The organism is Microbulbifer mixtoriginis (SeqCode) (genome assembly GCF_052466865.1).
In genome coordinates, this window is sequence record NZ_CP174293.1 from 3,259,204 (window position 1) to 3,316,874 (window position 57,671).

The 57,671-nt window shown below is 49.2% G+C and carries 37 protein-coding genes (2 of these 37 only partly in view); 11 read left to right on the plus strand and 26 right to left on the minus strand.

What is annotated here, in order from left to right:
• From ACJJJA_RS14915 to ACJJJA_RS14970, 12 genes are all read right to left on the minus strand, one after another.
• Positions 1 to 4,431, minus strand: the 5' portion of a protein-coding gene (locus ACJJJA_RS14915; protein ID WP_444905162.1) for an OmpA family protein. The gene continues 795 nt to the left of window position 1, outside the view; only the first 4,431 of its 5,226 coding nucleotides appear in the window; the start codon lies at positions 4,429 to 4,431; its stop codon lies beyond the left edge, outside the window.
• Positions 4,431 to 17,468 (minus strand): isopeptide-forming domain-containing fimbrial protein, encoded by a 13,038-nt coding sequence (locus tag ACJJJA_RS14920; protein ID WP_444905163.1) that lies wholly within the window; start codon positions 17,466 to 17,468, stop codon positions 4,431 to 4,433. The genes ACJJJA_RS14915 and ACJJJA_RS14920 overlap by 1 nt, the downstream gene beginning before the upstream one ends.
• A 280-nt stretch (positions 17,469 to 17,748) precedes the next feature.
• Positions 17,749 to 19,128 carry an AgmX/PglI C-terminal domain-containing protein gene (locus ACJJJA_RS14925; RefSeq protein WP_444905164.1) on the minus strand — a complete coding sequence of 460 codons (1,380 nt, stop codon included), beginning with the start codon at positions 19,126 to 19,128 and terminating at the stop codon, positions 17,749 to 17,751.
• A gap of 9 nt (positions 19,129 to 19,137) precedes the next feature.
• Positions 19,138 to 19,683, minus strand: a complete 546-nt coding sequence (locus ACJJJA_RS14930) for an ExbD/TolR family protein (protein WP_252082138.1) — start codon at positions 19,681 to 19,683, stop codon at positions 19,138 to 19,140.
• Positions 19,680 to 20,270 carry an ExbD/TolR family protein gene (locus ACJJJA_RS14935; protein WP_444884442.1) on the minus strand — a complete coding sequence of 197 codons (591 nt, stop codon included), beginning with the start codon at positions 20,268 to 20,270 and terminating at the stop codon, positions 19,680 to 19,682. Before ACJJJA_RS14935 ends, ACJJJA_RS14930 begins: the two co-directional genes overlap by 4 nt.
• A complete protein-coding gene (locus tag ACJJJA_RS14940; protein WP_252082140.1) occupies positions 20,270 to 21,037 on the minus strand; it encodes a MotA/TolQ/ExbB proton channel family protein in 768 nt (255 codons plus the stop codon). The genes ACJJJA_RS14935 and ACJJJA_RS14940 overlap by 1 nt, the downstream gene beginning before the upstream one ends.
• 69 nt (positions 21,038 to 21,106) lie before the next feature.
• Positions 21,107 to 21,430, minus strand: coding sequence for a hypothetical protein (locus ACJJJA_RS14945; RefSeq protein ID WP_444884440.1), 324 nt, complete (start codon positions 21,428 to 21,430; stop codon positions 21,107 to 21,109).
• Positions 21,427 to 22,011 (minus strand): tetratricopeptide repeat protein, encoded by a 585-nt coding sequence (locus ACJJJA_RS14950; protein WP_444905165.1) that lies wholly within the window; start codon positions 22,009 to 22,011, stop codon positions 21,427 to 21,429. The genes ACJJJA_RS14945 and ACJJJA_RS14950 overlap by 4 nt, the downstream gene beginning before the upstream one ends.
• 23 nt (positions 22,012 to 22,034) lie before the next feature.
• Entirely contained in the window at positions 22,035 to 25,205 is a 3,171-nt protein-coding gene (locus ACJJJA_RS14955; protein WP_444905166.1) for a tetratricopeptide repeat protein, read from the minus strand.
• Positions 25,202 to 27,412 (minus strand): tetratricopeptide repeat protein, encoded by a 2,211-nt coding sequence (locus ACJJJA_RS14960; RefSeq protein ID WP_444905167.1) that lies wholly within the window; start codon positions 27,410 to 27,412, stop codon positions 25,202 to 25,204. Before ACJJJA_RS14960 ends, ACJJJA_RS14955 begins: the two co-directional genes overlap by 4 nt.
• Before the next feature lie 2 nt (positions 27,413 to 27,414).
• Entirely contained in the window at positions 27,415 to 27,924 is a 510-nt protein-coding gene (locus ACJJJA_RS14965) for a hypothetical protein (protein WP_252082145.1), read from the minus strand.
• 463 nt (positions 27,925 to 28,387) lie between these two features.
• Positions 28,388 to 29,401 carry an NADP-dependent oxidoreductase gene (locus ACJJJA_RS14970; RefSeq protein WP_444889962.1) on the minus strand — a complete coding sequence of 338 codons (1,014 nt, stop codon included), beginning with the start codon at positions 29,399 to 29,401 and terminating at the stop codon, positions 28,388 to 28,390.
• Positions 29,402 to 29,548: 147 nt separating this feature from the next.
• Here ACJJJA_RS14970 and ACJJJA_RS14975 point away from each other — a divergent pair, with 147 nt between their 5' ends.
• Together ACJJJA_RS14975 and ACJJJA_RS14980 are read left to right on the plus strand one after the other, a co-directional pair.
• Positions 29,549 to 30,457, plus strand: a complete 909-nt coding sequence (locus tag ACJJJA_RS14975; protein WP_444905168.1) for a LysR family transcriptional regulator — start codon at positions 29,549 to 29,551, stop codon at positions 30,455 to 30,457.
• Between the two features lie 247 nt (positions 30,458 to 30,704).
• The gene (locus tag ACJJJA_RS14980) at positions 30,705 to 31,328 is read left to right on the plus strand and encodes a hypothetical protein (RefSeq protein ID WP_444905169.1); all 624 of its coding nucleotides are present in this window, start codon (positions 30,705 to 30,707) and stop codon (positions 31,326 to 31,328) included.
• 192 nt (positions 31,329 to 31,520) lie between these two features.
• Here the strand turns inward: ACJJJA_RS14980 and ACJJJA_RS14985 are convergent, their stop codons facing one another.
• The 3 genes from ACJJJA_RS14985 to ACJJJA_RS14995 form a co-directional block, all read right to left on the minus strand.
• Positions 31,521 to 31,700 carry a hypothetical protein gene (locus tag ACJJJA_RS14985; RefSeq protein WP_444905170.1) on the minus strand — a complete coding sequence of 60 codons (180 nt, stop codon included), beginning with the start codon at positions 31,698 to 31,700 and terminating at the stop codon, positions 31,521 to 31,523.
• Positions 31,701 to 32,079: 379 nt separating this feature from the next.
• Positions 32,080 to 33,042: an alpha/beta fold hydrolase gene (locus tag ACJJJA_RS14990; RefSeq protein WP_444905171.1), complete on the minus strand. Its 963-nt coding sequence runs from the start codon at positions 33,040 to 33,042 to the stop codon at positions 32,080 to 32,082.
• A gap of 52 nt (positions 33,043 to 33,094) precedes the next feature.
• Positions 33,095 to 33,523: an organic hydroperoxide resistance protein gene (locus ACJJJA_RS14995; protein WP_444886568.1), complete on the minus strand. Its 429-nt coding sequence runs from the start codon at positions 33,521 to 33,523 to the stop codon at positions 33,095 to 33,097.
• Between the two features lie 121 nt (positions 33,524 to 33,644).
• Here ACJJJA_RS14995 and ACJJJA_RS15000 point away from each other — a divergent pair, with 121 nt between their 5' ends.
• The 3 genes from ACJJJA_RS15000 (at position 33,645) to ACJJJA_RS15010 (ending at position 36,122) form a co-directional block, all read left to right on the plus strand.
• Positions 33,645 to 34,472 (plus strand): AraC family transcriptional regulator, encoded by an 828-nt coding sequence (locus ACJJJA_RS15000; protein WP_444905172.1) that lies wholly within the window; start codon positions 33,645 to 33,647, stop codon positions 34,470 to 34,472.
• A 465-nt stretch (positions 34,473 to 34,937) separates the two neighbouring features.
• Entirely contained in the window at positions 34,938 to 35,093 is a 156-nt protein-coding gene (locus tag ACJJJA_RS15005; protein ID WP_444905173.1) for a hypothetical protein, read from the plus strand.
• Between the two features lie 729 nt (positions 35,094 to 35,822).
• Positions 35,823 to 36,122 (plus strand): GNAT family N-acetyltransferase, encoded by a 300-nt coding sequence (locus ACJJJA_RS15010; protein WP_444905252.1) that lies wholly within the window; start codon positions 35,823 to 35,825, stop codon positions 36,120 to 36,122.
• A gap of 297 nt (positions 36,123 to 36,419) precedes the next feature.
• On the opposite strand, the gene ACJJJA_RS15015 is transcribed toward ACJJJA_RS15010, so the two are convergent.
• From ACJJJA_RS15015 to ACJJJA_RS15025, 3 genes are all read right to left on the minus strand, one after another.
• Positions 36,420 to 37,808, minus strand: a complete 1,389-nt coding sequence (locus tag ACJJJA_RS15015; protein ID WP_444905174.1) for an MFS transporter — start codon at positions 37,806 to 37,808, stop codon at positions 36,420 to 36,422.
• 117 nt (positions 37,809 to 37,925) lie between these two features.
• The gene (locus tag ACJJJA_RS15020; RefSeq protein ID WP_444905175.1) at positions 37,926 to 39,314 is read right to left on the minus strand and encodes an MFS transporter; all 1,389 of its coding nucleotides are present in this window, start codon (positions 39,312 to 39,314) and stop codon (positions 37,926 to 37,928) included.
• A gap of 88 nt (positions 39,315 to 39,402) precedes the next feature.
• Entirely contained in the window at positions 39,403 to 40,848 is a 1,446-nt protein-coding gene (locus ACJJJA_RS15025; protein WP_444886574.1) for an MFS transporter, read from the minus strand.
• A 188-nt stretch (positions 40,849 to 41,036) separates the two neighbouring features.
• Between ACJJJA_RS15025 and ACJJJA_RS15030 the strand changes: the two genes are divergently transcribed.
• A complete protein-coding gene (locus ACJJJA_RS15030; protein WP_444886575.1) occupies positions 41,037 to 41,549 on the plus strand; it encodes a DUF4174 domain-containing protein in 513 nt (170 codons plus the stop codon).
• Positions 41,550 to 41,777: 228 nt separating this feature from the next.
• Here the strand turns inward: ACJJJA_RS15030 and ACJJJA_RS15035 are convergent, their stop codons facing one another.
• A complete protein-coding gene (locus ACJJJA_RS15035; RefSeq protein ID WP_444886576.1) occupies positions 41,778 to 43,016 on the minus strand; it encodes an alkylhydroperoxidase-related (seleno)protein in 1,239 nt (412 codons plus the stop codon).
• A gap of 244 nt (positions 43,017 to 43,260) precedes the next feature.
• Between ACJJJA_RS15035 and ACJJJA_RS15040 the strand changes: the two genes are divergently transcribed.
• Positions 43,261 to 43,902 carry an NAD-dependent epimerase/dehydratase family protein gene (locus tag ACJJJA_RS15040; RefSeq protein WP_444905176.1) on the plus strand — a complete coding sequence of 214 codons (642 nt, stop codon included), beginning with the start codon at positions 43,261 to 43,263 and terminating at the stop codon, positions 43,900 to 43,902.
• A gap of 263 nt (positions 43,903 to 44,165) precedes the next feature.
• Entirely contained in the window at positions 44,166 to 44,750 is a 585-nt protein-coding gene (locus tag ACJJJA_RS15045; RefSeq protein WP_444886578.1) for an exopolysaccharide biosynthesis protein, read from the plus strand.
• A 32-nt stretch (positions 44,751 to 44,782) separates the two neighbouring features.
• Here the strand turns inward: ACJJJA_RS15045 and ACJJJA_RS15050 are convergent, their stop codons facing one another.
• From ACJJJA_RS15050 to ACJJJA_RS15060, 3 genes are all read right to left on the minus strand, one after another.
• Positions 44,783 to 45,382: a CPBP family intramembrane glutamic endopeptidase gene (locus ACJJJA_RS15050; protein WP_444905177.1), complete on the minus strand. Its 600-nt coding sequence runs from the start codon at positions 45,380 to 45,382 to the stop codon at positions 44,783 to 44,785.
• A 93-nt stretch (positions 45,383 to 45,475) separates the two neighbouring features.
• On the minus strand, positions 45,476 to 45,997 hold the full coding sequence (locus ACJJJA_RS15055) for a GDYXXLXY domain-containing protein (RefSeq protein WP_444905178.1): 522 nt from the start codon (positions 45,995 to 45,997) through the stop codon (positions 45,476 to 45,478).
• Positions 45,994 to 47,310, minus strand: a complete 1,317-nt coding sequence (locus ACJJJA_RS15060) for a DUF2157 domain-containing protein (protein WP_444905179.1) — start codon at positions 47,308 to 47,310, stop codon at positions 45,994 to 45,996. The genes ACJJJA_RS15055 and ACJJJA_RS15060 overlap by 4 nt, the downstream gene beginning before the upstream one ends.
• Before the next feature lie 246 nt (positions 47,311 to 47,556).
• Between ACJJJA_RS15060 and ahpC (ACJJJA_RS15065) the strand changes: the two genes are divergently transcribed.
• Positions 47,557 to 48,123 carry an alkyl hydroperoxide reductase subunit C gene (gene ahpC / locus ACJJJA_RS15065; RefSeq protein WP_252082162.1) on the plus strand — a complete coding sequence of 189 codons (567 nt, stop codon included), beginning with the start codon at positions 47,557 to 47,559 and terminating at the stop codon, positions 48,121 to 48,123.
• A 173-nt stretch (positions 48,124 to 48,296) separates the two neighbouring features.
• On the opposite strand, the gene ACJJJA_RS15070 is transcribed toward ahpC (ACJJJA_RS15065), so the two are convergent.
• From ACJJJA_RS15070 to ACJJJA_RS15085, 4 genes are all read right to left on the minus strand, one after another.
• Positions 48,297 to 48,995 carry a Gfo/Idh/MocA family protein gene (locus tag ACJJJA_RS15070; protein WP_444905180.1) on the minus strand — a complete coding sequence of 233 codons (699 nt, stop codon included), beginning with the start codon at positions 48,993 to 48,995 and terminating at the stop codon, positions 48,297 to 48,299.
• Between the two features lie 279 nt (positions 48,996 to 49,274).
• On the minus strand, positions 49,275 to 50,849 hold the full coding sequence (locus ACJJJA_RS15075; RefSeq protein ID WP_444905181.1) for an ATP-binding cassette domain-containing protein: 1,575 nt from the start codon (positions 50,847 to 50,849) through the stop codon (positions 49,275 to 49,277).
• A 501-nt stretch (positions 50,850 to 51,350) separates the two neighbouring features.
• Entirely contained in the window at positions 51,351 to 52,547 is a 1,197-nt protein-coding gene (locus ACJJJA_RS15080; RefSeq protein ID WP_444905182.1) for an MFS transporter, read from the minus strand.
• On the minus strand, positions 52,544 to 55,900 hold the full coding sequence (locus ACJJJA_RS15085) for a Gfo/Idh/MocA family oxidoreductase (RefSeq protein WP_444905183.1): 3,357 nt from the start codon (positions 55,898 to 55,900) through the stop codon (positions 52,544 to 52,546). Before ACJJJA_RS15085 ends, ACJJJA_RS15080 begins: the two co-directional genes overlap by 4 nt.
• 298 nt (positions 55,901 to 56,198) lie before the next feature.
• Between ACJJJA_RS15085 and ahpC (ACJJJA_RS15090) the strand changes: the two genes are divergently transcribed.
• Both ahpC (ACJJJA_RS15090) and ahpF read left to right on the plus strand, forming a co-directional pair.
• Complete coding sequence (ahpC, locus tag ACJJJA_RS15090; RefSeq protein WP_444905184.1) at positions 56,199 to 56,765, plus strand: alkyl hydroperoxide reductase subunit C; 567 nt, start codon at positions 56,199 to 56,201, stop codon at positions 56,763 to 56,765.
• Positions 56,766 to 56,842: 77 nt separating this feature from the next.
• Positions 56,843 to 57,671: the 5' portion of an alkyl hydroperoxide reductase subunit F gene (gene ahpF, locus ACJJJA_RS15095; protein ID WP_444905185.1), read on the plus strand. 722 nt of this gene lie beyond the right edge of the window; only the first 829 of its 1,551 coding nucleotides appear in the window; its start codon is at positions 56,843 to 56,845; its stop codon lies beyond the right edge, outside the window.

Sequence of the window (57,671 nt, forward strand, 5' to 3'; positions counted from 1 at the left end):
GGTGCCCGCTTCTACCGTGGTGCCGTATGTCCAGCGATCGTTGGGCGCCAGGTCCATACCCAAGGCATGCGTCAGGCCGGTGGAGACATCGCCGTGACTGTAGCGCTCCTCACCATACATGCTCAGGGTATCGGAATAACGGCTGCGGAAGCCGGTACTCATATTGCCTTTACGGGCACGTACGCCGGTATCGCTGCGCTCGTTATCGAGGGTGTAATTCAGGTATACGCTGGTTCTGTCGCTCACCAGGAAGTCAGTGCCCAGTCGCGCGCCCATGCCGGTATCGCCACTGGAGACTTCACTATCCATGGTGAGTCTGTCGCTCACCCGGTAGGCACCGCCGACACCGACACGATTGTTTTCCTCACGGGTGCCGGTCACCTCTAGGGTACCCTGCACAAAGCCGAAAGCACTCCAATTTTCGCCAGAATCATAACTGGCCTCCACTGCCATATCAGTGCGGTCGCCCTGGGTCTGGGTGGCCGCTACAACTTGGGAGAAATCTTCGCGGCTATCGCTGCGCACACCGGAACTGAGATGCCAGTGATCGTTGAGACGGTAGCCGAGCATCAAATCCGTTGCACTGGTGTGCAGGCCGAATTCCTCTTCTTTACTATCCGCTTTCAAGCCCACATCGAAACTTTCACCGAGAGGTAGGTTGATCCCCGCTCCAAACTGGGTGGTTTCACCGCGGGCAAATTGACCGGGGCCAGAAAAGCCCGCTTCCCGTTGCTGGTGGTAGAAATTACCGGAGCCGCGTAGGCTTTCGAAGAAATCACCCAGCTGCAGGCTAGCTTCAATTTTGTTGGCAGCAGCGCTAGCCTCAGGGTCAAAAGTTTGACCGCTATCGAAAGTAAAACCACCATCCAGGGAATTGGTACTATCGAGGTTACCGCCTTCACTGTTGGCCACTTCCACTTTCAGCCAGCTGCCTGCCGTTTTACGTAACGTTAAGTCAAAGCCTTGCAGCGCGGTTTCGTTGTCATCCTCATCCTGTTGGGTAGCACTGAGCCCCAGCTTTACGTGATCTCCAAACCAGTAATGGGCGCGGCCACCAAAGGCAAGAGTATCCATCTCTTCAAAGCCGGGGGTGTATTCGTAGCGGGCTACCAGATACTGCGGATTACCGTTATAAGAGCCATCCTGGATTAACAGATTATCGTTAGCCAGGGCAGACAAGGGCTTGTTCAGCAGTACGCGGCCTTGAATGTAATCGATATCGTAATCGATCACTGGGGAAAGATTTTTTACGGCCAGTACCAAACCGGAGTCTTTATCCCGCACTTCAACCCGCAGGCGTTCGGAGCCGTTTAGAATATCCTGATGACGCATGAAATAGAGGGAGCCACCGGTTCCACGATACTCATCGCGCCCGGCAATAGTGCCAGGCTCCGCACCAAAGGCATCGACCTGAAAGCGTTTTTCCCCGAAGCTGGTCATGGAATCGCTTTCGAAGTGGCCGTTGGCACCATAGAGTGCGCGGTCTATTTGCGCCAGTTCGTTATCGGCATAGGTCGCTTTGAAATTACCCCACAAGCCGAAGTCGTCGTACTTGGACAACTTCACATAAAACTTGCCGGAGGTGGGCGCGTCTTCCACTACGGTGGAGTCGTCACCAAAGGTGGGATAATAAAGATCACTATCTAAACGGCGGAACAGGGCATCGGGCGTTTTTTCCATAAAGTTGGAAAATAAATCATCCACCGGCCCCTCTTCCGTATCCGCACTGGCAGAGAGGCGCCAGCCCTCACCGAAACCACCGCTGGTATAAAACGCCAGGCGGCCATCGTAGCTAACAGAATTGTCGTAGTGGGTTTCATCGCCGGTAACCAGCGCCGCTGGGCCGTTGGTTTTGTCATAGCCAATCGTGAGATCGGCAATACCCACGGTAAACCAATCGTTTTTGGCAAATTCCAGATCGCGCAGGAACAATTCGCCATTGCCCTCTTGATCCAGAACCGCCACTTCCACGGTGTGCATACCGGGGTCGAAAATTTGTTCGGCGACAAACTGGCCCTGTTCGTTGACCGGTACCGGGTTGCCCGCCAGCCACACAGTGTGCCCTGGCGGTACCTCGGCACCGTTCACCAGCACACTGTTACCATCCAGAGGAATATTTCTTCGCGCTAGGCGATTTTCACCGTAGCCAACCAATAATTCCTGTGAAACGTTTACCTCTTTCGTTGACTCTTCAACCTTATCCACCAGCCACAGAGTCTGCTCGGCAGTTTCATCGAAGCGGCCTTTTTTATCGTACACCCGCAAGACATAGTGCAGTTTTTTTAGCGGTGCCTGGAAATGGGAAAATTCTGCAAACCACTCCCCTTCTCCGGCAGCCAGCGGGACTATGTCAACCGGCGTGTCTCTCAGGGACTGCCCTTCTTCAAACAGGCGTACCTCGGCCCGCTCAATAAAACTGGGATAGTTGGTGTAGCTGCGGAAAACCACGCGGTTCTCGCTGTGCTCGGTATCCGGGTTATCCGCGTAGCGAATGGTATTGGGCCAGGCTGAAATATTCAGACGCGGCTGCATTTTTTTGTTATCGAAGCGGAACTGGATATTGGCATTATCCAGCGCCACATCGGTACAGCGCTGCAGATCGGCAGAATTTTTATAGGGATCGTATTCGGGGCTGCCATCCACAGTAATACGCATTAAATTCAGTGAATAGGGGTTGTTAGCGATGGCTTCGCGGTTAATACGCTCGATCTCCAGACGGTCGCTCTCCGCCAGAATCGCCAGCTCATCGTAGAGCACCTGCACTTCAACCCTCGCGCCTTCATCCAGGGTGAAACCGTTGGCCACTACATCATCGGACTGCACATAACCGCGCCCTTCAAACTCCACTTGGGAGTCTTCGAGGCTGAGAAGCTCTTTTACCTGCTCCATCGCACGGCGCGCGCGGGCACCAGAGAGCCCAACATCATCGCCGTAGACCATGGCTTCCCGGCGGTCCATGCGCTTGTTTTCGCTATAGCCAATAAAGCTCAGGCGCACATTGGCTTTGCTCGAAATTTCCCCCATGGCAGCGCGAATTTGAGTCAGCTGCGCCTGGGTAATAATCGGATCGCCATTATCGAAACGGATAGGCGCTATATCGCCACGTAGAGATTGATGGGCAATGGTAATGGTTTCCGCGGCTGCCGCCTCTGGGCAGGCCTGTACGCCATCCACCGCCACTTCGAGGGGATCGTCGTACCAGAACTCCACTTCCACACGGCGGTTTAGGGTGCGCCCCTTGGGTGTGTCATTGGCGGCTATGGGCTGACTGGCGCCCTTGCCGCTGCTGGAGATCATGGCGTCCGGTAGGCCCAGGGCATCGCGCACCGCCAGAGCAACACGGCGGGCTTCGCTGTGGGACTTTTCCCGATAGGCATTCTGTTGCTGCTCAGAGCTTTCACCAATTTGCAGAGGCAACGCATCGGTATGACCAACAAAATGAATCACCAGATTATTTTTGTTGGCCAGATTTGTGCGCACTTCGCGGATACGCCGTAAGAACGCCTCGGGTAAATTCGCCTGCCCCGGCTGCCAGCGCAAAGGATTAACCAGGTTTTTTAAGCGCGCGCGCTGTTCAGTGCCAGCGGTATAATTCAATCTACAAACCGTTTCCTGCCGACACACTTTGACCCGGTTAAGTGCCAGGGCTTCAGCGCGGGCACGGGCTGCCATAGCCTCTGCATCCAGAGCATCGTAACTCACCTGCACTTGCACACGACGGTTCAGTTCGCGTCCGGCAGTAGTGATATTGTCGGCAATGGGCTCTGCGTCACCGCGGCTTTCCACCGCGATCATCTCTTCCGGCAGTTCCAAAGCCTGCTGGAAAAAATCTGCCACGAATTGAGCCCGAGCAAGGGTAAATTCTTCCTTACTTGCGTAATCCGCAACGAATTCTTTTTGCATCGGGTCCGAATCGGTGTGACCAATAAAATGCAATTGGAAATTGGGCGTTTCTCCCAGCTCATCCAGCTTTTCACGCAATAACGCGATGGCCTCAGGAGAAACTTCATCAGCCACAGCGAAAAACTGTAATGGCTCGATAAAGTCTTCCACCACAATCGGCTCGGGAGGGGCAATAAAAGTGCCCGCATCCTGCAGCCATTGATTGGAAGGGGCGCGCAGCAACATCGTTTCCGTATTGCTGCCTATGGATTTTTCCTCAAACTCCGTCTGCGGCTCCTCTACTTCTGGAGCCAGTCCAGGAATTTTTTGCCACACCTGCCACCAGCTGGTTTCCAGGGGTTCGGCTACCTCGGTATCAGATTGCTGCTGCGCGTGTACAGGCATTGCCAAGGCCAAAGTAATCGCTGTGGCCAGGCAACGCTCACGCCGACGAAATGTGCGAGTGTTTTTTTTCGCAACAAGCGCTGTGCCAGGTGTGTGCGAACACTCCAGGTTACTGCGCTTTTTATTGCCATCTGCAAAGGACATTACTGCCACCCTCCTTTGCTGGGCGGCGCACCACGCCGCCAGAACACTTCCGTTTCAATCGTCAGGTCGTAGTCGCCATAACTACGCGCCCACTGCTCGGCAATATCCGCCTTGATCGTTTGCAAACGCTCTTCCACCAAATCCGGGTCTTCATTTTCCGCGAGGTAGGACAGGCGCAATACCGAGGGCGCTTCACTGAGTTTTTCCAGCAGCAGCTCAATACGGGACTGCCATTGGGGACGCATCTCGGTAGTTGTCGGTTCGAAGACCGCCTCGGCCATATCCAGGCGCACTACCCGGTGCAGACTGGCGCCGAAGTTAAACTTCACCATCTTGCCTCGGGTCGCACGCACCACGCGCGGGTTTTCTGTGGTGAGACGATAGCCGCTTGGCAAACTGCGGTCGTCGAGCTTGAGCACAAAATTGGAACCGCGATCGGGGTTTGGCACCACCGCACAAGTGATATGGAATCGACCGTGGGCATCGGCAGTGGCATTGAGACCCGTTGCACTGACGACCCTCGCACCGGCCAGCCCACCTTCACCGGCATCTTGGTAGCCGTTCATATTTTTATCGTCGAAGACCTTACCGATCACATCGGTACAGTCGAAAGTGGGGTCCGGTACCACACGCACGGTCGCCGAGGCTTCACCAGACGCCGTCTGCCCGGAGAGCTGGTTGAACATACGTGCACGGTTGACATACTTGCCCTCCCCTACACCGGAGCCTACAACGAGTAGCAGTTTCAACTCGCGGGTCTGATCCGCCTCTACACGTAGGTCCGACCAGATCAACTGTAACCCTTTCATCTCCGGTTCCACCGGTTCACCATCGAGACGCGCCGAGCCGGCCACGTATTTGAAGCCAGCGGGGAAGAAGTCCACCAGCTGCAAATCGGTAAGCGGTACCGGCAGGTTATTGCCGAAGGTAATGGTGTAAGGCACCAGTTGGCTGCGGGTCACATTCAACATGGCCGCAGTTTTAGTAATAGAGAGCGCCCCCTCTAATTTCGGGTCCAGGGGGATATGGTTGTTGAACAACTGGCTATCCCCTGGAATTTGTTTATTATCCAGAGTCAGGCGCAGGTAATAGTTGGTCAAGGTATCACGCGCTTCTATATCCAGCGGCGGATTAGCCGGGGACAGTTGTACCTCACAGTGTTGCGCAGTACCCGGCACCATATCTGCATTACTGCCGAGGCAGGCGCCCACATCGAATCCGGCAGTCTCCTCATTGGTCTGCGCTGGAATAACCAGGGATTCACCACCGACATAATTGTCATCGGCCAGTTCTACCCGAATCAGGTAGTCTGCATTGGCCGGACAAGCCGCATCATCGAAATTAATATCGAACTTGTAGTAGCCACCGGCACGGGTTACTTGACCCTGCTGCTTTTCATCATCGAAGCAACGATCCGGCAGTTCTTGGCCTGAGCTGGCACGCAGCATACTCAGCGTAGCGCCGGTAATCGGGGCACGCAGAATGGAGTTGTAAATGACTCCGTTTGGCGTGAGCGGCAGGTTTAAGTCTTGCGGATTAGCACCCGACTCCACAAAGATCTCACTAATACGCTGGGGACCATTGGTGAAATCGGAAACCGGATTACCCAGAGATGCGGTACTTTCGCTGGCATCCGGCGCGGTATAGCGCATCTCGTAACTAAGGCCACCATAATTGTTGGGTACCAGTCCCTGGAAATGGAAATAGCCATTTTCATCGGTCTGGATTGTTTCCAGCAATGCACCGTTGAAATACAGATCCACTGCCCAATTCAACAGCAGGCGTTCATCGGCATCGGCCTGATTATTGAAGTTCACATCGTGCCACAGGTAACCGGCCAAATTAGCGATTCCCGGTGTGCCACCGACATCGATAGCAACACTGGCCTGATTGCTTGAAGGTGGATCATTCCAGTGCACTTCCGCGGTATTCACCACGGTGTAGCCAATTTCCAGGCTGTCGGAAAGTTTTGCCTGGAAGCGCAATGTCACACTTTCACCCGGCAGCAAATCTCCATAAGTTGTGGAGTAGTCAGCAGTAATTACCGTACCGGCAACGCTGACTCCATCTACTTGGCCATTGAGCATGGCAGAGTCTGCAACGTAGGTAAGGACTCCATCGCCGGCAACCATTAGGTCATCAGTAATACTTACCATGGTCGCCGGCACACCACTGATATTTTCAATGGTCACCAGATACTCCAGCACTGCTCCGGCTTCGGCTGCGCCACCGCCGACAACGGCAACTTCTTTTACAATTGAAAGCAGCTGTGCATCACCCACCACCACTAGTGTCGGTTGGGCACCATTGGCCGGATTGCCATCTGCATCAGTGAGTACCAGTGGTAGTTCTTCTGCAGCAACACTGCCCTGGTTACTGATTACCGTACCCCTGGCAGCATCCATATTCACCATTACATCAAAAGTTACGGTGGCAGTTTGTGCAGAAGTAATCACTCCCTCGTTGGCACCTGGCAACGGTGGGGTTAGGTCATCAGAAGATACCGGCAATGCAGTATTCAGCAGTGACATACCACCGGCATTATCAGCAACCGCGATACCATTTAAGGTGGTACTGCCGGCAACATAAGTGGTATTTGCAGGCACTTGGTCAGTGAGTGCGACCTGCAGCGCATCAACCCCCCCCATATTGGTAATCGCAATGGTGTAACGCAGCACATCACCGGGGTCGACAATACCCGTAGAAATATTATCCACCGTAATTGCCACGGTCTTATGAGCAACTAGCAGGGGAACATCGCCAACAATATCTATTGTTGGATCGTTGGGGGCATCTGTAGCGGGGTCATCCGATGGGACTTCATCGAAGGGGCCACTACCAGCACCTTCGCCATTAACAAAGCCTTGGTTTGAAATAATAGTGCCGTCATTGACGTCATTAATGGTGACATCAAAGGTAACCATCACAGGCACAGCGCCAGTTGCCGCTGCAGCAATAAAACCATCGGCTTCGCCAGATGTATTAATGTTCATACCCGCTTCAAGCGGCGACGCGCCACTTACATCTGTAAGCGCAGAACCATTCAAGGTGGTGGAGCCAGCAACATAAGTAGTGTTCGCAGGGATCTGATCACGCAACATCCCGTTAACGATATTTTCGTTACCGGTATTTTCCACGCGAATGGTATAGCGCAGGGTATCCGCCACCATCAGCAGGTCCGGGTCACCGGTCATATCTGCTGAGGTTTTATGAATTACCAGCAGTGGTTCAGATTCAATTAATACCTGAGTAGGATCTTCATCCCCCGCAGCGTCAGGATCATCAGTACCGTTAATATTGGGATCATCACTGTTTTTCAGTAATTGACCGGGCAACTGTACCTGAGCCTGATTCAACACAGTTGTAGCGCTGTCAATGACAGAGGCGAGACTTACTTCATAGATCAACTGAATGGAATCACCCGCACTGCCACTTGCTGCCAGGTCAAGATTGGTCACCTTCAACAAGCCACTGCCGTGGGTACCAGCAGAAGCACCTGTCCCGCTGCTATCGCTACTCGCCGGAGCAGTAACCAGTTGCAGGGAGCCCGACTGGAACAATGGCAAGCTGTTTAGGCGGCCCAAGTCATCAGTAATCTCAATACCACTGACATCCACACCGCTGATATTTTTCAAAGTGAGGGTGTAGCGCAATACCTCTGCAGGGCTGGCCGTGACAGCCGGGTTTTGTCCACGAGTAACATTCTCGACAGTCTTGTAGAAAGTTACCTTGGGAACTGAAGCACTCAGGGTATAGGCATCCTCATGATCGAGCACGCCAGGTGTACCATCGGTAGGCGCCGGACGGGTGTACTGACGCGCTTCAGGCGCACTGCTATCCCAACTGTGCCACAGCGTTACCCCGGCAATATTGGTAAGCGTATCGCCATCGCGGGTATCTGCATCCAGAGTAGCGTCGTAACTTAGCAGCAGATGGTGATCCGCAGCCAACATTGCCCCAGCGCCAATTGATGTGATGGCAAGAGTACAACTGGCTGCATCAAAGGCCGTATTAAAATCGGTACCTTCACTCAGGGTAGCAATCGCAGTACCAGCCGCATCGGTGATTTGTGCGGCAAAATTATTTGGTGCGGTTTCACACATGCCACCGGGATTATTGTCCGGCAGGATATCGGTCACGCTGATATCCCAGGCTGGGCCGGTACCAATATTGTGTAAGTCCAAAGTAAAGGTGCCGGGTAAACCGGACTGCACACTGGCCGGGCCGGTTTTTGTCAGGGTAATCGCCGTGGGTTCTACCACCTGCATATCCAAGGTGGAATTACCCGCACCAGCACCCTGCCCCATGGCCGGGTTGTCATTATCGTAGTTGTAGCTGTAACTGGCGCTGTTGCTAAACATGAAGCCATCCACATTGGGTGGATTGCTGTCGCGCAAGCGCAGCGTTACATCAATAACCACCTGCTCACCAGCGGGCACATCGATGCCGTTGGTAGTATCGGCAATCACCAGTGCAGAAGCGGAACCGGTATTTTGCGGAGTAAATGCATTTTTGCCGGAAACCTTGGCCGCACCAATAAATTCCAAATCCGCCGCGGAAACACTGAGGTCAATCAACACGCTAACATCGTGCAGGGCTGCTGGCTGCGGCGTTTGCGGAATAGTAATGCGGTAATTGAACGGCTCGCCAATAGAAGCTGTGGGCTGAGTATTTTCAATGAAAAGCGGCGCGGCATTGGGAGTATTAAACTGCACACTCACCGGGGCTGTGGGGCCGTAGTCTTCGCGCATATCCGCAGTCACGGCCGTTGTACCGAGAGAAGGCAGATTGTCGCCATCCAGAGAGTAATAAGTCTCCACATAAGCGGCATTTTGCAGATTGAGGCCCGCGCCCAAGTTAGCATCCGCCTGAACGCGGTACACCATTTGTAAAGTCTGGCCTGGGTTAATGGCGTAACCGGTACCCGCGGAGAAATCCCAAATCGCTGCGCCAGTGCTGCTGTCGAAAGTTGGAGCAACAGCCGTTGCAGTAGCGCCATTGACAGTTACTGACTGCACATTGACACCAGCCTGGCGCAGGCCGAGGGGAATCAAGTCTTTAAAGAGCGGATCATAGGCGGGCGCAGAACCATTATTGGTAATCGTAATGGTGTAATCGACCCTATCACCGGCGGAGAGAGTGGTACCCCCAGCAGGATTCGCACTGATTGCTATTGCCAGGTCTGGCTGTAGCAGATCCAGAGTTTCACTGTCATTGCGTGTTTCATTACCGGTAGCGGCATCGAAGCTGAAAACAACATTATTAGTGAGTGCAGTATTGTTGGCAGGCCATGGGTGCACATCGCGGTTTAATACCCGCGCGCGATAGCGCAGCACAAATTCATCATTAGCTGCGTTGTTATCGCCTTGGTTGCGCAAATCAGCAATATTCCAACTCAGTGTGGTCGGGCCCGCGGCCGGGTCACCAGCCTGTACCGGCTCGGCGATAGCGTTGTGGAGGAAAGGTGCCACAGCCGCGAAAGGTGCATTGTTATCGCCATTGATCGACACAGTGCCGGCAAATACCATGCCCTGCGGCAAGGTATCGACAATCTGCGCCTTCGGTGCTGTACCTTCTGGCAGGGCCAGACGCAGCTCGTATTCCACCAGATCGCCGATACGCAACTGCACATCAGTGCTACCGTAGCTATCGTCAACACGGGTTTTGCTCAGTACGCTGTCATTGGCGGCGGTCAGCTGTGCGACAATATTTTCCAGTACATAATCATTTAAACCGCCGACACCGTCAGCACCATTGCGCTCATGGGGACTGCTGTTATCTTCATCCAGACTGGTCCACTCGATGCGCGCAGTGGTGGAAAGTGTGGCTGCTGCCAGCACTTCATCCAGTACCAGAGCATCGAATACCAACAGGCTGTTATTACCGGCAGAGATATCCAGATCGCTGTTGGCACGGCTCCACTCGAGAGTTTGCGCAGTATTAACACCATCGCCGGTTACCGTGGGGTCGGCTTGGGCGGCACCTGCAAAGGTGACACTGCCCGGTACGAATTGCAGCCCCAGAGAGAGCTGCTCAAGGATAGCCAAATCGAAAGCGGCGGAATTCTCCGGGCTGCCCGCAGCGGCTAGGTCCAGGGTAAAGCGCAAAATATCGCCCGCATCGGGGTCATTACCGGGGCTGGTCTGGTTGACCATCGTATTGGTTGCGGATAAATCCGGCTCCACAATAGTAAGCACCGGCGCAGTGCCGACACCGCCGGCCTGTGCAGCCCCACCTTTAGTGGCGGCAAAGGTATAACTGGCTTGATTGGCAAAGTTGTGCCCCGCTTGCGCGGTTGCATTATTGGCAACCCGTGCGCGCACTTCAAAAATTGCCACTTCGCCGGCCGGAAGCATGTCAACAGCCAGGGCAATATTGTTACTGCTGGTGTTATCGGTAAATGCGCGGCCATTAATTTCCTGCAGCTGCACCAGTGTCAGGCTGGGGTCGAGCACATCGGTAATCACCAAATCGTGAATCGCCGCAGTAGTGGCGCTACCCGGTACTTGAATGCGGTATATCACTTCCTCACCCACTGCCGCTGTGGGGGCAGTAAGCAGCGTTTTCTGCGGAGGCGTTACCGTAGTGGCAACAGTACCCATCGGGTAAGGCGTTGACAGGGGAACTGCAGCATACTGTTCACCGCTCTTGCTGGGCAGTGACCAGAATTCATTTGCTGTAAAAGTGTTTACCCAGTTTTCACCGCCGCCGATATCAGTATAAAAGCCAATTTCATAATCAATATCCAAGCAGGCACCAGCGTCGATAGGCACCTGTAAAGTAAAGTGCATATCGTCACCGCGATTGACCGGTGCAGTGTAGCTGTAATCAGTACCTTGAGTCAGTACTGAGCCATCCAGGGAGACCCGTATATTGGCGATGGAACTTTGCTCCATCTGCGTCGCCAGATCATCGGTCAAAGACAGATCGTAAGCTGGAGCCAAGCCAGTGTTACAGGCTTGTAAAGTAAACTGCATCACATCATTGGCCGGATCCACATTCATATGGGAACTGGGCCAGTTGGCATCGGTTTTAGTCAGATTCGCAAGGCGCGGCTGCAGTACTGTAATACTGGCGCTGTCCTGCAATGTGCTGGCGGCACCGGTGTAATTCAGTTGCGCAGTATTGGTGAGGGTGGCAGTGGGCACCGCAATGCCCGCGCCGGTTTGTACCTTGGCGGTGTACTCAATAATAAATTGATTGGTATTACCGAAGTTACTGAGGATATCGCCCAGATTCCAGGTCACGGTACCAGTATCCCCGGCGCCAGGCACGGCAATCGCCGCATAGGTGTAATCATTCAAGTTGTCATCGTAGGGCGCGGTGGTATCACCGTTCACGCTGACAATGGAATCAAACTCCAATCCGCTCGGCAGCGTATCGGTAACGGTTACCGCCGGTGTGGTGCCCGCCTGCAGATTCAGAACTAGCTGATAGGTAACAGTGTCACCAACCCGTACCGTACCCACTGGAGTGGCGCTATCGGAATCCGCAATGACTGTCTTGGAAATAGTGGTGTTATCCACCGTGTCGATACTGGCGCTGGCCGGTCCCACACAGTAATCATCCGGTGCCGAAATACTTGGGCAGCCAGCACCATCGCGTTCATAGGCCTGATCATTTGTACTGCTGTTGTCGAGAGAGGTCCAATCCAACATCACACTATTGCTAATGGGAGAACCAAATACCCCATTCACCTGAGTGCGGTAGGTAATCACCAGAGTTTCCCCCAGTTGCAGGTCCAGACTGTTATCACCGTTCTCCCGCCCCCAAATCAAGGGGCCATTGGGCGCTGCCGCCGGTGTTGAGACAAAACCTGCCACAGCACCACCATTAATTAGTGCCGTTGGGGTGAAACTGCTGTCCAGGCGCAATTCCGAAGGTAGTGTATCCACCAGATTTAAGTCGTAAGCAGCTGCTGTGGAGCCACCATCGTGGGCCACGGTAATTTCGTACTCCAGTACATCACCACCCACAGGCAAATTGCCGGGGTTGGTCGCATTACTGACGGTTTTACTGACCCCTAGCAAAGGCTCTACCACGGTAACCGCAGCGGTGTTGTCATTGAGGTTTTCCCCGGCTCCGGTTTCGCCATTGCGGTAAGACAGGGTGGCACCATTGCGACGGGAATCGCCATTATTTGTAGCCAAATCATTGGCGATACGGGCAAAGTAGGTAATACGAATCAGTGGTTCAATAGTACCGCCAACCGTGTCATTTTCACTGGCAGTATCCACGGTGCCAATATTCCAGGTGGCATTGCCGGCAGTGTTATCTGTGGGGAAACTATTGAATGCTGTTTCAGATGGCGCTGCGCCATTAATGGTTTCGATACCGACAAAATCATAAGTAATATCGAAATCGGCATTATGGCTGAGCACATAGCCTTCCGGGCTGCCGAGCTGATCGGTAACCGCTACATTTTGGCTGATTCCTTCTGGCAAGCGGATTTCCAGCTGGAATTTTTTATGAGCACCAATGGTGGGAACTACAGCGAGCTGTAAATCGGTTTTGTTTATCTGTAGCGGCAAGACCTCTGTCTGGGCACTGGCATTAGTTTCATAATCATTAATCGCGTCGCCACCATTGGGTAGCACGCCGATACGCATACCGTCAGCAGCTCCATCATTGCCGATAGTCTTACTGCTATTCAGTGAAATATCTTTGCCCGGCAGGGACTGCCAGCGGGCCTGAATGGTGTTATCCAGAATCTCATGGGGCTCTACACCCTGCTCTACCCGCACATCAAAGGTGAATGACTTGGTAGCGCCCACGGCGATGCTGTAATCGGCATTGCTGCGATTCCAGCTAAAGATCGGTGAATTAGCACCCACGGTAGTGATATCGACATTTTGGGGTGGATCATTACCTCCAATATTGCCGATATAAACCAACTTGGAGCCGGTAAGGTCATCGAGTACCTGTAGGTTATAGGCGGCGGCAGTACCGATATTTTCTGCAGTGACAGTTACTGTGAGAATATCATCTGCATCGCTGTTAGTTACAGCGAACGATTTGTTCAGCTGTATCTTGGGTTCCAGCACGGTAATTTCGTGGGAGGCAAAAGGTACCGTAACGTTTTGATTAGCCTCATCCACATAGCTCACCTGGGCAGTGGTGTAACTACCACCATTACCCAGCACATCACCATCATCGGTATTGCTGCTATTTTCAATGCGCGCAATAAATTCCACCGGGAAATCAAACAGGCTACCGGTTACCGTGGTGAGTTCCTGATCGCCAAAATTCCACTCCACGTAATCAGCGCTACCTGTACTGGTACAGGTAGCGCTAAAAGTACCACCGGGAATAAAACCAGCAGCATCGTAGGGCGATGCATCGAGGTTTACGGTTTGCCCTTCAATACAGCGCATTCCCGCCGGCAGTTCATCGCGGATAATAAAGTTACGCAGTTTAGCCGCAGGAATTTTCGCAGTCAGCTGATAGCGAATTTCCTCGCCCACAACCGCAGTATCTTTATTGGTGCCGCTGGCAGCACCATTGGATAATTGCAAAGCCTGCTTAGGTTCCGCTTTCACCTCAATAATCTGCATTCGCGCTTGTGCATCCGCAGATTTATAGTGGCGCGCACGCCCTGCTGCGGGAGTGCCATCGCCAACGCCATCATTGTCCAGGTCACTGTCGATCTGTGTGGCGGTCTGTTGGCCAAAGTCACCTTCCAGGCTGTCGTAGCGGGCATAAAAGGTATTGTTAAAAATTTGTAGTGGCGCTACGGAGCGATGTGGCTTAACGCGGTAGTAAAGGGTTACCGAGTCACCGGGATTAATGCGCTCCAGCGCTGTGGAATGCTCATAAGAGAAAGTGACAATCGCCGGAGTTCCACCACTACTACAATGGCTGGCTTCAGAATAATTATTAGCACCTGTAGTGGTGCCTACCCATCCATCATCACCGTTATTCGTTTCCGCTGAGCCATCACCATCGTTATCCAGGCCATCGCTGCTCAGGGCCTGCACACACATTTGACCGGAAGGGTCGAGCGTATCGGTGATCACCAGATCGTAGGCAGGAGCACGGTTTACACCGCTATCGGCTGTGCGATTAGTCAGGGTCAGGCGGAAAATGTAAGTCTGGTCTCGGTGGCCTTCGTTAGTAAAGTCCACGAAATTTGTACAGCTGGTACCTATACCGTAGAGATTTTCGTTACAGACTTTTTTATCAACTTCGATATGGGGCTCGGAGACGGTTACAGTTTCCGACCACTCGGTAATATCTGGGAAACCCGGTACGGTAGTAGGCACACCATCAATATTGGTAAAAATACCGCTGGTATTGTAGTTATCCACCACAATAGTTTCGGTGTCGAAAACCGCGGTAAATTGCGCGCGCGCGTAATCGGTGCTGGGATTGGCATGCTGATTCGGATCGGTGTTCTCAGTATCCACCGGATCATTGAGTAAGCGCGTGGTCATATCTGCAAGGAACCAGCGGTCGCGCAGGGTTATCTTGGAGGTCACATCCCAGAGAAAATCTGCTTCGCTAAGGGGAATATTCAAGCCCCCGGTCTCCACAATATCGCCACCGGGAATCACTACACAATTTGCCTGAGAAACTGGGTGCGGCAGGGTGACATCTGCACAAGTAAGCGGAGCATCGGCGATATAGCCCTGACCATCCGGCAGGTCATCGCGCACATCAATATCGCGCACTTCAATCAGGGTAAATCCGGGCGTGTCGAAACCAAACCAGCCTCCGGCCTGGATTTCAAAGCGACACTCTTCACCAATCAACACACTGCTATTGGGGAATGCAGCTTCGGAAGTTAATTCATTACACTGATCAGAGCGCTCCTTGATCAGGTTAAAACCCATGACCCGCGCGCGCATACCGTCGAGGGTGTAGTTATTGGCCAACTGCTTCTGGGGCGTTGTTTCATTCAACACCGCTGGATTAGGGAAATACAGCGGAGTGCCATCGGACAAGGTTATCTCTCCCACCACATCGGCGCGGAAGGTAAGATCATCATCGGTGGCAGAATGGTTTTTTTCTACCTGGAAAATAATACGCTCGGTTCTGCCCGGTTCAATGACACCATCTAGACTGGTACAGCGATAAACCGCAGCCGAAGCTGGCAGAAAGTCCGGTTGGTTCCAAAGCGGGTGTGCGGGCACGGTGCCGGGGTTAGGCTTGCCAACAGGAGTACAGGCGCGGTCATTTGACAGTACGCGCATGGCTTCACCAAAGGTGACATACACATCGTAGTTATCCGCATCGTGGCCACCATTGTTGGTTACATCTACCGTCAGCTCAGACGTACCGCTATCCCGCACTATGTACAGAGGATGCACGGTGCTGATATCCAGATCTTCCGGGTTCGGGGTAACCGACTGATTTTCAATCTGCGTGGGAGGATTGGTACTAGGGCAGAAATCCTCGTAGTCAACTGTTAAAACATTATTGGCGAGGCTAATATTACTGTTCGGATCCTTGCCGTTACCTGCCGATTCTACTTCCACATCGAGATCGGCCATCTTGTCGAAAAAGTCAGGCTCAGTGGTAACAATACGGAAACGGATTTGTATCTCATCGCCCTGACGCATCATATTACGCTGGTCCGAATAATTCGGGTGCGTGGTGCTACTCAGCAGGCGGAATTCCGGCTTGTTATTTTGCAGTGGGTCAGTGTGCCATTGATTCCAATTGCTACCCACACGCCATTGCAGGGTATCGGCCTTACCGGGGTAAGTGGAGCTGTAGTTGGCCCCATGCCCATCAACGCCACGGCGCTCGCGGGTAATTTGTGGTGTATAGGTGGTATCCACCACATATTCATCCGGAAGATCACTAACGAACTGGATATCCTTAACCGAGCCACGTGTCTGGTTATTGATGGTAATGGTTACAAAACCAGCCGAACCCAGTGGTTGATTCAAATTGGTGCCAGTAATGGCCTGGGTAATATCGAGTGCATCGGCAACTCGGGCATACATCGCTTCGGAATCTGAACCGGGCCCTGAGCCTACTGCAGGAGAGGAAATACCCCCAACACCGGTATCGTCATCAATTTCGCAACCCCACTGTATATCTGAAACCGTATTAGTGCCGTCACTACAGGAGGTGTTTACCTTACCTACCAGATAGATGTTGAGGGTTGAGTTTGCCGGAACATCTGTGCGTCCTGAACCACCGGAGAAGCTGCCATTCAGCTCAAAATTATTGATATTGTTGCTGGCTGAAACACACCCAGAGACACCTGGATTGGAACCATTGTTATTGGCAATAGCCTGAGCAGCTGATTCGCTGGAACAAGCATAATTGATGTCCATATTCGGGTTGGTCATCAAATCATCAAAGCGTACATCCTGCATATCTGCATCCCCAGCATTGGAGATAGCGATACGCCAGATCACGTCATCATTAATATTGCCATAAACATTATTGGTGTAATTAGATTGACCCGCATCGATATTACGCCCGCGTTTATCTACGGAGGGCAGCGGCTCTTTAATAGCCAGCTCCATACTATCGTAATCTGTCTCCGAATCACCACAATAGTCGAAAGAGGCAGATGCACTAATAGTGCGGTTGTTATTAACCAAATCTTCTTCACGGTCTGCCCTACTGCGTACACCGAAAGTAATCCATAAGGTAGTACTTTCATTACGGGCAGCGAGTGCAGACAGGTCGTTTTGGTCCCAACGGATAGTAGTGCCGCTGACAGTAGGTTCGCTTAAAACAACACCAGAGCTTACTGTAGTGGAACCGGGGATATATTCCAGTTGTGAAGTCCCCAGGTTTTCTGTGACCACAATATTTTCAATATGCTGGGTTCCCATAAAACCACTGCGGATGCTGGGAACAACAATTTCGATGGTCACTTGGCCATCGCCACAGAGTTCACACCAGCTATTACTATAGCTATGGTCAAGGATATTAAAAAATGCGGGGTTATCCGGAGATGAGGGACAATTGTGATCCGCCCTTGCCTGCGGAGAAAATAAAGCAATGTAAATACAGAGCAGCACTAAACCAACAAGCGCATTATTCCAGGATTTCCGTCCAATTACTTCCGACATCATCGTCACTTATTAGCCGCCGCTTTTCTGTTTACAAAATCCTTGACAGCACCCTCAGGCACTGCCGCCGCACAGGGTCTGCCCGGTGCGCGAACTTTAATTGCAGAGGGGAAAAGTGGCCGTGAAGCAGGTCATAAATACCGCCCGGCAGGAGGACTTTTTTGAAGATTGCCAAGTGGTTCTCAGGCAAACCCGGGAGGGAAAAAGCTGTGAAAGCAGGCAAAAACTGCCCGAAAAAAAGGGGCCCCTCCCCGCACAAGCGAGAAGGAGGCCCATTTGATTAACTCTGCGGTAGGAAGTCAATCGGGTAGAGAATGGTGATTGTTGGAACACCAGCCTTTTCACCGAAGTTAAACCGTTTGACCCTTGCAACAATTTTGGCATTAAGTGCCGGCGAATCCATATCGCTGGACTCCACTTGTGCCAGGGACACAGAGCCATCCGGTTCGATAGTGATCTTCAGGACCATCTTGCCCTGTAGAGCCGGGTTGTTGCGCAGCTCGCGGTTGTAGATGCGATAGAGCGCATTCTTATAGCGATCGAAGACAATCTGGATTTCCTCGTCGGTACGTGACGGGCCAACACCATCGCTGAGCGGTCGATCCTCACCGGCAAAGTCACCCTCATTGCCAATAGCACTTTCAACACGTGCAAACTCGACGCCACCCAGGGAAGAACCCGTTCCGCCCACATTGCGACTCACATCTGAAGCACTGATGCCACCACTGCCCTTGGCTGCGGCAGACGTAATCAGAGAGCGCTGGCTGCGATTCTCTTTCTTACCCGCCGTGCTCAGCTGGGTCTGCTGGCCGAGACGGTTATCCAGATCATCCTGGATCAGATCCTGGAAATTATCCTTAAAGGCCAGAACACCTGTGCGCTCAGCTTTCTTGCGCGCCTGCTTCTTCTCAGTTTTGGTTGGCTTGGGCTCTTGCTTGGCCACCTTCTGCTCAGGCTTGGGCTCGGGCTTCTTCTCCTCTTTCTTGGGCTTGGTTTTCTCCGGCTCCGGCGGTGGCTTGGGCTTGGTTTTCTTCTCGATTACCAGCTTGGCCAAACGCTCTGGAATCTCAACCACTTCGCTTTCCGGTTCCGGCAACGTATAGAGTGGCACCAGATAACCTAATAAAGTGGCAATAAACAGAGAGGCGAATACACAGAGACGGAAACGCTTTTCATCTTCACCCTGCGTATGCCAGGGCATAACCATTGGGCGAAAATCCGGTTGCTCGAACTCACGGGTAATTTCGAACTCGTACTTGGACTCTTCCTCTTCACGGCGCAGCTCATCTGCCTGCTCGTCCAGAGCAAAGATTTCCTCGCTGCAGTATTCAATATTATCGAGCACTTCCCGGCGGGATTGATGCAGCTGCTCCAGCTGTTCGTTGAAATCGCGGGTGGACTCACCGATTCGAGCAATCACCCGCTCGGAGGCATCGACCCTGTAATCCTCGGCCCAGAACATTTCACCGGCGCCGGCCTCTTCGAGCTTGCGCAAGCGCTCGGAAATTTCATCAAGCAGCTGGAACTTGGTGCCATTGGCCTGCAACTCGGCCAGCTGTGCCTCTATCTGCTGCCGCTCATCCTCGAGCAGGAGCATGCGCTGGCGAACCGCATTGAGCGATTCGCTAAGTGCCTGCTGTTGTTGTAGAAAATTACTCACAAACTTCCATTAACCCTGAGATGCTTTCTGAATAACCGCCAGCGATACCTTGGTGTAACCAGCTTCCGTACAACTGGACATCACCTTCTTAAGCAAACTGAACGGAATGCCCCTGTCCGCGAGAATATTGACTTCCGGTGGCTCCGGCTGAACTTCTCCCTCGGTGCCGGCTTCTTCGGCCTCCGCCTCAGCAGAGGCCTGGGCCACACCGATAGCCTTACCCATCTCGGCGATCATCGCCTGCTTAATGGCCTCGATAATGATTTCTTCACTCTCAAGTACCTCGCTGGTAGCCACCACTGAATTGGATTCCACCAGAATTTCCTCATTGGTCACCATCAGGGTTACGGTTTCCCTTGGTTTGGTCTCCACCACCGAATCCGGCAGTGTGATCACCTTGGGTGGCTCCAACGCTTCATTACTGGAAGTGTTGGTCAAGAGGAAAAAAACCAAAATGGTGAACACGTCCATTAGCGAGGTAAGGTTCATACCCGAGGTTTTTTTACGCTTATGGCTGCGCGCCATACGCTTCATACGTCGGCTTTCATGTCTCACGGCGCATCTCCTATGGAAATATCGGGAAACAGCACCACTTTCTCTACAGCACTTGGATCACTGGGATCGCTGCCTTCCACACGCACCTCGGCTCCGCGCACGGTATCCATTACACCCACCAAGTGCTCATAGGCAATATCCGCTTCCATCAACAAAATGGAGTCGGTTTTTTCTGGATAGCTGGCCTTAACCTGCAGTAAAAACTCGGTGAGTTTTTTCAGATCGTAGACCTCCGCAGTTGGCAATAGAGCAAGCTGTTCACCCCCCCCGGCACCTTCCTCTGTAGCCGCCTCCAGCGGCGCAGACTCACCCTCTTCGGATTGTGTCAGGTTTGGAAAACGCGCAATGACTTTCTCACCATCACTAATCTCCAGCGCCTCTGTGCGAACGACGACTTCTACCGTGACCGTGGGATCATCCGGCGCTCCACCACCGGCTCCGCTCGGCATATTTAGCTCTAAAATTGTTACCCGTGAGAACACCGCCGATACCAACAGAAACGGCACCAGCACCACCATCAGGTTTAGGAAGGCGGTGATGTCCAGCTCCGGGGCCTCTTTATCTCTCCCGTGGCGCCGCCTTCTCATTACGCAGTTTCCGTTTGCTGTTCTTCGGTTTTGGCCTCGGCCACTGGTTGTGATTTGGTGTGCTTCTCAGACTTGCTAGCCGACTTGTTTTCACCTTTATTTTTTGAAGCAGGCGCATCGACTTCGAAGCGACGGCGGGTTGAACTGTCAATCAGATTGGAGGCTTTTACGGAAACCATTTCCAGGCTATCAATAATTTCTCCAGTGAGGGAATTGAGCAGTGCATGCACAATCAACAGGGGGATACCGGTCATTAGACCGAAAGCCGTTGTGTTCATCGCTACCGAGATACTGGCGGAAAGCAGGTCGGCTTTTTCTGCCGGGTTGGCATTGGCCACTGCGGTAAAGGCTTCAATCAGGCCCATAATAGTACCGAGCAGACCCAGCAGCGTGGCGATATTAGAAAACAGTGCTACGTAGGGCGTGCGCTTTTCCAGCTGTGGAGTGATTTCCATCATGCTCTCTTCCATCGCGATTTCGATATCTTCGCGGCGGCGCACTGCACCCTGACGGGCCAGCCCCATGGAAAGTAGCTTTGCCACACTGGAGTTATCCTGCTTAACCAGATTGCGCGCACGATCGAAATCACCACTGGAGAGGATTGGCTGCAATTTATCCCACATAGTGCGGTTGGTGCGACGCTCGTAATGCAGGCGAATAAATCGCTCAATTGCTACTGCGCCACCCAGGGCGGCCACCACAAGAATGGGGTACATAAAAGTACCGCCCGTCTGGAAAAACTCGATGACGCTGTTGAAAAAGTCCATTACAAACCCTCTTGAGAAATACTGCAGTAATTGGTTGCTGCTCTAGCTTTAGCCAGAGAAAGGACGGCGTTAATCGCCGGACAGGCTGAGCTGGTAGAACTCCAGCTCACGCATGAAAACTTCCTTGTCGAGCGGCTTGAGCTTGTCGTCCATCAAACTGGAGACAAGATCACTTTCGACACCCACCTCGGAACTTTTCCAGGGAACGATATACAGAGACTTGGGCGCTTCCTTATTACCAATAATGGAAATACCCGATAACTCTTTAACTTTGGTATCCACTTTCTTATCTGTGGCTTGGGTTTTATCACCCTCTTGGGTCTGCGCACCGGCAAAAGGAAAAATGGCAAACCCCATCATAAACGGCAAAATCCATTTACACTGCGCTATCACTTGCCCGCCCTCCGTTTGAGATCCGCCAGCCAGATAGACACATCCTGGTCCTCGGGTTCCAGCTGTACATATTGCTGGAATTGTGCCAGAGCGCACTGGAGATCTTGCAGATAGAGATCACACAATATGCCGAGATTTTTTATCAATGGCAGGTATTCGGGGTTTTCTGCCAAGGCATTCACATAAATTTTGCGCGCATCGGCAAAACGGCCCTGCTTGCGGTAAAGTACTGCCAGTTCATTAGTGGCCACCGGGTGCTCGGCATCTATTTCCAGTGCTTTAAGAAAAGCCTCTTCCGCTTTTTTTTCTTCTGCCACCTGAATTCGGGCAATGCCGAGATTAATATAAGGCGCGGGCAAACGCTGCTCCCGCTCAACTACCGTCTCCAACAATTCAATCGCGCGCGCAAACTCCTTATCCGCAAGGAATTCCAGGGATCGTTCAAAGTCCCGGCTCACACTGCCGGACACCCGCACAGAGGAATAATCAGAAACCTTGCCCGACTTGGTCTGAACTCCCGCACAGGCAGCCAAAAACAGCGTAACCACCCACAGGAAAACCACTCGCATTTTAATTTGCATAGCCCTCTTCTCCATTCTCGCTATTACTGGCCGGAAACTACTTCCGCTGATTCCAAGACCTCCGGCTCCGGTGGCAGAGGGACAATACTCTGCAGATAGTCACCAGCCTCTTCGGCACGGGCGTAACGGGCCGGCATCAGACCGGCAAGTTGGCCGATACTCTTATCGATCCAGGGGTTGTAGATACCCACCCCAAGTAACTCGACATTTTTTTCATGCACGGAAATCGCTTTTTCCTCGAACGGATAAATTTGATCTTCCAGAGCCAGCTCGTACTCTTCCAGTTCCAGCGCACTCAAATTCGTTGGGCGCTCGGACTCTTTCAGAGACACACTGAAGTGCAAATAAATTTCCGCGAGGTAATAAGTGGCTGCGGCGGTCACATCCGCTGCCTGGTAATCAATCAGGGCAGAGAAATCGCTAATCGCTTTTTTCATGCGCTTGCGTTTCAAATTGAGGTTCTGCTCGATTGGCTTAACCAGCGCCACCTGGGTAAAGGCCTGATAACTGGGCTCAGCCAGCTGTAACGCGGCGCTACCAGCCAGGTAGCGGGTGCGATCACTGCGCTGGGAACCGCCACGCTTCTCTATGCGCACCATCTCACGCAGTTCCTGCATATAGCGTTTTTGCTGCCCAGCAGTTTTGTAGATATCGGCGATTTTTTGCCGCGTCTCCAGCGCGGGCTCCATGGGGTTGGGGAACAGCTTCACGTAGCGCCTCAACACCGCCAACGCCCTGTCGCTGTCTTTAGCGGTACTGTAGAGATCCGCTGCCTGCGTCAGAGCCTCGCGGCGTATTTCCTCGTCCTCAGATTCTCGCTCAATACGCTCAAACTCCGCCGCTGCCAATAAGAGCTCGCCACTTTCCTGATAGACCACCGCCAGTTTCTTGGTGACATCTTTGGCCAGTTCATGCTCTGGGAAATTCCCACGGAAATTGTTCAGCACTGTGGCGGCCTGGGTCCAATCCTTGAGCACAATCAGGGAGGCAGCAGCATCGTATTCGGCGGTGGCCAGTAAAGTGGCTCCCGGAGCCGCAGCGCGAATGCGCAGGAAGTGGCCGGCAGCTGTAGCGTGGTCCTCCTGCTTGCGTGCCATATCACCCTGCTGGTAAATGGATGCCGCCAGATTGTCGACCAGGCCAGCACGATCCTTGGCATCGGTGGCGGTGAGATTTAGGGTTTCCCCATAGGCCACTTCCGCATCGGCATAGGCATGGGTATCAAAAGAGCCGTGGGCCACCACCATCCAGGCGGAGCGGCGAATCTCCTGCTCTGCCGCCGGGAATTTTTCCAATAGCTGGCGCCCGTTATCGATCGCCGGCGTATAGTCTTTAAGACCGTACAAATCTTCCACCGCACCCAGCATTACCTGCGGCGCTTTGGCGTGCTGTGAGAAGGTATCGGCAAAGGTTAACGATGAACGGATAATTTCACGCAACAATGGAGCGCGCTGATCTGCACTGGCTTCTTTCAGATTGTTGGCCAGATGTTCGCGATAAGCGTAAACCGCAGCGTAACCCGCCTCACTGGAATCCTTGTGGGCAGGGTATTCGTAGGCGGTGCGCTCATATTCCAGAGCGGCATTGTGGAAATCGCGATTTTCCAGCATCAAGCCGGCGAGCTGGTAGTTCATTTCCGGCGCACGCTCAGCTTCACGGAAGGACTGCAAGTAACGGCGATACCAGTGAATTGCCTCTAGGTAGTGCTCTCCTTTTTTATCCTTCAGTTTTTTGTTTTGGTAGGCGGCATGGTAATGACCGGCCAGGTCGATCAGGTTAGCCTGTAGAAATTCGACCACCTCGCCGAATTCATTAATATCGAATACTGTCCAGTAGTCGGCATTGAGGGCATAGGTATTTACAAAAGTCTTCTTCGCTTCAAGCACCAGTTTGGGGAAACCGCCCTTGCTGTAAATCTCGATCACACGAATGGAAAAGTCCGCAGAAACCTTGTGCAGTGGATTGCGCTCCACAAAGGCGATATAGGATTTGGCCGAATCCTGGTAGCGACGTTTATTCAGGTAATACTCCCCGAGATGGCTGTACACCAGGTATTCATACTGGCGCGCACCCTTGCGGGAGAAATAGTCGACAATAGAATCCGGGCCCTCCATATATGAGAAGCTCAAACTCACCACGCGGAAAGTATCGTCCACATGCTTGCGCTCAACCGTATTGGTCTGCTGGTCAAAGTCGTAACCCTGGGAGACTTTGTAATCGAGCATGGCCACATAATCGTCCAGGGCCATCTCGTACATATCCTGCTTAAACAGGGACCAACCGCGTTTATACAGGGCCAGCTCGTAAAAACTGGAAATCTGCCCAATGGTGATTACCCGGCCATAGGCCTCTTCCGCATCCAGATACTTTTTGCGGGTAAAGTAATATTCCCCCAGGCGAAACCAGGCTTCATCGATATGACGGGAATCCGGGTATTTGGCCACCAACTGCCGCAATACATTTACTGCGGCATCAATTTGCCCGGCTTCTTCATAAGCGCGGGAGAGCTGGTACATCACCTGGTCGTTGCGGTCGTAAAGAGGGTATTTCTTCAGCAGGTTGAGATACAGCGCGATGGCCTCTCGGGCATTCGCCGACATCAGCGCTTCCGGGTCTTCTTCAGGAACCTGCAGTGTAGTGGTGTCTGCGACGATATCCACACTGCCACTAGCGCGAGCTTCAAAGTCCGCATCAGACTCCGCCCCTGCTACATGCTCAGTGGGGATGCGCTGCACCTTGGCAACGGGCGCGGTTACCTCAGCCGGAGCTTCCAGGGCATTTTCTGCTGTTGCCTCCGGTGCTTCGATGGCAATCACAGCACCACTGCCTGCTGTGGCAGGGGCAATACCATCAATGGCAGCATCCTCGGCCCGGTGCGCCTGCTTAATTTTCAGGTCGGCAATCCGACGCATCGCTTCAGGGGTGAGACTCGATTCGGGCGTTTCCTGCAGGTAGCGCTGATAACTTGCCAGGGCCTTTTCCAGACTGCCGTCGATATATTCCTCTTTAATCTCAATATCGACATTTTGCAGGCTGCCAATTGTTTTACCGCTGTTCACCGCACAAGCGTTAAGTAACAGTAATGCCGCGGCGAATGCACCATAGCGCAGTGCATTTTTGGGCTTCCGCCCTGTAGCTATTGGCTCGATCGCAAAACTAGCAGAGAGGCTTACGCGATGATTTACAGGTTTCACGCCTTATCCCCCTCAGCTTCTGAAACTTGCCGTTCAGCGGATTTGTTCTCAGGTAAAATTTCCGGCTGGTCTGCTTGGGGTTGCCCGCCCTGCTCCAGTGGCCCATTTTCACTTTCTGGCACTTTCAATTCGGCAGGATTGCTCTCAGGCAGAGTTTCCGGCTGAGCTTCTAGGCTCTGCTCCTGCAGCCCATTTTCGCTTTCCGGTGCTTCCAATTCGGGAGGATTTTGTTCTGGCAAAGTTTCAGGCTGAGCCTCGCGATGCTGTTCAATCTTGCGCTGATCCTCGCGCTGCTCCTGCAGCTCATTGGCACGGTCGTAACTGTCGGCTAGGGCGAAGCGCGCTTTGATCTGGTAACTCTCCAGTTGGCTGCGGCGGCGCTCCAGCTCTTCAACAGCGAGTGCTTCCAGCATGCTGCCCTGGCGCGCCATCAACATCTCCAGACGCTGCTGGGCCGAGCGAATCTGCGCACGCGAACGCTGGATATCCTTGTTATAACCGGTGTAACTGTGAGTCGCCGCCTGGCGACTGCGCACATAGGAACGGTACACCGTTTGTAACTTTTCGATCTCAGCGTTGAGGGCCTGCAAATGCTTATAGGCCTCGGTGAGACGCTGGTGATATTCGGTAGAGAGACGCAAATCCAAAATACCCTGCAAGCGCTCAACACGGCTGCGGCTTTGCTCGGTAAAACCTTTAGGATTGCGTGCGATCTGCTTATGCAGCTGCAGTAGTTGCAGGCGCGCTTCCTGCTCTTCGGCGGTGGCGAGATACTCCGGGCGGCGAGAAACCAGCATTTGCTCTATGCGACTGGAAAATTGATCGCGCTGCTCCATACGCAACTTGATCCGTGCATCCAAGGTACGGAACTGCTCATCCAGCTGTGGTAACAGGGGCTCGTAGTAAGCCCGGCGTGCACTAATAATATCCTCGAAGGCAGCAAGGCTCTTAAGCCACTCTTTATTGCGCTCGTAGAGATCATTCAAGTCGCGGTAGTTACGCAGGAATTCTTGGTAGTCATTGGAGGCCATGAGGTCGAGGAGATAGTGAGTCTCCGGTGCCTCCGGCAAATTGCGCAGCGCCACCACCCAGTTTTGTACCTGGGTAGCCTCTTTGCGCCGCAGCGCTTCGAGAAATTTGCCCTGACGAATACTGTTGATGGAAGCCGTCAGTGTGTCGATCTCACGGCCAAAGGCATCCAGGGCCCGGCCGTAATGAATTGCCGCAGTACTGTGTACATCCAATTTTCCATAGGCGTAAGGTACAGCCAGCATCACTTCCTGCACCGATTCATTGGTGCCCTTACGGTTTTGCAATATCCGCCAGGGTACCAGGGCGCGATCGAAACGCCCCGCTCGGGCCTCCACCCAACCGGCACCGAGCAGCGCCCGATTGGAGAAAGGCCCCTCGAGATTCACCCGGTCAAAATAAGGGCGCGCCAGCTGCAGTTCGCCGGCCTCCATCAAGTGGGAACCCAGTAATAAATTGGTCTTGTCGTACAGGGCCTGATCGGCCGGGTCGCCACTGTGGCGCTTGCCCAGAGCGGTCAGCTCCAACACCCCGCGTGCTTCCTCGCCGGATTTCAACTGGGCAATGCCCAGGTTGAACTCCACAAAGCCCTCCAGGGATTCCTCACCTTTCAGGTCTTTCAGTAGCTCTACCGCTTCTTCGAGACGCCCCAACTCCATAAAAACCCGCGCGCGCAGGAATTGCTCCTCGGCACGCACCCGCAAGGGCACCTTGCCCTCAATCATTTCCAGCGCATGCAAAGCGTTTAGAGGCTGCTGTTTGTGGTAGTGAATTTTAGCCAGACGATAGGCGGCTTCATTGCGCACCTCCTGCGAAACATTGCCCTTCAGCACCGCTTCAATTGCGCGCCCCGCTTCCCGGTGCATACGGTAGGAAAGCTCCATGTCACCCACAGAGAATTCAGCCTGCCCAAGATGATTACTGAAGGGGTCTAACTCGGGCTCATCCAGACGGTGATACTGGGCCAACTCGTTATCCAGCGCTACAATCGCATCAAAGTAGTTTTCCTGGTGGGCGTAGTACATGGCCGCACCAAAGAACAGATCGCGTAATTCTTCTTTATCATCGTCTGCGCCAGCCACACTAGGGAGTAGAGACAAACTACATAAAGTAAAGCTGAGAACTCGCAGACCAGCTCCAGCTACGCCGGGAAATGCCGAAAGCAGGGGTATACGCATGGTTACCAGTCCTTGAAGTTAATCTCGGACTCGGTTCCGGAAATTCTGATCTCGACAAACTTTGGCCCTACCGCCTTGTCGATTTGATAAGAAGCATTGGCTCGATACTCTTTACCGGAAGGGGTCTTGCCTATAAAGCGCACTTGTAATGGGTGTCCACCAGCCTGCACATTACCGGTATAGATTTTTTGCACCCCCCCTTTTTGTAAGGATTCAATTTCCCGATAGGTGTAGAGGTGGTGCGCCACGATTTCACCATTGAGAGTGACTTCTACGGATTCCAGTTCAAAAGGCTTTTCGTCTGCGACAGAAACAAACAAAGCCACCTGAGTATTGGAAGGAAACAACAGTTTCTCTTCCAACTGTGCCAAAGTTGCTGTCAGATCAATTACATCTTTCTTAACATCCTGGATTTGCTCGTCCAAACCACGGATATCATCACGACTGACATTCTGCGCATTCACTGCGGCAGCCAGTAAAAGAAGGAGAGCTATCTGTAAAATTCTGAACATGTGGCCTACCTCTGACCCAATCCTTATCAATGAAAACCAGCGATATGCAAACCCCTTGAGGGCCACATTGAAGTGCCTGTAAACAGGGACCTTTCAGCCAGCGGCATTGTAGTGAATACAGAAATAGGCAGATGTGAGGAAAGTCAAATCTAGGAAAACCGGCAATTGCTAATTTTTTGCACTGAGAAGTGATGCGACTGAGCAATTATGTGAGGTGGATCTCATTAATTCTAAATTCGCGCCAAAATGTTAATGGCTACTGTTTTATAGATTCATTGTGAAAGTCTTTCACAAGCAAAACTGCCAACCTATAAAAAATATTAAAAGTACCTGCTGTGAAATCGATAATCATTTATCATTTGCGACTAGCAATAAAATAAGCGTGGCTAGCCATTGGCAATCACCCAATAGATACAGGAATGACTGCCAACTTGTAAAGAAGCCGCTGAAATAGCCCGGCGATTTAATCGCCGCTGCTCAATGAAATGATCACTTTACCCTTTGCTCGCTTGGTATTCAGGTAAGAGAAAGCCGCCAGACTCTGGCTGAATGGATAAACTTTATCAACGACGGGAGAAATGATTTTGTCCCTGTATAAGGCGCTTAGCTCACTGAGCTGATCCCCATTCGCCTGCATAATGACCATACGGTAAAACGCATTCTTGTCTTTCGCCTGTTTCAATACCGGGCGAGACTTAAGCCCGATTAGCTTACGGAAAAACCAGTTGATACCCAACTCCCTTGCCGTCAACGGGTCCAGCACCCCAGCAATAGATACTACTCTGCCGCCTCTTTTCAATACTTTAAAAGCATCCATTGTGTATTGTTGGCCTAGGGTGTCATACACCACATCAATATCAGACAATAAATCCAGATAGTTTTCTTTCTTATAATCGATCACTTGGTCCGCACCGAGTTTACGCACCCAGTCCACATTGGCACTACTGGTTGTAGTAATCACATAAGCGCCGTAGGCCTTGGCAAGCTGAATCGCCATAGAGCCGATGCCACCGGAACCCGCATGGATCAATACTTTCTCTCCCTTCTTCAAACCAGCAACCTGGATCAAGGCCTGGTAGGAGGTCAGCCCCACCAAAGGGATACTTGCAGCTTCTTCATGGGAGAGGTTTTCAGGTTTCTTTGCCAGATGCGTAGCATCCACCACCAGATACTGGGCAAGGGTGCCCACATGATCCTCCCCCACCCTGGCGAACACTTCCTCTCCGGGCTGATATTGTGAGACTCCACTACCCACTGCGACCACCTCGCCACTCAGATCCCGGCCAATTCCCACCGGCAAGTTGAGCTTCTTTAGTGCTTTCATCTCGCCGCGCATCACCATTAGATCAATGGGGTTGATGCTGGCGGCATTGATCTTGATCAACACCTCGCTCGCACCTGGCTCGGGTACATTCGCCTCCTGGAAAGCCAGACTGCTATCGATATCGCCATACTGAGTAATTTTGAGTGCTTTCATTAATCTCTCTAGTCATCAGTTCAAGAATGAGAGCGATAGTGCCCCCTGCCCCAACTGAGAAACAGAGAGCATTTAGTGGAACTCTTTTGCCTTTCTGACAATAATGAATGCTAAGTTGCCGTGTAAACAAGCAAGAATAGGGGCTTTATGGACAAAATCCGGGCATTACGCTACTTCAAGCGCGTGGCAGAACTCTGTAATTTTACTGCAGTGGCTGAGGAATTCGATGTTCCCGCCTCTTCTATTTCACGGCGTGTGCGAGACCTTGAGCAGTCTCTGGGAGTAGAGCTATTGCAGCGCAGCACCCGCAAGGTGGAAGTTACCGAACTGGGTAAGCTCTATTACTCCATGATTAATGAAGCCATTCGCCAACTGGAGCAGGCAGATGAGCTGGTGAGCCAAACCTTCGAAGCCCCCAGCGGGTTGATCCGTATCAGCTGCCTACCTTCTTACGGCGAACAGCACTTAACCCCCCTACTGGAACAATTCGTCCAACGTTACCCAAACATTGTTTTTGACCTGCACTATAGCGACGATCTTACCCAGCTAGGTAAAGATCCTGTAGATATCGCCATTCGCGGAGGCTCCGCTCCCGATGAGCATGTCATCGCTAAGCGTCTATCCAAGAACGAATTCTCACTCACCGCCACACCCGAGTACCTAAACACCCTAGGGAAAGAGTTACCACTAAGCAAACAGGTTATTGAATCTGCCCACGCCCTCCAATACCGCGGCCCCAGAGGACTGATTGACTGGCACTATTTCGATGATGATCATTGGGTGCCACTAAAGCTATCCACCCACCTGATCAGCAATAATGGCAAAGCTTTACTGGCTGCAGCACTGAATCATCGCGGTATGTTCTGTGTACCCTCATGGAGTATTTGCGAACACCTGGAATCTGGAGAATTAGTACAGGTTCCCACCCAAGGTAAAGTCTCTGTCAGCCCTGGAGGTGATATTGGCATCTTTCTTCTTTACGAGCGCAGTAAATATCAAATACCAAAAATTAAACTATGTGTGGATTTTATTTGTGAGCATTTGCAGAAAGCTTAAGAACAAGAAAAAAAGAGCTGTCGATTACAAAGATAACCAATAGCATTATTATCCAGTGTCATAGCCGTATTAAAATATGACAATTACCTTAAACGCAGGCAAATAGCACCCCCCACAACTTACCTCCCCTAGCTACTTTTTATCGGTATAATACATGCAGCTCTTGCCCAAATAGAATATTTCATAAAATCAATCGAGCTGATATATTCTAGAATCTTAAATACTGTACGCCAGCAAGGAAGGATCTATGGGTTTAGATTGGAATCCTGCCAATAAAGCAAAGCCTGGGCATGAGAAAGAGTTTAGGGAAATCTATCAACATCTTTTAGGAAAAGTTTGGTGGGGAAGAAAAAAACTAGAGCGAAGATTTGATGAGATATCAATCTCTGCTTTTGAAACTCTTAACACACCCCAGGTGGGCACTGATAAAGCAGCTACCCAATGGGCTAAAGAGAAGTACAAAGACTCAGCTCAAGAAATTACAGAAGAAGAATTTTTGTCCCAATTAACTGGATATTATGTCCTAGAGCTATCCCCTCCCTGCGATGGTATTCCTTGCTACAGCAATAATACTCAAGGTTACGTCGAAGCTTACTCTTTCAGGGCACAGTTTCTAAAAAATTGTAAGGAGATTATTGGGGAAGACTTGCTGGCTAAAGCATTTGAATATCAACAGCCTTCAGAGCTTATAAGCTATGGTGACGACCTAATTGATTCAGCAAATAGATATTCTGAACTACATGAAATTGAGATCCCAGAGCAATCGCCCGAGGAGGATGAAACTCCCTTCTATTTACATGTTGTAGTATCTGCTGGCCGATGGTGTAAATTTTGGGGAAGTAAAGGTCACATGCTGGAACCATATTATTAAAGGTGTGAACATTAAATGGAATCACTATCGACCGGCATTTTCACAAAGAGGAAATTGCCAAAACTGCTGTCATTGATGTAAGCATAAATCAGCGACCGCTTCTTATCTATCACGCATTTAAAAGACAGATAGATTTTTATCGCTTGCTTAAAGAACAAAATAAGCACCCAGCCAACTATAAAGTACTCAACTTCAAGCCTGTAAAAGAATACTCTCAAAGAATATATGAAAAGCCAATAGTTTCAGATAATTCCGATAGCCAAACCGATACCAATTAAAGAATTTTTTTGTAGCAGTAACCCCATGGATATTAGCTGCTGCAGCATCAATATTGTGGACATAATCCAGCATATCATCGGTGTTAATATACACCTTCACTCCAAAGTGCCTCTGACTATCCTTTTGCCTGATGCATTTCAAAATATCGAATTTTTGCTTTGTTTTTATGTTGAACCTGATACTGGGATGATTGTGGTATCAATGATGGTTCCTTCACGTAACATCATACCTTTATTTCGCAGGTGGTTGTTGATTGTTTCGAAGTGCCTGGGCCAAGATCATTGTTTCAAGATGGCGCCTACTTCCAGGGGGGAAGCTTCGATTCAGGCCCGATTAACCACCACCTACAATTGTTGTATCACGCGTTGAATTTACATCCGTTTTCTAACTACGGAGGTATGATCAGTATTGTCAAAACTAAAAAAGTATTCTTGTAGGCTGCCCTGCTTTCGCAGGGCACTCCTGGTGCTATTTACCTGTCCTGTAAAAACTTCAACAAGTCGTGATTGAGTTGCTCTTTATGAGTGTCGGCAAGGCCATGCGGCGCACCGGGATAAACAACCAACTTGGCATTGCGGACAATTTTTGCTGCGGCACGGGCCGAATTGTCGATGGGAACAATCTGGTCGTCATCCCCATGAACTATCAACGTAGGCACATCAAATTTCTTCAGGTCCCCACGGAAATCTGTAGCCGAAAAGGCAGCGATAGAATCGTAGGTATTCTTGTGTCCACCTCGCATTCCCTGCGCCCAGAATGACTGAATCAAACCTTGTGAGGGCTCTGCATCTGGACGGTTGAATCCGAAGAATGGTCCAGATGCGATATCCAGGTAAAGTTGAGAGCGGTTTTCCAGGGACCCTTTACGGATACCATCAAATACTTCCAGCGGCAAACCACCCGGGTTGGTGTTGGTCTTAAGCATAAGCGGTGTCACGGCTGAGATCAGCGCGGCTTTCTTAACGCGACCTGTACCATGTCGGCCGATATAGCGCGCGACTTCACCGCCACCGGTGGAAAAACCCACCAGGGTCACATCTTTCAGGTCCAGCGCTTTGATGAGAGCTGCCAGATCATCTGCGTAATGATCCATATCATTACCGTCCCAGGGCTGGCTGGAGCGGCCGTGCCCTCGCCTGTCATGCGCCACAACGCGATAACCTTTGGATGCCAGGAATATCATCTGCGACTCCCAGCTGTCCGAGCTTAGTGGCCAACCATGGCTGAAGGTTACAACCGGCCCGTCCTTTGGCCCCCAATCCTTGTAGTAAAGCTGCACTCCATCACGGGTGGTGATGGTGCTGGCTGTCTTAGAATAACTATTAGCAGACTCGGCAGCTTTACTAGATTTTGAGTCAGCTGAAGATTGTATTGCACTGAATGTAGTAAGGAGAGCTATTCCAAGAGCACCTATCTTACGAGTTAAGGGATTCATACTGGCTTCTCCTTCGAAGCATTTAAATCAGGTATTGGAAAATGCCGGCCACTTATTCAGCAGGCATAAGGTATACATCAATGTTTCCACGGGTTGCATTTGAATAGGGACATACGATATGGGCCCTGTTAATTAGCAGCTGCACCACAGTCTCCGTCAGTCCGGGCAAGCTGATACACAGCGCCACCTGAATGCCAAAACCTGTGGGTATCGGGCCTATGCCGACCTTGCTGGTAACCCGTGAACTATCTGGCAGAGTGATTTTTTCTTGAGCTGCGACATGCTTCAATGCACCCAGAAAACAGGCGGAATAGCCTGCCGCAAATAGCTGTTCAGGATTGGTGCCGTTACCACCTGCACCACCAAGTTCTCGTGGTGTTGAAAGTTGGACGTCGAGGGCACCATCAGTTGATAGTGCTCGCCCCTCCCGACCACCTGTAGCGGTAGCCTCGGCTGTGTAGAGGACTTTTTCTAACTGCATGCTAATACTCCTTGGTTTTGTGAAGAGCCGGGGCTCATATCTGTCAACGGGTTTAAATTTACCCCCAGAAATGGGACGATATGTAACAATAAGTCTTTATAATTTAACCAGGAGTATCGGAATGGGGGATCGGCTGGCTGCCCTGCTGGATAAGTTCTCAATCACAGCACGCGTATTCCACACAGGCACTTTATGCGGTATTAATGGGCTAAATGGCGACGGTGATATGGGACAGCTCCACTTGATTCGCCAGGGCACTGTCGAAGTCAACCACAGCAGTGGTCCGAAGTTGCAGATTTCAGAGCCCAGTCTGCTGTTCTACCCGCGACCGTTGGCACATCGCTTTATTACAGACTCCAGGAGTGGGGCAGATTTTGCCTGTGCCAACCTCAGCTTTGATGGCGGCCCTGGCAATCCTATAGCGGCAGCCCTGCCCGACTTTATCTCCCTTCCATTGTCAGCTATATCCGATTCAAAAAGTGTACTGGACCTGATTTTTGAAGAAGCTTTTGCCCAAAACTGTGGTCGCCAGGCAATACTGGATCGCCTATTCGAAGTCATAGTAATTCGGGTACTTCGGCACTTGATGGAGGAAGGGTTGACACAGGTTGGTATGCTGGCTGGTATGGCACACCCACGCTTGCGCTTAGCGCTGATTGCCATACATGAACAGCCCGCACATGACTGGTCCTTAGAAGAGCTGGCCCAACAAGCTGGCATGTCGCGGAGTGTATTTGCCAGATCTTTTCGTGATCAAGTTGGCACCACTCCAGCTGCATACTTGCAGCGTTGGCGGATATCGTTAGTACAGCGCGCTTTGAAACAGGGCTTGCCATTCAAACTGGTGGTAGAGGAAGTTGGCTATGGAAGCGAAGCCGCCTTGTCACGCGCCTTTAAAGCTTGCGTGGGATGCTCCCCTCGACAATGGCTTAAGCAACAAGCCTCGTGAAGACTCTATTAACTAGACTTCATCATAATATCAAGAAGTCCATGCCTAATACCTAAGGAAGCAATTCATGCTTATTCTCACCATCCCACCAAGCGAACTTAATGAACTTCAAAAATCCCTTTATCACGGGTGCAAAGAAGCCAAGTGCTCGGAAGGATTAGACCACTACAATTAGTCTCTATCACGAGCATTCAAACAAGCGCAAGATATTACTATTAAGGTAATGGTTAGGCACGCATAAGATTTTTGAGTCTAATAACTGTGGCCACATGGCCCTTTGTAAGGCCCGTTAATACGCATAAGTACACACAAAAGCCCTATCAAAGAGCTGCAGCAAGCTTAGCAATACCATCTATCGCTCAAGTCTCCCCATCTGTACCTCTCCACCATTACCTCTTCAAATCTACAGTTGTCCTAAAATTAGCCCTCCCAAAAATCAATTGTCTTTCAAAAAAGGAGCTCGATATGAAAACTATGAGCTGCAAGACATTAGGTGGCGCTTGTGATGTTGAATTGCAAGCAAACTCCTTTAAAGAGATTGCGGAACTTAGTAAGAAACATGGCATAGAGATGTATCAGAAAAAAGAAGTGAAGCATCTAGAAGCCATGCATAAAATGTAGAAACTTATAAGAGGTTCTGAATTCATGACAAAAGGATGGAATCCAAAAAGAAGCTTTTCATCTCCCTACCCTCTCAGTAGTAAGTGTGAACTCAAAGATGGCCAAAAATACTATAGAGATAAAATGGATGGCTACTTGGTATTTCTGGTAAAACCAAAAAATCTATTTTCCAGCCAAGTAAGCCACCTCATAGTGAAAGCAATTATTCAAGCAGTGTAAAAACTAAGACTTCTAAGTTAAAATAAGTGCAGACCATTGAGCATATGGAAATGTTATGCAATTCATAATAACTCTATCCATCGTACTTTTATCCAGTTCGAACTCCACTACCCAGAGTACGTCTGAGATCCTTAAGATGTATGAACACTTTACCTTGTCTAGTGCCGCTGCTGGTAAGTGTTACCAACCTAAAAAACCAGAGCTAGCTTCATTCCTGGCAAATTATGAACTGGTCACACGTATGTCATCTCAATACCTTAAAGAGAAAAGGCCCCAACTAACAGAAAAACAAACAGCGCAGATACTTCTAGACGCAGGTAAACGAGCAACTGACAGGGTATATCAAGAAATAGAATCCGCAAGCTGTATGAGCCCCAAGATTCAGGATCTTATTAAGCGATTTAAGGTGCAATCAGCTTGGAAACCAGGAAGAAGGACCTGATCCCCTGGAAAGCCACCGCCAATGCGTGGTTGTGCTTGTTTATTTCAGATCAAAATTCAGGCGAATAAATAGGCGTTACTAGGCTTCCAGTAGAGAATGGTATCGCCGAAGTTGGCTATTTATTGCTACCTGAATTTCACGGAAAAAAGTATAGTACCGAATCATTGACAGCCTTGATGGAATGGGCAACCTTAGAGCATGGTATCACCCACTACAGAAAGGTAGTAACCAAAAATCATTTTACTTCAGAGCGAGTACTTGAGAAGTGTAGCTTCTACCTTAAAATGACAGCCCCAAGAGCTCCTATAATTTATAGAAAGACTTATACCGATCATATTTATTTTCCCAGGATAGAACCTATAACATGATTACTTGTTGAAAATCTGCACCTTAAAACAACTCATAAAACTTCTATCAATCACGGTCTCGATAATTTAGAAACCTATTGTTTTTTATAGGCCAAGGACTGGCAAAATAAAAAGTATCATTCTGACTACTGCAGAACCCTTTCCGAAACCCCTAGAGATAGCTCTTCTTTGGGATGGCCATTGAATTATAAAATCATTTTTTAAGTATTTTTATTATTCAAAAGCAAGATTAAAATATTTGAAATATTGCCTCGCTACGACTCTAAACCTATAAGTCGAAGAAAAGATAAAATTCAGTTAAGTAGATACTTCCTTCTGCTCGCTAGCAGCCACAAAAAACAGGCACCCTATCAACCCTGCAAGTGCAAGATAAGCATTAACCGTAAACGCTCGGTCAATACCTGAAGAGATATCTGGTGAAAAAGCCACAATAGTCGCATTCATCCCAAGACCAATGGCACCTCCAGCAATTTTAAACATATATAATACGGCTCCGGCCAAACTGGCTCGACTTGGTGATACAGCAGTGATTGCAGCAGTGGTAATTGCAGGGTTAAAGAGGCCAATGCCTATACCCAGCATCATCATACCCGGCAAAAGGCTAATGAACCCGGTATGGTCGCTTAGATGAGACAACATAAACATCCCTACGCACATACAGAGTGTGCCTACCCCAGCCAACCACCTTGGCCCAATCAGCTCATAAAAACGCCCTGATATATAAGCAAAGATTCCCGAAACAACCATCAATGGAATCAATGACATACCAGATTGCATCGCGCTATACCCCTGTGTTTTTGTCAAAAACTGCGGAATATAAAGTAAGGCTGAAAAATATAAAACAGCGACTAACAGGGTAACAACACTTGCTGAAAGAAATTTTTTATTGCCGATAACATCACCCGGAACCAATGCAGTACGCCCTATGCGACATTCAATAACGGAAAATAAACATATAAAAACTAGAAATATCGTCAACAATGTAATAACCAATGGATGCTTGAAGCCAATCTGCCCAGAAATATCCAACGCAAACAATAGCCCAAATAGTGAAATAGAAAGTGTTGCTACACCTGGATAATCAATTTTCTCTTCTGTCTGCTCTGGTGGTGTAAACGGAACTACTTTCCAGCAGACAAATAGTGCGATTGATGCTATAGGGATATTGATTAAAAAAATCCACCGCCAGCTTAAAAGGTCTGCCAGTATTCCTCCCAGTACTGGGCCTACGGCATTAGCAAATGCGCAAACTACCATAATCAGCCCGCCAGCCTGGCCAGAGCGGTCATCGGGCATCAAGTTATAGGTCATCCCCAGAACTGATGGCCACATCAACGCTGCCCCAACTGCCATCAAAGCTCGGGAAATCAACAGCATATTAGCATTAACTGCCAATCCGCCTAAAATGGAGAAAAATATAAAAATCAGGGTACCGCAAAAAAATACACCTCTTCTACCGTAGAGATCAGCAAGCCGACCACCAGTAATGATCAGCACCCCAAAGACCAGCGCATAGCCATTAATAATCCACTGGGAAGTGGTAATGTCTACATTAAATTCATTTTCAATAGCAGGTAATGCAGGAGCAAAAGCCGTAAAGTCATTTGCCACAAGGAACACAGCCACTGATAAGGCCGCGAGCCCTAAATATTGTTCCTTTCCTAGAGTAGAATTTAGCGCGGGCATTAATTGAAACCTCCTGCGCACTAGATCTCAAATGGAACTCAACACATTATCAAACCACTCTCCTGATCACATTTACGAACCCAACATAGGATCTTTTAAAACGATTAAATTTCATTATTACTGCCGTCTCGAGAAGGCTTTTGGTAACTGCCCGGGAAGAAAGAAAACAGCAATCACAAACGCACTAAGAGCAAAATAAGCATTTACCGTATAGGCCCAACCAATACCACTCACCACATCTGGCGCAAAACCTACAATAGCCGCATTGATTCCCAAGCCCAAGGCACCTCCTGCAATCTTGAACATATAAAGAATCGCACTCGCCAAGCTTGAGCGCGCAGAATCTACAACTGATATCGCAGCGGTAGTCACCGCCGGATTGAACAAGCCAATGCCAATCCCCAAAATAATCAATCCGGGTATAAGTTCAAGATATTCTGTTTCTTTGTTCAGATAAGATAGTGAAAATATTCCAGCGCCTTTGCAGACAAGCCCCCCACATATCAACAATTTAGCCCCCAGCTGTTTATGCAGAACACCCGATAGATAGGAGGTCAGGGCAAAGGTTGCCATAATGGGGATCATTCCTATACCAGACTGAACTGCAGTAAACCCCAGATATTCAATTAAAAACTGAGGCAAAAACAAAATAACGGCAAAAAACATCACTGCCGATAAAAGAGTAACCAAACTTACCAGAGAAAATGTTTTATTAGAGACAATATCAGCAGGAATTAATGCAACCTCTTGATTGCGCTTTTCCACAATAATAAACAAGCAGATGAACACTAAGAATAGCATTATCAGATAGATCACCAATGGATCTCTGAAACCAATTTCGGCAGCCAAATTCAAAGAAATCAAAAGACTGAACAGAGAAATACTCAACGTCAAAACTCCCAGGTAATCTATCTTCTCCCGTGAAATTTTGGGAACATCATCAGGAACTGACTTCCAGCAAAAACAAATTATGGTAATCGCAAGAGGAATATTTATAAAAAAAATCCACCTCCAACTTAAATATTCAGCCAACACCCCTCCAGCCACAGGCCCAACAATATTTGCCACCCCCAATACTGCCATCAAGCCCCCACCAACCTGCCCAGCATACTCTTTGGGAACCAGGCTATAGGTCATACCTATAACAGAGGGCCACATTAACGCTGCACCTATCCCCATCAGACAGCGGACTACCAGCAACATGGCCATATCAATAGCGAGGCCACCAAATAATGAGCAGAGAGCAAAAATAGCCGTTCCCACCATAAAAGCACGTTTTCTGCCATAGATATCCGCTATGCGACCGCCAGTGACCACCAAAATACCAAAGACAAGTACATAACCATTAATCACCCATTGCGAAGTGGTGATATCAAATCCAAACTCACGCTGTATAGCTGGCAATGCAGGGGAGAAGGCGCTCATATCAATCGCGACCATAAATAAGGCCAGAGCGGCAGCAAATAAGCCATAAACCTGCCCTCTGGAAATCTGTAGCTGACTCACCACTGTAAATCCCTCAGCAATTCTGCAAGCCAATCGGATAGATTCGCAGCTTCCTTCACTTTCATCACATGGTCTTGCACTTCAGTGATTACCCGCCTTCCCGCTCTGGAATTCTAGGAGCGCTCATAAACATGAACGCAACAACAAAGCCCACAAAAGCAAAGCAGGCGTTAACCTCAAATGCCAAGCTAATACCCGATGTGATATCTGGAGAGAAACCCAATATTGCCGCATTTACACCAAGCCCTACCGCTCCACCGGTAATTTTGAGCATATAGATAATGGCACTGGCTAAACTAGCGCGGTTGGGATTTACAACCGCAATAACCATTGTGGTTGTCGAGGGGTTAAAGAGCCCCAGGCCAGCGCCTAATATAATCAGCCCTAAGATGTAGTTATACCCTTCTCCCAACCTGGACAAGTAAAACATCCCCAGGCTCATGCCCAAAATTCCAACACATACCAATATTTTCCCTCCGGTACGCAAATATAATTTACCTGCAATAAAGGACATTATGCCAAAAGCGACCATCATGGGCACCAGGGACAAGCCGGACTGAATAGTAGAGAAACCCCGCACATTGGTTAAGTATTGTGGCAAATACAGGATCACGGAAAAAAAAGTTACGGAGGTAAAAAGGGTAACAGCTCCTGCTGCAAAGAATCGCTTATTCTTAATGATATCCTGAGGTATCAGGGCGAAATCTCGCTCTTTTGTTTCAATCAGTACAAAAGCAATCGTAAACAGAAAAAAGGAGGTTAATAACCCCACTACCAAGGGATTCATAAAGCCATTTTCAGAAGCGAAATTTAAGGCCAAGAGAAAACTTAACAAAGAACCCGTAAGGGTCAAAACCCCCAAATAGTCAATTTTTTCGTTTGGGTCATAAGGTGTATCTATCGGGATATATTTCCAGCACATATAGACCGCCGCAGTAGCGATGGGCAAGTTGAAAAAGAATAGCCAGCGCCAACTCAGTAGATCTGCCAACACTCCCCCTACTACTGGCCCCAAAGTATTGGCAAGACCGCAGATGGCCATAATTAATCCGCCGGTTTCCCCAGCGCGTTCTTCTGGCATAAGGTTGTATGCCATCCCCAGAATTGATGGCCACATTAAGGCGGCCCCAATACCCATTGCAGCCCTGGCGGCCAACAGCATTGGAACATTTACAGCTAGCCCTCCGAGTAGGGAAAAGATAAGGAATATACACGCACCAATGATGAAGGTACGGCGCCGCCCAATAATGTCGGCAATACGGCCACCGGTAACAACCATTACCCCAAAAACCAGCCCATAGCCATTAATTACCCACTGTGAGGTAGTAATATTCATATTCATCTCCCTTTCTATTGCGGGAATCGCCGGGGAGAATGCACTGATATCAATCGCAATGATAAATAGGGCAACATAAATGGCTAATAGGCCTAAACGGTTTGACTGCTGGGTAGGCTCCTGCATATGCGCCATAAATGGTACCAGCTTCAGAAACTCCAGTTTGATTGTTAGGCCAGGGGAGTTCAACCACACCATGCAATACGCTAATCTATCTCAGATTCGATTTTTTTATCCTAAAACCTGATTACAAAAACCGGTAAGCTTGAAAGGGTCACCCAAAACCGTTTCTTTGGGAGTGCCACAAAGGGTACTACTTAAGCTTAGTTGAGTTCACTCAGCTAAACTCCAATGTATTTAGCAATCTAAATAGCAGAGTTGTGATAATGCGTATACTATTTTTCTTGCTATTACTTATTCAATCCTTACAGCTTGCCGCTGAAGAAACAGCTATAAGTAACCTCAAAGATTTTCAATGGAAAAATCGTATTTTACTGCTAGCAAACCCACCAAAGCCCCCTGAAACCCTAGAGTCACTGCTCAAGCTGGGGCCACAATTTGCTGAGAGGCAACTTCTTTGGTTTTTATTTTCAGGTGACAAAATTGAAACGAATTATGCAGGAAAAATTACTGGGGATTTTGGTAAAAATATTCGCGATGAATATTTTAAGGGAAATAGTGAACAAGTTGTGCTAATTGGCAAGGATGGCAGAGAAAAATATCGTACAGTTACCTTTTCCCCTGTAGAAATTTTTCAGCGCATAGACCGTATGCCTATGCGCAAGCAGGAGATGCAGGGCAGCCATCAGCCCAGTGAAGTACTTTTGGGTAAATGTACTATATCTGTTGGCTCATTAAATTTTGCACCAAGATTGACCAGAAGGTTTTGCCAGGAATGATTACACTCAATTTCTCCGTGGTGCACCTTGCTTTATATTTACTGCACCAAACCTTGAGAGGACCGTTGAACCCACTATTGAAGCGGGTCTATCAAGATCCACACTATACCGATAACGATTATAACGGTTGGCGACTCATCCTCATTGGCATATGGGCTTGTTAGCCCACCATAAGCATTTTATCAATTGAATCTGGCTCACTATTCCAAAGGGTGAGTAGCTTGCTACTTAAGCCCTATCCCTGGCTCTTTTCCCCACCATTTTAAACAAAATCGGACGAACCTTGGCAAACAGCCACCCCAACGCCTTACCCCCGGCCGTCGTCTCACTTGCCTGGGCATATGTATCCAGCGCCAGTTGACTTTGTGCCTGCTGACTTAACAGATCTACTTCTCTATCCAGCTCTATTCCTGTGGCGCTGGCAATACGATTCATACGCTGGAAACTGCCAATTAGCGCGGCCGTATCCACCAGTGCAGAATCACCATGCTCCCTGGATAACTTCTCCCTGGCGAGGACAAGTTGCTGATTATCATCCCCCATAGCAGCGTCCACAAAACCAATAAGCTCCGCATGCTCCCCGGATATTCCCCCATTACCAGGTCTATTATTTTCACTAGCTCCCGCTCTTTCCGAAGTGAGCAAGTTGGTGATATCTTGCTGCTTACCCTGCACCTCTCCGCTTACTTGCAGCAACATTGCGTGAGATGCCGAACAATAGAAACACTCGTTATTCATCGACACCCTGGTAGCGACTAACTCAATTTCTATACGAGATAGCGCACGATCGTGACTCTCACCTACCTGCATGACTTCAGAGGGTAAAAAGTAATAACGATTCTCCATATAGCGCTGACAACGCACCGCCTCTGGTACCAAACTCAGAGCTCTAAGCACATTAGTGGGCTTCGGGACATCCCTATATAAATCTTGCTCCTCCTCGGCACACTGGCCCTTGCCGATCATTGGCACCCAGGCTGCACCCTCTTCCAGGCCTTCGGGAATATATTGCGATGGCGATTCATTCACTAAAGTTTGAATTTCTGGCAATGCCTCCAAAGGTAAACCCAGTGCCCGATGGAAGGTATCCACATTCATGACAAATACAACTACAGCGACCAACTCCACATACTGTCCCTTAGAGATTTCTGAGGGTACTAGTCTTTTAAACCACTCTTCACTTAAGCGGGAGGAGTCTGTCACTATACGGTGAACAGTATCGACAATAACTTCAGAAAGTTCCGAATTAGATTCATGCCGCCCCTCCACCTGATAAGGTGAAAGCGCTTCCTTCCGCTCTCGGCAAAATGCACATTCATGTGCTGCACGCACCTCTCTGGCAATGGCAAGGTGCTGCAGGGCAGACCACCAATTGCCGGTCTCCCCAATAAACTGCCAGGCTTTTAAATTTGCCTCACGTAGACCTTCACGAATAGGCAACTTCTGTTTCGAGTAATCAAATAGCATTGTTCAATCCGACTCCCTAAAAGGGTTGATACCTTCACCAACAATTACGAAGGAGATTAATATGTAATAAGCAAACATTTCTACATTTATTTTTAGAATTAATTTTTTAAATAAATCGCCCATTTATTTAAAAAAATAGTCGGAAAATTTACAGCGGGGAAAGGGACCAATACACTTGACAACCCCACCCCTAAATAGTGGATCATCAGCTAATTGGCAAATGTATGAATCGGAAATTTTTATAATGAAGGCAATTATTATCGGTGCAACGGGACTGATTGGCAGTGAACTGGTTGAACTGTTGGCAAAGGAATCCGCTATCGATGAGATAATCACTCTTACCCGCCGAAATGTCCCTATTCGCCACCCCAAGGTACGCAATGAAATTGTGGACTTTGAACATCTGACGGACTATGCAGACTTATTCCATGGTGACTTGCTTTTTTCCTGCCTTGGCACTACCAAAAAACAAGCCGGCAGCCTGGAGCAACAACATAAGGTGGATGTGGAGTATCAATACCAGGCGGCAAAGCTCGCTGCGGATAATGGAGTGTCGCATTACCTGCTGGTATCCTCTAGCGGTGCCAATGCCAAAAGTGGCAATGCCTACTTGCAAATGAAGGGGGAACTTGAACAGAAGGTTTTATCTTTGCCCTTTGTACGAACCAGTATCTTTCGCCCTTCCCTACTTTTAGGTGAGCGGGGCGATTCCCGTCCAGCAGAGAAAATTGGCGCCATATTATTACCCTGGATCTGCCGACTCCCCGGACTACAGCGTTATCGCCCAATTGAGGGGGCTCAGGTAGCGGCAAAGATGGTGAGAGAGAGTCTTAAAGAGGGCAAAGGCCAAGAAACCTTCACTCTGGATGAATTGTTTTCCAACTAGCGCCCTTTTGGGCTGGCGCTTGCGGCTTTGGCGGCACAGACTATCTCTATAGGATTCCCTTTGCGGTGAACGCCATGCTGTTGTTTGTGCACTATTTATCTAGACTGCTCCTGTCTTTAGCCCCCTCCCTGCTGCTTATCTACGTAGCCTATCACCGGCATAAGCGCCAGTATGGAAGATCCCAGATGGAAGATCCCAGATGGAAGATCCCGACTCACCGTTCTTGTCCGATCAATCAGTAATGGGCATTGAAGCCTAAGCCTATGCCCCAGGAATTTACCGGCCTATGCCAGCTGCTGGAACACATAGAAGCCAGCTGCCAGCATACTGAACGGGTCTCCCTAGAGTTGGTAATAGATGCTGTAGGGCTCGGTTCTTATGCGCCCTTTCTGCTGGTGGTGGGATTGATTCTATTTTCCCCCCTAAGCGGCGTACCCGGCATATCTACCTCCATGGCAGCATTACTCCTACTAGTGGCCATTCAGTTGTTACTGGGGCGCAAACATGTATGGCTGCCCCAGTGGCTATTAAACCGTTCGATTTCCAAGAAGAAGCTCACCCGAGCATTGCACTGGTTGAGGCGACCGGCAGAGTTTGCCGATCGCTGGATGCAGCCACGCCTGCATTTTCTGGTAAAGCGCAGTGGCACCTATGCTATTGCCACTACTTGCTCGCTTATCGCCCTGACGATGCCGCTGATGGAGCTGGTGCCCTTTTCGGCCACTACAGCGGGCTTCGCCCTCACTATTTTTGGGCTGGCCTTGGTGGCTCACGATGGCTTGCTAGCGCTGATCGGCTTTACCATGACCGCCCTACTAACCCTACTACTAGCGCATACCCTGCTGTAAGGCTGACACATCCAACCACTGAAATGCGCCTGTTACTTGGCCAGCCACCGATCCGCACCCAATACTTTCGGGTAATAGGCAAGTGTGGCCAGGGCAAAAAAATCGTAGAGGGCATGCCAGACAACCACCCCCAATAGGCTGCCGCTGGCTTGGTAGACAAAACCAAGGATTAAGCCAAATGCGAAAATTAGCAGCACATAGATCAGCGAAGCCCAGTGAAGAAGGGCAAAAACGAAAGAAGCTCCGAGTAACCCCAGCAGCGGGGAGCTCAGTTGCGACAGCCAGGTTTGCAGAAAGCCACGAAATAACAACTCCTCACAAACACCTGCGGCAAGAGACAACAGTACCACCTGGGCCAACGGCATTTTGCAGAAAATTGGCGCCAGCTGGGCACAGTACCAACGCAGAGTACGCCCCACGCGATGATGGGCGCGGGTCAATGCCACAACCACAGCAAAGCTTAACAGTGCGCCCAAGACTCCCCAGGCAACAGAACTCCACGGGTCGCCTCTTGCTGGTGATAGCGTCACATCGGAAAGCCAAAGTCCGATCACTGCCAACAACAGGCAAGCCCCCTGCACCCACATCATGGTGCTGAAGATATTTATCCGGCGCTTTCTTCCCTGTGACATAGATTCTGACTCCATTCATTAGAGCTGTTTTTTCCCTCGACTCTTGACCCAATACAGCCTCGCGTTGCAAATCCAGAGCATAAAGTGAGTGACTCAGCCGCCCCCTATTACACTCTTGAGGCTCACCTGGCCACTGGGCGCCACCATAAGCTCGGCAATCCCACCATCGCGTAATTCCCGCTCCAACTGCAGGGCCTTTTCTTTGGGGGCAAAGTAGGCCTCTATACCGTACTTGATGCGGTAAAATTGCTCTGCACTCCAGGGATTAGCACCGGCAATCCGCCCCTTAATAAATATCCCCTCGATCGGTTTTTCCAGGCTCGCCGCAGAAAATTCATAAAGCCCTGAGGGGGATTTTTTCAAGGAGACATACACCACCTCCCCCTCTCGTATGCGACGCTCTTCCGTTAAGGCTGACTTGGCAATACGGGAAAAGTCGTAATTCAAGCGCGCATAGTTGCCGCGAAACAAGGAGCGGGGGTCTACCGGTATCGTTTTTACCCGGATTGGCTCTCCAGTCCAAAGAGGCACCTGTGCCTTTACATACATGCCTACCAGAATCAAAAACTGTGCGGCTATCGCCATACCCAAGGCAAAAGTCATTCCCTTTTTCATTGTGCTCCCTCCCTGCCCTGGTGGTACTTCCAGTACTTGGCTGCGCCCAATAACAGGCCCGCAAACAATATAAAGATCAGCGCAGCCCCCAGGTAATCACCGATCAGATCGATATAACGCAGCAATGCAGTGATCAGTATCGACATCACCCCAAGGAAGAAATAATGGGAAATACCATCGTGAATACCCCGGTAAATTAACCAGCTACCACAGCCAATAAGGGCGAAATTGGTAGCCACTTGCAAATACATCGCCAAGTCTTGGTTGCCACTGCTGCTGACAGTGATGAGGGCACCAATAAAGAACACATTGAGCAAACCACTCGATATCAAGCGCCTGGCTGGCAGTGCCAACAGCAGAGTAACAGTGGCCATCGCGGCCACCACCAGCCACATAGACAACCGGTGTTGCCAATCGGCCTCAAGCAACGCCTCCCAAGGCTGTGCGAAGCTGAATACCAACAAGCTGACCAGGGCAAAACGCAGACACCACACCGAGATCACCGCAGCGTAGTCCTTGGCCACCGGCGAAGCCCTCAGCGCCAGCCAATGACTAAAGGTATACAGCAGAATAAACAGGGAGACCGCCACCGCCAGATTCTCCGAATGAAATTTCAACCCCGCGCCCAGCTGCTCGTCACGCCAAAATTTCGATAGCGAGAATTCGATCCAGAAGCCGATGCTCACCACAAGCAGCAGCATAAGAATGGTGCTCGCTCGCCCGCGTAAAAGTACATAGAGAGATAGCGCTATAAAGAGCGGGAAGAGCGCCGGGTAATAGCCCATGCTCACCTGTAAAAAGAACCACAGCAGTGCCAGCACATTTGCCTGAATGGCCAGCCAAGGGCTGCGGGTAATCAAGGCAAATGGCAGACAGCCCAGTGCCCACCAGAAGATTCCATCGGGCATATGCTCACCCAGATGGTAGATTTGTGCGATCAGGATTATCGCGGCACCAAAAAAGAAGTTCCCCAGCAGAAAGAGCCCTTCGCCGGCACGGCGGTCCCCTGTGCAATAAGCTCGCAAGGCAACACACTGAGTGACCAGCGTGAGCGCAATCAAACCGCCCATACGCAACGCGCGGGGGATTTCTTCCCAATTGGCGCCAATCAGGGTGATCAGTGCAAGCGCGATAAATAGATAAGCGAGCCCCACTAACACGTTGTAACCTAGTGAGCGCTGCCGGGCACTGCGATAATCCACCTGGTAGCGGGCACAAATTAACTCTGCTTGTGCCTCGCTGATCACCCCGTCATCCACCCAATCCTCGGCTTCACGCGCCAAGTCATATTTCAATAAGCGTATCAATCGCATACCACTGTCCTGCGGCCAAATATCCATTACTGCGCTGTTCAGCGCCCGCTGTAAGTCTTTGGAGTATCTCTGATGTCGTCCCCATCCACAATCTAACAGCCAAGCCGGTCAAGCCCCAGGGCAGCAAGATAGCGACAAGCTATCTGACATATTTAAATTGTTAATTTTTATCAAAGTGAAACCATCAATAGTATCTATCCCATAGAAATTACTGACACAACGCGGTATTCACTTAAGGAGTTACCCATGTCCCGTTATATCGAATCCGAACTTAAACCCTTCAACGCCAAAGCCTACCAAAATGGCGAGTTTCACGACGTCAGCGATGCCGATGTCAAAGGCAAGTGGGCGGTATTCTTCTTTTACCCCGCCGACTTCACCTTTGTTTGCCCCACTGAGCTGGGCGATCTGGCCGACAACTATGAAGAGTTCAAGAAGTTGGGAGTGGAGATTTACTCCGTATCCACCGATACCCACTTCACCCATAAAGCCTGGCACGATTCCTCTGAAACCATCGGTAAGATCCAGTACCCGATGATTGGTGATCCCACCGGCACTATCACCCGCAACTTCAGCGTAATGATTGAGGAAGAAGGTATCGCAGACCGCGGCACCTTTGTGATCGACCCGGAAGGCCGTATTCAGATCGTTGAGATCACTGCAGGTGGTATCGGCCGCGACGCCAACGAACTGCTTCGTAAAATCAAGGCCGCCCAGTACGTTGCCGAACACCCCGGTGAGGTATGCCCAGCTAAGTGGAAGGAAGGCGAGGAAACCCTGGCCCCGTCTCTCGACTTGGTAGGTAAGATTTAAGTTTTCCCAAGCCCTCACAGGACTGGAACTGGCTTTGCCCACTCTTTGGTGGGCATTGTCATTTATAAATTTTGACAAACTGATCCGAACAAATTCAATAGAGTAAGCATTACCACGGATTTCTTTTCAGAAAAAACTCACCTGATCATCACAAATCTAAATGCAGAAAGAATCTAATTCTCTCTACTTTTGATAATGTGATCGCACTCGGATAATAACTGAATAACCAATAATGAATCATCTATAGGAGCTTGGGGGCATTCAGTGCGTCCTGCAGCAAGACACCGTTGTACAGCGGCGACCTCATAAATCAGCCCTTCAGAGCATGGAAAGATAAATTTTCCGGGAATACTAGGCAGGCGAAAGACCTGTGTTTCAAAAGTATTATCTGGATTTCGGCGACTCCCGCCATACTTAATTACCGAAACACACGTTGGAGTATGCGCTGGAGAATGCAACCTAATTCTACCCTCCGACCCATAAATATCGGTTTCCTCCGCACCTTCATATAAAATACTCCATTCTGAGATTGCGGATAAAGATCCTTCAAAACGAGCATAGAGCATACCTGCGGCAACTTGCCCAAAACCATAACCATCAATTATCCCAGCGCACGCAGTCTCTTTAATATTTTCTCCACAAATCATTAAAGATTGATGAACAGGATACACACCAGCATCAAAGATACCCCCTGTTCTCCAGGTTGGTGACTCCAAGCCTTCATCACTCATCATATCAAAACTAAAATCTGCCCTAACTTGTTGAATCTCTCCAATTTCACCGTTTTTAATGATTTCCCGACAGTATTCAACTGCAGGAAAGAAGCGCATCCACATAGCTTCACTACAAAAAAGATCTTTATCTCTAGCCAAAATTTTAACAATTTCATCTACTGAAAGGGCGATCGACTAGCAAACTTATGATTAACAACTTGGTCAGCATTCTTTATTCCCCACCCCGAAAGATTAGCCAATCCAAGATTTGGAATTATGTTGAAAGCTCACTCCAAAGCCTCTCGACAATAGCAAATGTCCAGAGATTATTGATAAAAATACAAAGTACTAGGCTAGTATCATCATCAACTATAGAGCTTGCCACCGGTAACACACAACCTACAAACACCCCCTTACCTACCAAACGATAAAGATTCTTCAATCCAAATTAAGCTGACTATCTACACCTATAGCATTAATAAAACTCAGATCATGTGAGACCAATAAGACAGCACCAGAAAAATCCATAATGGCATCTACTAATAGCTGGCGGGAATCCAGATCCAGATGATTATCTGGCTCGTCTAGTAGTATGAGGTCTGTGGCAATGGTGCCTCGCGTAACGGCAAGTAGTGCCACTTTTAGTTGCTCCCCTCCACTTAGGAGCCTGAGAGGCAGCAGCGGCGTATCCCCCCTTAGCCGCAAACTACCTAGCATGGTACGCCATTCAGATTCTTTTCTACCGGGGTGAAGATAGAAAAGATTCTCTAAGGCGGATAACTCTTTATTGAGAAAACTGAAGTCCTGATCTAAATAACACAAACTTCCACGAGTTTGACAGACGCCACTTAGAGCTTTTAGCTGGCTAGCTATGACCTTTAGCAGAGTGGATTTTCCACTACCATTGCCACCCGCTATCCTCCAACGTTCCCCCTTGCGGAGTGTTAAAGATATAGGCTTATTATGAGAACCATATGGGAGCTGCAAATTTTCAAGATGTAATTGTATTGATTTGCGAGAATCACACTTAGAGAGGGAAAGCTTTTGCGGCCTTAGCCTCTGTGACTCAATTACTGTTATTTTACTTATTTCCTCTCTTTTTTTCTCTAACTGTAACTGGCGCTGCTCTAACTTTCGCTTTAATTTTCCAAGACCTTTCCCTGCACGATCTTTTTGTGAGTCCATAAGACTCTTACTTTGAGAGTTCCGCTTGCCTTTTCCCTGCCGTTGTCTAGTAGCGAAACTATGCAGACTTTTCTGCCTGACATTATTTAGTTGGTTGAACTCTTTTCGATTACCCTCTGCCCTTTGGAGCAGGGCTGCTTGCTCTGTTTCTTTTTGTTGCATATACGCACTATATGCGCCGCCATAGGTTTTCAATCCTCGCTGATATATCTCTATTATTTGCCTAGTATTTTCTAGTAACTCTACATCATGGCTAGCGACCAGTGCCCCTCCTGCATGATTTAAGATTTTCTCCTGCAGCCACTCCCGCCCACTCTGATCAAGATGATTGCTAGGCTCATCTAGCAGTAAGTAGTCACTTGAGAGAGAAAATGCATAGGCAAGGCTTAACTTGGCTCTCTGACCACCACTCAATCGTTCTATAGGCGTATCCAATGGCGCATTGATTTTTGCTTCCTCTAGCTGGCGTTGCCAAGTAAGAGGCAGGTGCCAATAGTCTGCAACAGATATCAGATCATCCTCTGATGCATGCCCTTGCTCAACCCGTAAAAAAACTTCATACAAATGGCCATCTGCGAGACAATCGACAATCCGAAAATCAAGTTGGGGATTAAGCTGTTTCACCAGATGATGGCGTCTTCTCCAAGATACCTTACCACCAGTAACGGAAGTTTGACCGTGAAGAATACTTAGTAGTGTGGATTTCCCACTGCCATTAGGTGCAACTAATCCAGTGATTCCAATAGGTAATTCCAAGCTTACTTTATGGAAAATCGGGGTGTCCCCAAATATCAGGGAGATGTTTTCAAGAGTACAAATAGCTGTCATATGCCCTCCGATCATAGGACCGTGCGGCGTATTTCTGCTATCAGCCAAGATAGGTGTTTGAGGAAGATACGCCACCTGCAAAGGATTGATTAGGTCCGCAGCGATAGAGTGCGAACTTAGTTCCAGTTATGCGCAGGGCTTAATTCATTGGCGTAAATGACTCCGGACAAGATATTAGATTAGTATTTCCCAAGGCGTGGGCATCTATTACAGGCGCTTAGCGTAAATAATATGCCAGTATATTTCAAGCACTATTTGATCAATACGATTAGGAGCACTATTTGCAAACCAATCAACTTAGATGATACCTACTATCCTAGCGGTTAGAGTAACTTAATATGCTTCTCCATCGAGCCTTAGTACTGAACACTGCGCCACCAATCCGACCATCTAGTAGCTCTCCAAGTCTCAACTTGTAGGATTAAATAACCCTGCACATTGAGAATTTTAACGGGTTAACTTTCTTTCTGAGCCATAAAGGTAATATGGATTATCAGGAGCTTACCGAGACTTTACCAACCTCTCAATAAAGGCTACCAGTGTGCAGAAAACAATCCCCGCCAGAAGAAATACTGGAACTATATAGATAGCAGTTTGTATACCATAATTCTCATCCAGCCAGCCTACTAAAGCATGGGCAAATATCAAAAACACGCCACCCATTCCAAGAGAAAATGAAACAGTAAACGGTGGATTTCTTGAGCTGCGCGTCAACCACTCCATCATATAGGGAAAAAGGTAAGATAGTGTTAGACCACATACAGGCAACCACAAAGGATTAACCCAATAACCAAGAAGAAATACAACAGCTGTTGATGCGAAAGAAATTATCAACCAAATAAATGCACTACCCCTTAGCAGGATAAAGGTAAAGAATATCCTTCCAATACATAGCAGGGCAAAAAAAATTGAAAGTAAAATATCTGCCTCAACAGCCCATGGACCACCCCTTGCATCAAGAAATAACACCAGTCGACTAGCAAGGATGTGTTCAGATCCATTATATGCAGAAACAATCAATCCACCCCCAATTGCAATCCACCATTCTTTTGGCTCTTCATCTCGCTTACTGTTTTCTCGATAAGCACTGGGATCAATGTCCCCACCTCCCGTTTGATACCTTCGTTTTCTCCTGAATAAGCCGACACAAATATATAGAAAAATGACAGCAGCAAGTCCGCCAAATAAATAGAAACCCCCCTCCCAACCAAAATGATATTTATAGGATAATGCAGGTATTAAGGGAGATAGTATTGATGCAACTCCATAGGTGCTATGCAACCCACAATACCCTTGGCGCGCGAGATCTTGAGGAACAAAAAGAGGGATTGCTACATTAATCAGTACCATACAGCCCCCTGCACCCACTCCAAAAATAAAACTGCCTAAAATAAGAGTGGGAAAAGAATGAAAATAACCAGAAGCTCCCGATAATATTGAGCCACCCCCCATAAAAGCGACAAACAACCCCAAACCCGATATCACTCTAACTCTCTTTACCCATAAAGACCCTGATAGAGTCATCAATAAGGCAGAAAAAGTGGACAAAAAGAAAAAGGTAGAACCCTTAGAAGGGGTTACAGAAAAGTAATCCAGGATTTGAGGGTAAATTGGCGCTTTATAAACCTCTATAAAACCTAGAAGAAATAGCGCCCCATAACAGGATAACAATCCAAACCAATAGATCTTTCGCTTCACGCAGCTCTTCTTTTAATATAGTGATCGCACTCTACAACCATCTGAATAGCCCGCACGGAGTCTGCTAGAGGAAGCTCCGGGCACTCGATTAAATCTTTCTCCAAACATTGCTGCACAACCCGAGCCTCGTAGTATAGCCCCTCAGAGTTGGGATAATTAAATTTACCCCTAATTCTCGGCAGCGGGAATTCATACATCTTAGAAACATTATTCGATCTTCTATCACCTGAAATTTTAGTTGTTGAAACCTTTGTTGGACAATGCGCTGGCGCAAAGACTTTTATCCTGCCTTCAGTTCCATAGATCTCCAACTCTTCTGCTCCCTCCACCAGGTGACTCCAAGACACAACTGCAGTAGATCCAGAGTTAAAGTGAGCATAAATTAGTCCAGCTCCATCTTCCTTAAATCCATGATCATCAAGTACACCAGAGAACTGCAGATCTGATGTATCCCTACCCAGCATCATCAACGCTGCATGTATTGGATATACGCCGGCATCCAAACCTGCCCCAACTTTCCATTTAGAAGACTGAAGCCCTTCGTCCATGCGTAAATCAAAACTCAAATCAGCCCGTAGCTGACAAACATCCCCAATGCCACCGGAAGTTATTATGCTTCTGCAGTGTTGTATAGCTGGAAAGAATCTCATCCACATACCTTCCATGCAAAAAAGCCGCTTTTTATTGGCAAGATCCTTAATCTTTTGGGCATCTTCGACCGTCAGCGCTATAGGTTTTTCAATAAGTACCGGCTTCCCTGCCCTTAGAGCCAATTCAGCATGCTGTCGATGTAACTCGGGAATAGTCGCAATATAGACAATATCGACGTCTGGATCAGAAACTAATTCCTGGTAATCTCCATATGCCCGACAGACTCCATACTTAACTGCAAAATCTTTAGCCCGCCCAAAATCCCTAGAAGCCACTGCATGAATTTCTGCAGATTCCAGATAATTGATCACTAAGGCAAAGTCATTCGCAATCCTTCCACAACCAATAAACCCCCAACGTAGCTTTTTGGGAGAGACCTTCTCTGGGGTGTAAGCACTCGCTATTTCTACGTTCTCAATCAGCCCCTCTTCATCTTCTATAGTATCAGGATCTAAGACGAGTTCGGGATGGCAGTAAAGCCTCTCTTGCAGGCTATTCCAGGCACCCTCAAGATGTTTACCCTTTATTTTGTTCACCCATATGCACCTTCCGAGAGGTGCAGGTAGAGGCGCGCGCAACGCTCCTGAGCGGTGGATTGAAATCTGCTTAATTGCCGTTTTGTATACATCCAGACTCAGCCCCTTCACACTAGCGGAAAGTCCCAGATTTACGTAAATGTCAAACAGTAATTCAACCTCTGCCTTAGATATCAATCCCATCTGTTCAGCAACCAGTGAAGTAAATAGGCAATCAATACCCACAGCTTCACCATGCATCAACCTAAAAGCCTCATCACGCTCCAACCATCGAGATAGCGTATGTCCAAAGTCCATTGGCCTAGATAAATTTTCCTCTTTTAAATCTCCCGCGATACTGTCAAGCATTGCATCGATACAATTTATCAGTAATTTATAGGATGCTTCTCCCGGGAGCCCATCAGGTTCCAGAAATTTATTTTCTAATAATGATGCACCCTGTGCTGACAATGTATCGAGTACACTTCTATTAAATACCACGCCAACCTTAATCATTTCACCAATCGCGCTTTTCAGCACTCGCTGTGGATTAGTTTTTAAGAAGGTTGGATCAATTATTGTGTGCAAAGGGCTATGAAAAGCACCTATCCCATTCTTGATATTGTGGTTTACGCTAACCTTAATACCGATAGATGAGTCAATCATGCCCATTAGAGTAGTTGGGATACGTATCCAGGGCGTATTTCGTCGCCATACCGCACTGACAAACCCTATTGTATCCGTTACCGCTCCCCCCCCGATAGCTACAATTGGCTCCCTATAACGAAGAGGGTTGACCTTCCATATTTCATCAATCATTTTTAAAAGACTGTCAATATTTTTTGACTGCTCACCGCCCTTCATAACAATTGGAATAAATTTAACCCCAACAGACTTTTCCCACGCAAAGATAGATTTTTCATACAAACTCCAAATCTTGTTATCAACACAACAAATAATTCTGTTCTTTGGGGGCCTTAACAGCTCAATAAGAAACCTATTGCCGAGGTCAAACAGCCCGTGGTGATACCAGATTCTCTGATTTGTAGGGGCCTGACAAATAGTGTCTGAAACTTGGACAATAGAGTGATGGTTTTCGTCTGCTCGCACTTGGGCCTTGATACTAGGCTCAATCAATGCGGCTAACTCAAGTACACTGCATGCATGATTTAACCGCGGTAGCCGATGGTATTTTTCATTATCATCATCCAAGATAGATTCAATGAAAAGCCTCTTCAAATCACGATAATCTTGTTCAAATAAATAGCAATACCATATGGCCCCCTCTTCCTTTCTTGTAAGTTCAAGCGCGCGATCAAGCCTATCCGGCATAGCTTGTCGAATGAAAATCGGCCTACCCCTGAGCCCTTTCCGCATCACTATACAGTTTTCTACACCTTCACAACGGGTAGCCAGAAAGGAAAAACTGATTCCCAAATTGGTTTTTAAAGTAAAAGATAGCTTTTTGAAATCCTCAATATCACCAAATTGCTTCTGTGCCGTCTCATCCTGATTCACCACTACATCCACAATGTTGTGGGGGGCTAGATTCCACTTTGCGACACAAAGTTCAAGCTCATGGCAACACTGGTTAAGTAACATACCTTCGGCATTTTGCCTGAAGATGCTTTCCAAATTAGCCTCTGGGTGTGGATTGTGATGTATAAATCCCACACTTCTAGACTTTAACTGCCATTGTTCATTAATTCTCTCAGCTTCGCTTACGTAGCTGGCAATATGCTTCTGATAGCCTATAACAACTTTCACGTGCTCCTCACTAGCACGTCTCTCCATGTCACGCAATTTTTCCAGTGAATCGGCGCCAGGTTTTTCCAAGTAGATATTTCTGTACCCCTTGGATACAACATAATCAAAAATCTTTTTAGTTGATTGAGTTCTAACCGAGATCAACACCAAGCTTTTGTAGGAAAGATTTGCCTTAGGTAATTGTTCTAAAGAGGAATAGAGTTTGAAGTCACCAAATTGATCTTTGAGCCTTGCCATCTCCTCATGAAATGCCATCCCTTTTTTGGAAGACGAAACATCAGCAGACAACCAGTGCTGCTCAACAATGGCATCTACCACGACATTAGGCATACTCATCAACTGAGAAAGATGCAGCCATCCGATTGACTCCCCTGGCAAGCCAACACCAATCACGATGACATGCACCACATTTTGGTTCATAGGGGCAATCTCATATCAAATCGAAGCCATCCAGGCTCACATGAATCCGAGTTACTTGTTTAACTCATTGCTAACGTCCTCCCATTTAGACTCCAAGTCTTTTCTGTTCTTGAGCCTGTAACGACAAGGCTACATCAACCAACTGGCGCCTTCCCCTCCCCTAAAAACCAATGATCGATTGGGAAAATTTATTAGAAGCATTTATATTGATAATTTTTATTAAAAGCCATGAATCGATAGTATCAATGCCGTTCCAAAGACAAAGACTGAATAGAAAGTGATGAATAAGGAGTTATCCATGTCACGTTACATCGAATCCCAACTAAAGCCCTTTAACGCCAAGGCCTATCAGAATGGCGACTTCTTCGATATGAGCGACGCCGACGTAAAGGGCAAGTGGGCGGTGTTCTTCTTCTATCCCGCAGACTTCACCTTTGTTTGCCCCACCGAGCTGGGTGATCTGGCGGACAACTACGAAGAGTTCAAAAAGTTGGGTGTGGAGATCTACTCCGTATCTACCGATACACACTTCACCCACAAGGCCTGGCACGACTCTTCCGACACCATCGGTAAAATTCAATACCCCATGATTGGCGACCCTACTGGCACAGTCACTCGTAATTTCGGAGTGATGATCGAAGAAGAGGGCATTGCCGATCGCGGCACCTTTGTCATCGATCCGGAAGGTCGTATCCAGATTGTGGAGATCACAGCCGGCGGAATAGGCCGCGATGCCAGTGAGCTGTTACGCAAGATCAAAGCGGCCCAGTACATCGCCGCTCACCCTGGAGAAGTCTGCCCTGCTAAGTGGAAGGAAGGTGAAGAAACCTTAGCGCCCTCCCTCGATCTGGTAGGCAAGATATAAACCCAATGCCTCTGACCCGGCCCATCTAGATGGTGGGCCACAACCAAGCCTGAATTAGTTAGAGAAAGGACACACCGATGTTGGACGCAAACCTGAAAAAACAACTGGACACTTACCTGCAGAATATCGTCAAACCGATCGAGATTCGTGTGTCCACAGATAACAGCGAAAAATCGAAAGAGCTGGAAGCCCTGGTAGATCAAATCTCCGGGCTCTCCAAAAAAATTACTGCACAGCAGGGCCAGGCTAAGCGCACACCAAGCATGGCTATCGCCCCTGCTGGAGAGGAACCCCGTGTAAGCTTTGCCGGTATTCCCCTGGGCCACGAATTCACCTCATTGGTTCTGGCACTCCTGCAAGCGGGTGGCCACCCATCCAAGGCAGACCCGCAGCTACTGGAGCAAGTACGTAATCTGGAAGGTAAATTTCACTTTGAAACCTATATTTCTCTCTCCTGCCAAAATTGCCCGGATGTCGTACAGGCACTGAACCTGATGGCCACCCTCAACCCGAACATTACCCACGAGATGATCGATGGAGGGTTGTTCCAGCAGGAAGTAGAGCAACGCAATGTAATGGCGGTACCTGCGGTCTACTTAAACGGCGAACACTTTGGCCAAGGCAGAATGTCCCTTGAGGAGATTATTGGCAAACTGGATACAGGTACCGCAAAACGCAAAGCTGAAAAACTGAATGACAAGGCTCCTTACGACCTACTAGTCATTGGTGGTGGACCTGCCGGCGCAGCAGCTGCCATCTACGCTGCGCGTAAAGGTATTCGCACCGGGTTAGTAGCTGAACGTTTCGGCGGCCAGGTGATGGATACTGTAGGTATCGAGAACTTTATCTCCGTACCTTATACAGAAGGCCCGAAGCTAGCAGCCAGCCTGGAACAGCACGTTAAAG

Bases quoted from the DNA above. Each gene is read 5' to 3' on its own strand.
- ACJJJA_RS14970 (WP_444889962.1), bottom strand. From the start codon at position 29,401: ATGAAAGCACTCAAAATTACTCAGTATGGCGATATCGATAGCAGTCTG.
- ACJJJA_RS15050 (WP_444905177.1), bottom strand. From the start codon at position 45,382: ATGTCACAGGGAAGAAAGCGCCGGATAAATATCTTCAGCACCATGATG.
- ahpC (WP_252082162.1), top strand. From the start codon at position 47,557: ATGTCCCGTTATATCGAATCCGAACTTAAACCCTTCAACGCCAAAGCC.
- ACJJJA_RS14975 (WP_444905168.1), top strand. From the start codon at position 29,549: ATGGACAAAATCCGGGCATTACGCTACTTCAAGCGCGTGGCAGAACTC.
- ACJJJA_RS14940 (WP_252082140.1), bottom strand. From the start codon at position 21,037: ATGGACTTTTTCAACAGCGTCATCGAGTTTTTCCAGACGGGCGGTACT.
- ACJJJA_RS15035 (WP_444886576.1), bottom strand. From the start codon at position 43,016: ATGCTATTTGATTACTCGAAACAGAAGTTGCCTATTCGTGAAGGTCTA.
- ACJJJA_RS15085 (WP_444905183.1), bottom strand. From the start codon at position 55,900: ATGAACCAAAATGTGGTGCATGTCATCGTGATTGGTGTTGGCTTGCCA.
- ACJJJA_RS15045 (WP_444886578.1), top strand. From the start codon at position 44,166: ATGCCCCAGGAATTTACCGGCCTATGCCAGCTGCTGGAACACATAGAA.
- ACJJJA_RS15025 (WP_444886574.1), bottom strand. From the start codon at position 40,848: ATGGTGTGGTTGAACTCCCCTGGCCTAACAATCAAACTGGAGTTTCTG.
- ACJJJA_RS15030 (WP_444886575.1), top strand. From the start codon at position 41,037: ATGCGTATACTATTTTTCTTGCTATTACTTATTCAATCCTTACAGCTT.
- ACJJJA_RS14960 (WP_444905167.1), bottom strand. From the start codon at position 27,412: ATGCGTATACCCCTGCTTTCGGCATTTCCCGGCGTAGCTGGAGCTGGT.
- ACJJJA_RS15015 (WP_444905174.1), bottom strand. From the start codon at position 37,808: ATGCCCGCGCTAAATTCTACTCTAGGAAAGGAACAATATTTAGGGCTC.
- ACJJJA_RS15075 (WP_444905181.1), bottom strand. From the start codon at position 50,849: ATGACAGCTATTTGTACTCTTGAAAACATCTCCCTGATATTTGGGGAC.
- ACJJJA_RS14950 (WP_444905165.1), bottom strand. From the start codon at position 22,011: ATGCAAATTAAAATGCGAGTGGTTTTCCTGTGGGTGGTTACGCTGTTT.
- ACJJJA_RS14980 (WP_444905169.1), top strand. From the start codon at position 30,705: ATGGGTTTAGATTGGAATCCTGCCAATAAAGCAAAGCCTGGGCATGAG.
- ACJJJA_RS14920 (WP_444905163.1), bottom strand. From the start codon at position 17,468: ATGTCGGAAGTAATTGGACGGAAATCCTGGAATAATGCGCTTGTTGGT.
- ACJJJA_RS15000 (WP_444905172.1), top strand. From the start codon at position 33,645: ATGGGGGATCGGCTGGCTGCCCTGCTGGATAAGTTCTCAATCACAGCA.
- ACJJJA_RS14990 (WP_444905171.1), bottom strand. From the start codon at position 33,042: ATGAATCCCTTAACTCGTAAGATAGGTGCTCTTGGAATAGCTCTCCTT.
- ACJJJA_RS14935 (WP_444884442.1), bottom strand. From the start codon at position 20,270: ATGAGAAGGCGGCGCCACGGGAGAGATAAAGAGGCCCCGGAGCTGGAC.
- ACJJJA_RS15005 (WP_444905173.1), top strand. From the start codon at position 34,938: ATGAAAACTATGAGCTGCAAGACATTAGGTGGCGCTTGTGATGTTGAA.
- ahpC (WP_444905184.1), top strand. From the start codon at position 56,199: ATGTCACGTTACATCGAATCCCAACTAAAGCCCTTTAACGCCAAGGCC.
- ACJJJA_RS14965 (WP_252082145.1), bottom strand. From the start codon at position 27,924: ATGTTCAGAATTTTACAGATAGCTCTCCTTCTTTTACTGGCTGCCGCA.
- ACJJJA_RS15060 (WP_444905179.1), bottom strand. From the start codon at position 47,310: ATGCGATTGATACGCTTATTGAAATATGACTTGGCGCGTGAAGCCGAG.
- ACJJJA_RS15055 (WP_444905178.1), bottom strand. From the start codon at position 45,997: ATGAAAAAGGGAATGACTTTTGCCTTGGGTATGGCGATAGCCGCACAG.
- ACJJJA_RS14995 (WP_444886568.1), bottom strand. From the start codon at position 33,523: ATGCAGTTAGAAAAAGTCCTCTACACAGCCGAGGCTACCGCTACAGGT.
- ACJJJA_RS15040 (WP_444905176.1), top strand. From the start codon at position 43,261: ATGAAGGCAATTATTATCGGTGCAACGGGACTGATTGGCAGTGAACTG.